The sequence below is a fragment of the Streptomyces thermodiastaticus genome (assembly GCF_014656135.1).
GTDB classification, from domain to species: domain Bacteria; phylum Actinomycetota; class Actinomycetes; order Streptomycetales; family Streptomycetaceae; genus Streptomyces; species Streptomyces thermodiastaticus.
Window position 1 is genome coordinate 1 of sequence record NZ_BNBV01000016.1, and the last position, 57,152, is coordinate 57,152.

The window sequence follows — 57,152 nt, forward strand, 5'->3', positions numbered from 1 at the left end:
CGGCGGCACACCGGGCGCGGAGGGCGCCGGGGCCGGAGCCGGCGCCCGGCCGTCCAGCCGTGCGCGCAGCCCGGCCGCGCGGCGGCGCGCGTCCCGCACCGTCAGCGGCAGCGGTGACCAGCCCGCCAGCCGGCCCAGCTCCACCACCGGCGGGCACACCGGCGAGACGGCCATGATCTCGGCCGGGTCGCCCAGGCGCGGGGCCGCTCCCGGGGCGGGCAGCAGCAGGACCCGGTCGGCGTAGTGCACGACGCGTTCCAGGCGGTGCTCGGCCATCAGCACGGTCGTGCCCAGGTCGTGCACCAGCCGCTGCAGCACGGCCAGCACCTCCTCGGCGGCCGCCGGGTCGAGCGCGGAGGTGGGCTCGTCGAGCACGAGAACCTTCGGGTGCGGGGTGAGCACCGAGCCGATCGCGACCCGCTGGCGCTGGCCGCCGGAGAGCGTGGCGATGGGACGGTCGCGCAGATCGGCCAGGCCCAGCAGGTCCAGGGTCTCCTCCACCCGCCGCCGCATCACCGCCGGAGCAAGCCCCAAGGACTCCATGCCGTAGGCGAGTTCGTCCTCCACGGTGTCGGTGACGAAGTGCGCGAGCGGGTCCTGGCCGACCGTGCCCACCACGTCGGCCAGGTCGCGCGGCCGGTGGGTGCGGGTGTCGCGGCCGGCCACGGTGACCCTCCCGTGCAGGGTGCCGCCGGTGAAGTGCGGCACCAGCCCGCCGACCGCGCCCAGCACGGTGGACTTGCCGACTCCGGACGGGCCGACGAGGAGCACGAGTTCGCCCTCGGGCACCTCGAAGTCCACGTCCCGGACGGTGGGTTCGGCGGCCCCGGCGTACGTGACGGACACATCCTCGAAGCGGATCACGACGGCTCCTCGGGCGAACGGCGCGCGGACGCGGGCACGGACGGACGGGCGGCCGGCGCACCGGTCCGGCGCGCACCGGCGGCCGGGCGCCCGCCGGTGGGGAGGGCTGCCGGACGTGCGGGCGGCCGGGCGGGGGCGGGGACGGCCGCGAGCAGCGGACGCAGCACCCCGGCCGCGGGCCACAGCGGCAGCGCGGGGGCGGTCAGCGGCACCACCCCGGGGTGCAGCGCCCCCGGGTCGCGGGCCGCGGCCAGGCTCAGCAGGGCCGCCACCGCCACGCCCGAGCCGGCGACCAGCCAGGACCGCGGCCCGAAGGTGTCGGGACGGTAGCGGGTGCGCGGGGTGCGCCGGCCGCCGAGCCACAGCCCGGCCAGCGCGGCGGCGAGCCCGGCGGCCAGCACCGGCAGCCCGTACGTGCCGCCCTCGGCGGTCAGCAGCCCGTAGGTGCCCGCGCACACGCCGAGCAGCCCGCCGAGCGTGAGCGCGGCGGTGGTGCGCCGCACCGCGGGCGGCACCTGGGCGGTACGGCCGTAGCCGCGGGCGTCCATCGCGGCGGCCAGCGCAACGGAACGTTCCAGCGCGCTCTCCAGCACCGGCAGCCCCACGTGCAGCAGTCCGCGCACGCCCCGGTCCGGACGGCCGCGCAGCCGGCGGGCCGCGCGCAGCCGCCTGGCGTCGGCGACCAGGTGCGGGGCGAAGGTCAGCGCGACGACCACGGCCACGCCCATCTCGTACAGGGCACCCGGCAGGGACTTCAGCAGCCGGGCCGGGGCGGCCAGGGCGTTCGCGGCGCCCACGCAGATCAGCAGCGCGGCCAGCCGCAGCGCGTCGTACAGCGCGAACACCAGCGCCTCCGCGGTGACCCGGCCGCCGAGCCGGATGCCCTGGGCCCAGTGCGGCAGCGGCACCTCGGGCAGGGTGAGCAGAACGTGGGTACCGGGCACGGGCGAGCCGAGCAGCACCGCGAAGCCCAGCCGGAGCGCGAGCACGGCGAGGGCGAGCCGGAGGAAGGCGCTGTAGGAGCGGGCCGAGGGGGTGTCGGGACGGCAGGTCACCACCACGTATGCGGAGACGGCCGGCAGCAGGCCGAGCAGCAGCGGATTGGTGGTGCGGGTGGCGGCGGTGCCCAGCCCGAGCGCCCACACCCACCAGGCCCCGGCGTGCACGGCGGAGGGCCGGCGGGCGTACCGGGTGCGGTCGGTGCCGGACGTTCCGGACGTTCCCGCGCGGACGGGCTGCCCGAGGCGCCCGCCGGTGAGGCCGTTCGGACCGCGGTGCGCGGCAGCCGTTCCGTCGGACGGCGTGCCCGTCGGGCCGCGGCCGGCACGGCTCTCGCCCGCCGCGACACCGGTACCGGTGCCGCCCGGGGCGGCCGTGGGCGCGCCGGGTACGGCGGGTGGGCCCGGGTCGCCGTGCGGCCTAGCCATGCCTGCGGCGGCGGGCCTGCCAGACGGCCGCCCCGGCCAGGACGAGGACGACCGCGCCGCCCGCGACCAGGCCCACGGACGGGCCGCCGTCCTGCGCGCCGGACTCCGCCGCCTTGCCGGAGGCCGTGTCCGCCGGCTTCTTCGCGGTGCCGTCGCCGTCCGCGATCTGTTCCCCGCATCCCTTGGCCGGGTAGCCGGCGATCGCGCACAGCAGGGCGGCGGAGTCGTAGCGCAGCGGCGGGGCGGCCGCGGCCAGGGCCTCGGCGGTCGTGGCGTCGGACGGCACCCGGGCGCAGACCCGGCGGGGCTGCGGCGGCGTCTCACCGGACGGGGCGTCGGCCTGCGTGCCGAAGTCGAGGACGAGCGCGACCCGCTTCTGCCCCTGCCGGGCGGCCGTGGCGCCGCAGATGTCCGCGAACGAGGCCGTGCCGCGCGGCTGCACCGCGTCCCGTGAGTCCTCGCTGACCGCGAAGCGGAAGCCCTGCACCTCGCCGTCCGACGGGCGGGCCGTGGACGGACCCTCGGTGGCGTACGTCCAGTGGCCGCCGTCCCGCTCCCAGAAGGACCAGTAGCGGTAACCGGCGGCCTGCGCCTGCCCGGCGCCCGCCCCCAGGGCGCACACGACGGCCGGCAGCAGCGCGGCCAGGGCACGGACGCGGCCGGTCACGGCTGCCGTCCCGTCCGGCGGCGGGCGGCCAGCAGCACGCCGCCGCCGACGACCACGACGGCGCCGACGCCGCCGGCGATCCAGGCGGTGGTGTGCCCGTCCCCGCCGTCGCCGTCCGTCTTTCCGGGCGCGCCGGCCGCCTCGGTCGACGCCGGGGCCGAACCGGTGGCGTCGAGCTTCGCGACCAGGTCGACGCCGCCGAAGTCGTGCGGGTCGGTGCCGGTGGCGTGGGCGGCGAGGACCAGTTGCGCCCAGGCGGCGGGGCCGCTCTTCTCGGCCCACGCCGCGGCGTGCTCCTCCAGCCACCGCAGCGGCTTGCGTGCCGCCTCGGCGCCGCCCTGCGCGGCCAGCGCGACCACCGCGTCGGCGGTGTTGCCGTAGTCGGGCTGGTCACCGGCGCCGGGCAACGCGGAGGTCAGGTGGCCGGTGGCGGCGACGGCGTGCGCGAGGTACGCGGCACCGTTCGCGGCGGCCCGGGCGGGGGTCGCTGTGCCCGAGCCGGAACAGGCCCGGCTCGCGGATCCGGTGCCGGCCTCGGCGGCCAGGCCCTGGCCGAGCGCGGCGACCACCGCGGCGGCCGTGGCGTCGGCGTTGGCGGTGAGCGCGCCCTTTTTGTCGGGCTGGTAGGCGAACGCGCCCCCGTCGTCGCCGGAGCACGGCAGGGCGAACGCCAGCAGCGCGTCGTAGGGCGACTTGCCGTCCTTGACCACGGCGTCGGGCTTCTCGCCGACGGCGGCCAGGGCGCCGACGACCAGCGAGGTGGAGTTGGCGTCGCTGGGGCCGCCGGGGGTGTAGCCCCAGCCGCCGTCCTTGTTCTGCACGGACTTCAGCCAGGTCACCGCCTTGCCGGTGGCCGCCTCGTGGCCGCCGAGGGCGGCGAGGGCCTGCACGGCGGCGGCCGTGCTGTTGGTGTCCACGGCGGTCTTGGCGCCGCAGGCGGCCGAGGGATCGGCGCGGTAGGCCGCGAAGGCACCGTTCGCGCACTGCTGCCCGGTCAGCCAGGACACGGCCTGCGCGGCGGGCCGCACCCCCACCGTGTGCTGCGCGAGCAGGGCGAGGGACTGCCGCCACACGCCGTCGTACGTCGGGTCGGTGCTGCCGTACAGCCCGACGGGACGCGCGGGCGCCGTGGAGGCGGACGGCGACGGTGTGGCGGCGACGGCACTGGCCGGGGCCCCGATCACGGCGGCGACGGCGGCCAGGGCCGCGGCGCTGCGGCGTACGTTCACGATCGGCGGATGCCTTCCCCTGCGGGGAGCCGGACAGCAGGGGACATCCCCGGCGGCTCGGCTCCGTATCCCTCGACGGTGCCGTGCGGCGGCGGCCTGCCGCGCACGTGAGCCGGTCACGCCGGCGTCCGGGGCATTCCGGCTCACCGCCCTGCACGGGCGGCTCACGGTTGCGGGTCAGCGCCGGATTTCCACCGGCTTCCCCCCGAACAGGCGTGATGACGACCGGGCCACTGTACCGGCCCCGTGGCCGGGGGCCCGCTCGGTGTCCGCGGCGGACGCGGACGCGGACGAGAAGTCCGTCGAAAAAGTCCGCTTGAGGGGGTTCCCTCCAGAGGTGCGAGGACTAGTATGAAAAGTGCCTACGAGGCGAGTGAGGGAGTTCGACCGGAGTAGCCGACTTGGGCGAGACGCCGGAAGGCATCCGCCGAGGCCGACGTCGACGGTCGGGCTGAGAGGCCGGAAGGTCGAAAGACCGGAAGGCGACCCCCAATACCTGATCCGGGCAATGCCGGCGAAGGGAACCCGCCTCGTAGGTTTTTTCGTGCCCAGGACGGACGTCTGTGTCACGCCGTCCTTCTCATGGTCCCGGGATGCCGTCTTTCTCGGCCTCGGAGCTGGGGGAAGCGGCCCGGTCATCCCTGCGGTTCCAGCAGCCGGCAGGCCGTCGCCACGTCCGTGCGGACCTGTGCGATCGAGGCGCGCCCGGACAGCCAGGCGATCAGGGCCGAGTGCCAGGTGTGCGCCACCACCCGCACCGCGGACAGCTGCGCGGGCGCCGGCTCCGGCCCGCCCATCGCGTCCAGGATGATCGCCGTGGTCAGGCGGGTCACCTGGTCCACCTCCTGGCTCACGCTGCGGTCCGCGAAGGTCAGGGCGCGCACCATCGCCTCCGCCAGCCGCGGCTCGCGCTGCAGCGCCTGGAAGGCGCCCATCAGGGTCTGGGTCACCCGCTCCGCCGGGCCCTCGCCGGCCGGCGGCTTGCGCTGCAGTGTGCCGTGCATCCGCTCCAGCTGGTCCTGCATCATCGCGACCAGCAGATGCACCTTCGACGGGAAGTACCGGTACAGCGTGCCCAGCGCCACCTGCGAGGACTCCGCGACCTCCCGCATCTGCACCGCCTCGTAGCCGCCCCGGCAGGCCAGCTGCGTGCCGGCGCGCAGAATGCGGCGGCGGCGCTCTGCCTGCCGCTCGGCGGCGGTCGGCGGATGGGCGTGCGCAGGCATGGATCCCGCTCCGTTACGGTCGGTGAAGGACGGGTGGTCGGACGGTACCGCAGGGTGCCGGGCGCCGTGGCGGCCGTGGCGCGAATCACCCGATCCACCGCTCACAGCGGGGCTACCTGCCGGTAGATTCAGAGCCTCCGGAACGATCAAGTCTGAAACTTGTTCTAGATTAGCGTCCCCGCGTACCCTGCGCGGGGCAGTGCAGTCAGAAGGGGGCCCGGAGTGACCGCTGAGGCCAGCCAGGCGGGGTCCCCCGCGGATCTCGCGGCGGACGGCGGGCGACCGCTCACCATCGCGCTCCTCACCTACAAGGGAAACCCGTTCTGCGGCGGCCAGGGCGTCTACGTCCGCCATCTCTCCCGCGAACTGGCCCGCCTCGGCCACCACGTGGAGGTGATCGGCGCCCAGCCCTACCCCGTGCTCGACGAGGACGAGGACTACCCGGGCTCGCTGCGCCTGACCGAACTGCCCAGCCTCGATCTGTACCGGCAGCCCGATCCCTTCCGCACCCCGAAGCGCGAGGAGTACCGCGACTGGATCGACGCGCTGGAGGTCGCCACCATGTGGAGCGGCGGCTTCCCCGAGCCGCTCACGTTCTCCCTGCGCGCCCGCCGCCATCTGCGCGCCCGGCGCGGCGACTTCGACGTCGTCCACGACAACCAGACGCTCGGCTACGGCCTCCTCGGCGACATCGGCGCCCCGCTGGTGACCACCGTCCACCACCCCATCACCGTGGACCGGCAGCTGGAGCTGGACGCCGCCGAGACCCGGCAGCGGCGCTGGTCGGTCAAGCGCTGGTACGCCTTCACCCGCATGCAGAGACGTGTCGCGCGCCGGCTGCCGTCCGTGCTCACCGTCTCCGGCACCTCCCGGCAGGAGATCGTCGACCACCTCGGCGTGCGCCCCGACCGCATCCACGTCGTCCACATCGGCGCCGACACCGGCCTGTTCTCCCCCGATCCGTCGGTGCGCCGGATACCGGGCCGGATCGTGACCACCTCCAGCGCCGACGTGCCCCTCAAGGGCCTGGTGTACCTGGTCGAGGCGCTCGCGAAGGTGCGCACCGAACATCCCGACGCGCACCTCGTCGTCGTCGGCAAGCGCGCCGAGGACGGACCGGTCGCCCAGGCCGTCGAACGCCACGGCCTGGAGGGCGCCATACGTTTCGTCAAGGGCATCTCCGACGCCGAACTGGTCGACCTGGTGCGCTCCGCCGAAGTGGCCTGCGTGCCGTCGCTGTACGAGGGTTTCTGCCTGCCCGCCGCCGAGGCCATGGCCACCGGCACCCCGCTGGTCGCCACCACCGGCGGCGCGATCCCTGAGGTCGCCGGACCCGACGGCGAGACCTGCCTGGCGGTGCCGCCCGGCGACTCCGGCGCCCTGGCCGCCGCGCTGAGCCGGCTTCTCGGCGACGAAGAACTGCGCCGCCGGCTCGGACACGCGGGCCGTGAGCGGGTGCTGCGCCACTTCACCTGGGCGCGGGCCGCCGAGGGCACGGTGGCCCACTACCGCGAGGCCATCGCCCGTTCCGCGGGCTCCCGGCGTTCCCCGGGCACCGGCCGTGCGCCGGCCCCGGCTCCCGGCCGCCCGGCGGCCTCACCGAGTGTTGCGTCCGCGCTACCGGCGAGCCTCGCTCCCGCGGCCGCAGAGGATGTCTATTCCGAAAGCAGGGCCACGTGCTGACCGTCGACTTCTCCCGGTTCCCGCTCGCGCCCGGTGACCGCGTCCTGGACCTCGGCTGCGGTGCCGGCCGGCACGCCTTCGAGTGCTACCGGCGCGGTGCGCGCGTGGTGGCACTGGACCGCAACGGCGAGGAGATCCGCGAGGTCGCCAAGTGGTTCGCGGCGATGAAGGAGGCCGGCGAGGCACCCGCCGGTGCCACCGCCACCGCCATGGAGGGCGACGCCCTCGCCCTGCCCTTCCCCGACGAGTCCTTCGACGTCGTCATCATCTCCGAGGTGATGGAGCACATACCCGACGACAAGGGCGTGCTCGCCGAGATGGTCCGCGTGCTGAAGCCGGGCGGGCGCATCGCCATCACCGTGCCGCGCTACGGCCCGGAGAAGATCTGCTGGGCGCTGTCCGACGCCTACCACGAGGTCGAGGGCGGCCACATCCGCATCTACAAGGCCGACGAACTGCTGGCCAAGATCCGCGAGGCGGGCCTGAAGCCGTACGGCACGCACCACGCGCACGCCCTGCACGCCCCCTACTGGTGGCTGAAGTGCGCGTTCGGCGTCGACAACGACAAGGCGCTGCCCGTGCGCGCGTACCACAAGCTGCTGGTCTGGGACATCATGAAGAAGCCGCTGGCCACCCGCCTGGCCGAGCAGGCCCTCAACCCGCTGATCGGCAAGAGCTTCGTGGCGTACGCGACCAAGCCCAAGCTGCCGCGGGCGGCCGCCGCGTGACCACGCCCCGCACGCAGCACCTGGTCCTGCCCGGTGTCCTCACCGCCGGGCAGGCCGCCGCGACCGTGCGCGGCATCCTCGGCGTCCAGCGCGAGGACGGCGCCATCCCCTGGTTCCGCGGGCATCACCTCGACCCCTGGGACCACGTCGAGGCCGCGATGGCCCTGAACACGGCCGGCGAGCACGAGGCCGCCGAACGCGCCTACGCCTGGCTGGCCCGTCATCAGCTCCCGGACGGCTCCTGGTACGCGGCCTACGCCGACGGCGCCCACGACGACGTCACCGACCGCGCCCGGGAGACCAACTTCGTCGCCTACGCCGCCGTCGGGGTGTGGCACCACTACCTGTGCACCGGCGACGACGCCTTCCTGGACCGGATGTGGCCCGTGGTGTACGCGGCCGTGGAGTTCGTGCTGCGGCTGCAGCAGCCCGGCGGGCAGATCGGCTGGAAACAGGAGGACGACGGCACCCCCGTCGCCGACGCCCTGCTGACCGGGTGCTCCTCCGTCCACCACGCGCTGTGCTGCGCGCTGGCCATCGCCGAACAGCTCGAGGAACCCCAGCCGGACTGGGAACTGGCGGTGGGCGCGCTGCGCCACGCGATCCGCCGGCATCCGGAGCGCTTCCTGGACAAGGACCGCTATTCGATGGACTGGTACTACCCGGTCCTCGGCGGCGCGCTGACCGGTGCGGAGGCCAAGGAACGCATCGAGGAACGCTGGGACCGGTTCGTGGTGCCCGGCCTCGGGGTGCGCTGTGTGACGCCCAACCCGTGGGTGACCGGCGGCGAGTCCGCCGAACTCGCCCTGACCCTGTGGTCGGTGGGGGAATCCGACCGCGCCCTTCAGGTGCTGCAGTCCATCCAGCACCTGCGCGACGACGACAGCGGCCTGTACTGGACGGGCTACGTCTTCGAGGACGACGCGGTCTGGCCCCGTGAACTGACCGCGTGGACCGCCGGATCGCTGCTGCTGGCCGTCGCCGCGCTCGGCGGGCACGAACCCACCTGCACCGTCTTCTCCGCCGACCGCCTGCCCAGAGGACTGGACGCCGACTGCTGCCGCTGACGGCCGCGCACACCCCGCGCTCGTGACCGTCCCCGGCCGGGCGCCCGCCGGGGCCACGAAAGGTGACGTCCGTGCCACACCCGGTGGGCTGTTTCGGTGCCGCCCGGCAGGTTCACCCGGATCGGCGGAACGAATCCGGTACCACCTGCCTGGGAGGACACCGTGCCCGTACCGATACGGCGCCTCGCGGTGGCACTCACCCTGTGCTGCGCCCTGCTCGCCGGCTCCGCCGGGGCGGCGACCGCACACAGCGACGGGCCGCACGGCGTGCCGGCCGCGACGGCCGTCGCCGCGGAGCCCAGCCCCGGCACCACACAGGAGCGGCAGAAGTTCGCCAAGACACGGTTCGTGGCCAACGCGGCGCTCGCCGCCGGGGCCACCTACCAGTGGATCTGGAAACCGTACAAGGGCGGCAAGTTCAAGAACGGCGCACGGCACCGCAAGGCCACCCTCGTCAAGGCCGCTCTGGCCGGCGCCTTCGCCTACAACCGGCTCAAGGCGGCCGTGCGCAACGCCCAGGGCGACCCCACGCTGTCCAAGGCGCTGGCCCCGCTGAACACGGCCATCGCCGGGCTGAAGGACCTGCCGGCCAAGCTCCGCAAGGGAGACGGCTCGGCTGCCGGCGCCTTCAACGACACCATCAACAAGGTGAAGGAGGCGGGCAAGAGCGCGGGCGCCCCGGTCAAGGACAAGGTGCCCAAGCCCTCCGAGCTGAGGAGCGGCTCGTAGGTCCCGGGCCTGAGGCGCGCGGGCGGGAACGGCGGCGGCCCCCCACCCGCCGGGGCGAGGGGCCGTCAGGCCGCAGCCGGTGCGCGGCGCGTCAGCCGCGCTGGATGTTCGACGTGTCCTGCAGGACGCCGCGCCGGCCGTCCTGCATCTCGGTCAGCAGGCCCTGGCCGCGCTGGTCCACCGCCAGGTACCACACGCCCGGCGAGAGTTCGGCGACCGGCGTGGGCGAGCCGTCCTCGGCGTACAGCGGCCGCGGGGCCGGCACTGCGAACCAGAACGGCGAGAAGGGCGCCGTGGCCTGCTGCGGCTGAGCGGCACCATAGGGGCTCGGCTGCACCTGGCCGCCGTACGACGGCTGCGGGCCGCCCGGGTAGCCGTAACCGCCCTGGGCCTGCATGGCGTACGGCTGCGGCGCGGCCGGCCGGGGCGCGGGGATCAAAGAGGCCCGCAGCGCCGGGACCAGCGGGCCGGCGACGGCACCGGCGGCCACCACGAGCGCGGCGATGAAGCCGAGCATCAGCCCGCTCCCGGCACCGATCGAACCGGGGACGTCCACCAGCTGCCAGAAGAGCACCCACGCCGACAGGATCGCGAACGACGTTCCCACGGCGCCCGGATCGAGACCGAGCACCTTGCGCGGCTGGGGCAGCAACCGGTTGACGACGACCAGCGCGGCACCGATCACACCGCCCATGTAGACACCCAGGCCCAGACCGAGCCCGTCCCAGGCGTTTCCGCTGATGCTCGTGTCGTACAGGTCGAGGAACGACGCGATGAACAGCAACACCGCTGCTACGATCACCACGCCGTCGCCCCGAGTGAGGGAGCGGATATTCACGTCAGGTCCTTCATAGGTCGTCTCGTCGGTACGTCGTCGGAGGCGTCGCTGTCACCGCGGTGCTCGCCGGAGCGCCGGGCGGGAAGCGCGGGGTGACCCTCGCCGTACAACGGGAACCCTACCGTCCGCCGGACCTGGCTGTCCGTCGTCGGCGGCGCGCCGGTCAGGACTCGCGCAGGAACGCCACGATTCCTTCGGAGATCCCCTCCGCCGCCCGCTGCCGCCAGGATCCGCTGGTGAGACGGGCGGCATCGGTGGCGTCGCGCATGTTGCCGCACTCGATGAACACCTTCGGAACCGTTGACAGATTGAGACCGCCCAGGTCCCCGCGCGTGACCAGACCGGTGCCGCCGCCGAGGTAGTTGGCGGGCGGCTCGCCGGTCACCCGGACGAAACTGCCCGCGATGCTCGCGCCGAGCCGGTGGGAGGCGGCGGCGATCGGACGGGTGTCGGCGGCGCCGGCGTGCACGGCCGCCGGCAGGATCACGTGGAAGCCGCGGTTGCCGGGCGCCGAGCCGTCCGCGTGCAGGGAGATCGCCGCGTCGGCGTGTGCCTCGTTGCCGATCCGGGCACGTTCGTCCACGCACGGGCCCCAGGGCCGTGTTCCGGTGTCGTGGGTCAGTTTCACGGTGGCGCCCTGCTGTTCGAGCAGGGTCCGCAGCCGGTGCGCCAGGTCCAGGGTGAACGAGGCCTCCGGGTAGCTGTCGTTGGTGGCGGTGCCCGTGGTGTCGCACTCCTTGTGCCCGGTGCCGATGTCCACCTGCCGGTTGATCTCGGCGGTGTACCGGGCGTTGCCCAGGTTGTGCCCCGGGTCGATGACGACCACCCGGCCCCGCAGCGGACCGGAGGCCGGCGTGCCCGCGTCCTTGCCCTTGCCGTCGTCCGCGGACGGCGACGGCGAGGCGGAGGTGTGCGCGGCGGGGGAGTGCGACGCGGGGGCGCTCGTCACCGCTGCCGCGCCCGTGGGGTCCGCCTGCGCGTCCGAGCCGTTTCCGGAGGCACCCACCGCCTCGTAGGCGAGCCAGCCCAGCAGGGCACCGGCCACCAGGGCGCCCGTGACGACCACCGGCGCGCGACGCGGCCGGCCGGGCCGGCGCTCGGGCTGCGGGGGAGGGAACTCGGGACCTGTGTACGACACGAGGGCGAGCCTAGCCGTGCGCGGCGGACGGCGTGCCGGTACGGCGCAGCACGCGCAGCGATCCGGTCACCGACACCTCGGTGAACTCCCCGGACGCGAGCGCCCGCAGATACACCCGGTAGGGGGCCTGCCCGGTGAACTCGTCCACCGGGTCCGGGAACACGTCGTGGATGACCAGCAGCCCGCCCGGCGCCACGTGCGGTGCCCAGCCCGCGTAGTCGGCGCCGACGTGCTCGTCGGTGTGACCGCCGTCGATGAACACCAGCCCGAGCGGGGTGTTCCACAGGGCGGCGATCTGCGGCGAACGGCCGACCAGCGCCACCACGTGCTCCTCCAGGCCGGCCTTGTACAGGGTGCGCCGGAAGGTGGGCAGCGTGTCCATCAGACCGACCTCGGGGTCGACCGTCTCCGGGTCGTGGTACTCCCAGCCGGGCTGCTGCTCCTCGCTGCCCCGGTGGTGGTCGACGGTGAGCGCGGTGACCCCGGCCCGGCGGGCCGCGTCGGCGAGCAGGATCGTCGACCGCCCGCAGTAGGTGCCCACTTCGAGCAGCGGCAGCCCCAGCCGGCCGGCCTGGTCCGCCGCCGCGTACAGCGCCAGCCCCTCGTCGGTGGGCATGAACCCTTTCGCGGCCTCGAAGGCGGCCAGGATGTCGGGCTGCGGCGCCGCGGGCATGGGGGTCCTTCCGGTCGTACGGGTGTTCAGGCCGCCCATGCTGCCGCACCCCCGGGCCGCGTGGGCGACCGGGGGTGCGGTGGCGCAGGTCTCGGCGCGCGGCCGAGGGGTCACCGGATCAGGCGGTGACCGTCTCGCCCGGCAGGCACAGGTCCAGCTCGACCGCGCGGTCGTCGCCGCTGTGGGTGGCCGCCGAGGCGTGCGGGCCGTGCCCGGCGGCGCGGGCGGCCAGCACGTACGGGCCCTGGCCCGGCACCGCGAGACGGTAGCTGCCGTCCTGGGCGGACAGGGTGGCACCCGCCTGACGGCCCCGCCGGTCGATCAGGGTCACCTTGGCCCGGGCCACCGGCGCGCCGTGGGCGTCCAGCACCCGCCCGCGGAACCCGCGCAGCGTCTCCTCGGCGCCGGCCGGGTCCGGCTCGGCGGCGCGGGCCAGGGCGGCCTCGGCGCGGGCCAGGTTGTCCTCCTCCTGGCTGCTGGCGCGCAGCTGCGAGGCGCGGCTCGGCCGGGGCAGGCACAGGGCGAGGACCAGGCCCACGGCGACGGCGGCGGTGGCGATCAGGAAGGACACACGGAAGCCGCGCATGGTCGGCACCGCCACCCCGCCCACGGTGTGCGCGGTGTCGGCCAGCACCATGCCGATCACGGCGCTGGACACCGAGGTGCCGATGGACCGCATCAGGGTGTTGAGCCCGGTGGCGGCGCCGGTCTCGAAGGGCGCAACCGCGCCGACGATCAGCGCGGGCAGCGACGAGTAGGCCAGGCCGATGCCCGCGCCGAGGACCACCGAGGTGATCACCGTCTGCCAGGCGGCGCTCATCAGGCCGAGGCCGCCGCCGTAGCCGGCCGCGATGACCAGCAGACCGGTGATCAGCGTCACCTTCGGGCCGTATCGGGCGGACAGGCGCGCGTACACCGGCGCGGTGAACATCATCGTCAGGCCCAGCGGGGCCACGCACAGACCCGCCACCACCATGGACTGCCCCAGGCCGTAGCCCGTGGACGCGGGCAGTTGCAGCAGCTGGGGCAGGACGAGGGAGACGACGTAGAAGGCGACACCCACCATGATCGAGGCGAGGTTGGTGAGCAGCACCTCGCGGCGGGCGGTGGTGCGCAGGTCGACCAGCGGGGCGGTGGTGCGCAGCTCCAGCAGGCCCCACAGCAGCAGCACCACGACCGCGGCGCCGAACAGGCCCAGGGTGGTGCCCGACGACCAGCCCCAGTCGCTGCCCTTGGTCACGGGCAGCAGGAGCAGCACCAGGCCGGCGGACAGGCCGAGCGCGCCCGGCAGGTCGAAGGAGCCCTCGGCGCGCATCGGGGACTCGGGGACGGTCAGCAGGGTGAGGACGATGGCGAGGACACCGAGCCCGGCGGCGCCGTAGAACAGGACGTGCCAGTCGGTGTTCTGGGCGACCAGGGCGGCGGCGGGCAGCGCCAGTCCGCCGCCCACGCCTATGGAGGAACTCATCAGTGCCATCGCGGAGCCGAGCCGCTCGCGCGGGAGCATGTCACGCATCAGGCCGATGCCCAGGGGGATGGCGCCCATGGCGAAGCCCTGCAGCGTGCGGCCCACGATCATGGGGAGCAGCGCGCTGGTGAGCGCGCTGACGAGGGCGCCGGCCACCATCACCGCGAGGCTGAGGGTGAGCATGCGGCGCTTGCCGTACAGGTCGCCGAGGCGGCCCATGATCGGCGTGGCCACGGCGCCCGAGAGAAGGGTGGACGTCAGGACCCAGGTGGCGTTGCTGGGCGAGGTCTCCAGCAGTTGCGGCAGGTCCTTGACCACCGGGACGAGCAGGGTCTGCATCACTGCGACAACGATGCCCGCGAAGGCGAGCACGGGGACGACGGCCCCGCTCGCAGGCTTCAGGGGCCGACTGGTCGTCGTGAGCGTCATGTAGGTGTGGCCTCCAGGCCGTGATGGTCGATACGTGGTCATCCGCGCCATCCGCGCGGAATTAAGCGCATGGTGAACCTCGGCGTCCGAGGCGGCTATTCCGGCGTTTTGCGGTGCCCTTGAATTCTTGACTCTTCCGAGACCATCTGAGGGAGCGTCAGGGGGTGCGCTGAGGTGAGCGGACGGCGCGCTAGTGGTGAACGGACTTACGGCGTCCGGTAGTTGAGGTTTCCAAGGGTACGTCGTCCGCGGCGCGGAAAGTGCCCCGGGCGCCGCCCGTGCCGCCCCCTGCACGGCCGCCGGAGCGGGGTGTGCGGCGATGTCCCGCGGGTGCCGGGGTGAGGCCCGCAGGAGTCCGCCATCGCACGCCACACGGCCGGACAGCGCCCCGGACACACCCCCGCACACCCGTCGTGACCTGGGCATTCCCCATCTCCACGGCTACCGTTGCGGCACACGGCGGGCCCGGGGACGGCCCGCGGAAAGGGGGCGGCCGTGGACCGCGGCATCCGTGACGTGGAGGACGTGCTCCGTCTGATGGACACCCTGTTCCCGCCGGACGCCGACCGCTGGAGCGACGGCGCGTCCGGCTGGTGGGACCGTTTCTACGCCGACCGCGGCCGGCCGGTGCCGTTTTTCGCCGCCAAGCCGGACGAGAGCCTCGTCGCCTGGCTGGAGCGCGGCACGATCGGCGGCCGCCGGGCGCTCGACCTGGGCTGCGGCCCCGGCCGCAACGCCGTGCACCTGGCCGCCCACGGCTTCGCGGTGGACGGTGTCGACCTGTCGCCGGCCGCCCTGGCCTGGGCCCGGGAACGGGCGGACGAGGCGGGGGCCGAGGTGCGCTTCCTGCGCGGCGACGCCTTCGCGCTCGCGCGGAACGAGCTGCGCGGACCGTACGACCTCATCTACGACAGCGGCTGCTTCCACCATCTCCCGCCGCACCGCCGGATCAGCTACCTCGCCCTCGTGGACGACCTCCTCGCACCCGGCGGACACCTCGCCCTGACCTGCTTCGCGGCCGGCGGCATGGGCAGCGAGCTGTCCGACGCCGAGCTGTACCGCACCGGCCGGCTGCACGGCGGCCTCGCCTACCGGGCCGAGGACCTGCGCAGGATCTTCGCCGCGCTGACCGAGGTGGAGCTGCGGCGGATGCGCGAGGAGCCCGAGGACGCCCCGTGCTTCGGCAAGGACTTCCTGTGGGTGGCGCTGTTCCGCAGACCAGGGGAGGAGCGGGGGTGAGTGCCTCTCGTCCCGCGCAGGGCCGGACCCGACGGGGGGACCTACAGCCACCCTTGCTGCCGGGCCTCCCGGACCGCCTCCATGCGGTTGCGGGTGCCGGTCTTGCCGATGGCCGAGGAGAGATAGTTCCGCACGGTGGACTCCGACAGGTGCAGGCAGGCGGCGATGTCGGCGACCGTCGAGCCGTCCGCCGACGCCTTGAGCACATCGCACTCGCGGGCGGTGAGCGGGTTCGGGCCCGCACTGAGCGCGGCCGCCGCGAGGGCCGGGTCCACCACCGTCTCCCCCGTCAGCACCCGGCGGATCGCCGCGGCCAGCTCCTCCACCGGACCGTCCTTGACCAGGAAACCGGCCGCGCCCGCCTCCATCGCGCGGCGCAGATAGCCGGGACGGCCGAAGGTGGTGAGGATCAGCACCCGGCAGTCCGGGGCCTGCTCGCGCAGCTCTGCGGCGGCGTCCAGGCCGCTCATCCCCGGCAGCTCGATGTCCAGCAGCGCCACGTCGGGCCGGTGCGTCAGCACCGCGTCCACGATCGCGTCGCCCGCCGACACCTGGGCGACGACCTCCATGTCCTCCTCCATGCCGAGGAGCAGGGCGAGCGCTCCCCGCATCATCCGCTGGTCCTCGGCGAGCAGGATCCGGATGGAGGCGGCGGGCCGGCGGTCCCGGGGCATCTCGTTCACGGCAGAAGGGTATGCGTCCGCCGGTCCCCACCCGGCCGCTTCCGGCGAAGGGCCGGCCCCGGCCGCCTGCTCGGTGCGGGACCGACGGTCAGCTCGCGGTCCCGCCCGCGGGAGCCGGGGCCGTGTCCGGGGACGTGTCCGGGAGCGTCGCCTCGGCCGGTGCGGGCCCGGGGGCGGTCTCCTCCACGTTCGTGGGCAGTTCCGCGGTGACCATGAACCCGCCGAGCGGTGCCGGGCCGGTGCGCAGCGTGCCGCCCGCTGCCGCCAGACGCTCGGTCAGCCCCTTCAGTCCGGTGCCGCCGACGCCCGGGGCGGCACCCGGCCGAACGGTGGTGTCCGGCGCGCTGCGGCCGCCGGCATCCAGGGCTGCGCGACCGTCGTGGTCCACAACCCCGCGCCCGTTGTCGGCGACGGTGAGGCGGACCCGTTCGGGCCCTCCCGCAACGGTGATCTCACAGTGGTCCGCCCCGCTGTGGCGCACGGCGTTGGTGACCGCCTCGCGCACCACCCAGCCCAGCAGCGCCTCGGTCTGGGCGGCCAACGGCGGCCCGGAGCGGCGTACGACCGGCTCGATGCCGGCCGCCGTCAGTGCCGAGCGCGCCCGGTCCAGCTCGGTGCTCAGACAGCCCTCGCGGTAGCCGGTGACCGCCTCCCGGATCTCGGTGAGCGCCTGCCGCCCGACCGACTCGATGTCGGAGATCTGCTCCAGCGCCGCCTCGATGTCCCGGCCCGCCAGCCGCCGGGCCGCCTCCGACTTCACCACGATCACCGACAGCGTGTGCCCGAGCAGATCGTGCAGGTCCCGCGAGAACCGCAGCCGCTCCTCCTCCACCGCCCGCCGGGCCAGCTCCTCGCGAGCGGCGCGCAGCTCCCGCACCGCCTCGCCCAGGCTGAGGATCACTGCCGTCACCATGGTGGACAGGAACGTGGCGTAGGCGGTGTTGATGCCGCTCCAGCCGTTGTGGAGGGCGGCGACCGCGCCCGAGAGGACGGCCAGCGGCACCCCGGTCCTGCCCAGCCGGGGCCCGCGCACGTTCGCCCCGACGGCCAGCCCCAGCAGCGGCAGGAACAGCAGCCAGTTGCCGCCGTAGCCGAGACCCAGCGCGATGGCCACCAGGGCCATCAGCAGCAGTGCGACCCGGGTGGAGGCCGCCTCGCGGGTGTGCCGGTGGAAGGCGCGGAAGACGACGTACACATACAGCACGTCGAACACCAGCAGACCCGGCGCGCCGAGCCACGGGCAGGGCGTCCTGCCGTGCACCAGGTCCGACAGGGCACCCAGGCACATCAGCAGCCAGGGCACGAGGGAGAAGCCGCTGGGCGGCGGGCCGGGGGTCCGGGGCGCCTGCCCGGCCTCCCAGGCCGCCGACCACTCGGCCGTGAGCCGCTGCTTGTTCTCCTTCCAGTACCGCTGTGCCTCCCGCGCCTGCCGGACTGCCTGCCGCATCTCGGCCATCTGGACGGCCACGCTGCGCGACCAGCCTCTCCTCATGCGCTCTCCCCCGTTTTTCCTTCGGTCGGACGGTCCCCGTGGTACGGCGCGGTACGACACCACCGCGACAACACGCGACAACACCACACGACAGCCTACGAACCGGGCGCCGGCGCCCGGCCCCGCTGAGCGGCGGCCGGCTCGTACCGGCTCTGCCCGCCACGCTACGGAGCTGCACCCCGTCCGCGGCAGATGCGGTTGTCCCGACTCGGGCAGGACAAATGTCACAGTGCGACGGGACGCCCCGGTGCGGCGGATGTGGCGGCCGCCGGGGCGGCGGAACCGGCGGGAGGCAGAAGGCCGGGCCGAGGGGAGTGGGACGGTGGTCCTCCCGCGCCGATCTTCCCAAGCCGCGCCCGCCGGGGTTAGACAGAGCCATGCCCATCGACGCAGCCACGGCCCTGGCGGCCCCGCCCCGCACCGAGGAGATCTCCTGGACCGCCAAGGACGTCCAGCTCTACCACCTCGGCATCGGCGCCGGCGTCCCCGCCACCGACCCCGGCGAACTGCGCTACACCCTCGAGAGCCGGCTGCAGGTGCTGCCGAGTTTCGCCACCGTCGCCGGTGACCGCCCGCCCGGCGTGATCCGCGCCCTGTCCATGCCCGGCGTCGACGTGGACCTCGCCCGCGTGCTGCACGGCGGCCAGACGCTCACCGTGCACCGGCCCCTGCCCGGACGGGGCACCGCGACCACCACCTCCCGGATCACCGCCGTGTACGACAAGGGCACCGCGGCCGTCCTCCGCCTGCGCACCGAGGCCGCCGACACCGACGGCCCGCTGTGGACCGACGAGGCGCAGGTCTTCGTCCGCGGCGAGGGCGGCTGGGGCGGCGACCGCGGCCCCTCGGTGCGGGCGGCGGCACCGGCCGGCGAGCCCTCCCTGACCGTCGACCGGCCGGTCCGCGAGGACCAGGCGCTGCTCTACCGGCTCACCGGCGACGACAACCCGCTGCACGCCGACCCGGAGTTCGCCCGCCGCGCCGGCTTCGACCGGCCCGTCCTGCACGGTCTGTGCACCTACGGCCTCACGCTCAAGACGGTCGTCGACCGCCTGCTCGCCGGCGAGGCGACGCGGGTGCGCGGCTGTGCCGCCCGGTTCGCCGGCGTGGCCTACCCCGGGGAGACCCTGCGCATCCGCCTGTGGCAGGACCGGCCGGACCGGCCGGACCGGGCGGACGGCACCGCCGGACGGGCCGGGGCACCGCGGGGCTGCGGCACGGTACGGGCCACGGTGACCGCGGTCGAGCGAGACGAGGCGCCGGTGCTGGCGGACACGGTCGTGGAGTACGTCTGACGGTAAGACAGAAAACACGAGAGAGATGGAGACCGGCGGGGAGCCGGAGACCGCCGGAAAGACGAAAGGCCGGCCCGCCCCCGTCCGAGGGGCGGGCCGGCCTCACAGCCGTGCCGTCAGGCAGCAGCCGTCCCGGTCTCCTGCACCGGCTTGCGGTGACGGCCGCTCGGGGGCGTGTTGCCGTCCCGCGAGGAGCGCGGGCCACGGTGCTTGCCGCGGCCAGGGGTCTCCTGGGCCTCGGCGGGCAGCGGCGTCTGGCTCGTGCTGGCGTCGCTCATCGGAAGATTTCACCCCGTCAACATCATCTTCGTAACAGCCGGGCGAGTGTAACCGGCACACCTCGGGCGAAATCCAGCTGACCGTGTCAACCGGCACGAACTGTTATCTCCTTGCTGTTCGGGTGTCATCCGCCCGTCATCCGGCCGGTCGTCGCCGCCTGTTGCAGGGAGACGGGACACGGCGCGGCGGGCTCCATGACGCCCGGTCCGGCCTTGAAGGAACGCTCCGTGTCCGTGAACACGGAAGAGGACACACCCGACTGCGGTGCATCGCCGGTGTCGGACCTCGCGTGGGGAACGACGCGTTCGAAGAGCGCCGCGGTTCCCGGCACCCGCTCGAAAACCGGCCCGCCGAGGCGGGAACCACCCGGTCCCGGGGTGATGCCGGCCGGCGGGCCGTCGGGTCCGGGTCTGTGCGGGATGTGCGCGTGCGGGGCGCCGGCCGGGAGACCGGTGCCGGGCGGCGGTCCGGCGGCCGTGCGGTCCGGGCCGGCCGGTGACCCGCCGCCGGTCGCCGTCCGGTCGCCGTCGTGGGGGGCGGGCCCGTTCCGGGCCGCCTGCCCGCCCTGCCCGCCGTGCGGTGCCGGGCCCGCCGCATCCGGCAGCCGGGGCACATGGTCGCCCCGGGCGATCTGGACGACCCGTGTCACGCGCGGCGCCGCAGGCTCGCGTGCCGGCGGTCTCCAGCGGGCCACCCCGCAGGGCACCGCGTCCGTGACGTACGGCAGCCACAGCTCGCCGTCCTCCGTCCACACCCCAGCGCCCGTCAGCCACCCCTCGGGTGCGGGCAGATGACACAGCCGGCGTTCGGCGGGACGCCACACGGCGATCCAGCTGCCGAACGGCCCGTCGCAGCGCAGCGCCACCGCACAGTGCTCGGGGGTGAGCGCCTGTCCGGGCTGGATCGCGAACGGGGTCAGGGTGCAGTCGGACGGATGCAGGCACTCCGGGAAACGGACCGGCAGGGTGCTGCCGAGCACCCCCCATCCCAGACGCTCCTGCCCCGGACAGGGGGCGTCCGAGGAGATGAGCAGCAGGCCGCTGTCCGGGTCGGCGAGCAGCAGCCGGTCGTCGCTGTGCGGGGCGATCTGCAGCAGCGGCGAGACGGCACCGCCGTTGTCCAGGTCCACCACCACCGCCTTGGTGCGCCCCTCGGCCCGTCGGTCCAGGGCGAGCAGCCTGCCGGAACGGTCCAGCCAGGCGCCGCCCGAGCAGTGGCCGGACACCTCGGCAAGGTGCTCGGGCCCGAAGGTGCCGCCGGCCACCTGCCACACCGCCGTCGAGTGCGGGCCGACCGCGATCGCGTACGCCCGCTCACCGCCGGGCGCGGGCGGCAGCAGCCGCAGCCGGGTGCCCTGAGGGCATTCGACCGCGCCCAGCGGAACCTCACCGGTGCCGGGGCCGGCCGGATAGAGCAGGGAGAAGGTGTGCCGGCCGGCGATCAGCCGCCGGACGAGGACCCGGCCGTCGCTCATCGGCTGCACCTCGGTGCCGGGTTCCTCGGGCTGGTTGCCGGGCAGCGGCACCGCGTACGGCTCCGGGCCGTCCAGCGTCCAGCGCTCCGGGTACCAGGAGTCGCCGCTGCGGGCGAGCCGGGCGGCGTAGGCGCCGTCCGCCGTGATCGTGCAGTCTGCCGGCCGTCCGCCGGCCCGTGCACCGGCCGCCGGGGGCGGAGGACCTCCCTGTCCGGACGCCTGTCCGGACGTCGCGCCGAGCTCCGGAGCGGTACGGAGTGTCATCACTCGCTCACCTCCGGTGAGGACGCTAGTTTTCGGTCGCACACACGGAGGACCGGCGGGCGGGTGCTTCACACATACGGGTGGCCGCGGAACGATTCCGTTGAAGAAATCAGGACAGATGTGCTGCGAAAACCAGCACGGGTGTGCGGGGCGCTGCGGCGGCCGCGGCGGGGCGCCGGCAGCGGTTCAAGCAGGCCGGACACCCGGTAGCCTTGCACTCGTGCCCCGTCTGTCTGAAGTCATCGCCGCGCTGGAGAATCTGTGGCCCGCCGAGCGTGCCGAGTCCTGGGACGCGGTCGGCACCGTCGTCGGCGACCCCGGTCAGCAGGTCACCCGCGTGCTGTTCGCCGTGGACCCGGTGCAGGAGATCGTCGACGAGGCGGTGAAGCTGGGCGCCGATCTGCTCGTCACCCACCACCCTCTCTTCCTGCGCGGCACGACCACGGTGGCGGCCTCCACGTTCAAGGGCCGCGTGGTGCACACGCTCATCAAGAACGACATCGCCCTGCACGTGGCCCACACCAACGCCGACACCGCCGACCCGGGCGTCAGCGACGCCCTGGCCGGCGCGCTGGACCTCAGGGTCGTACGGCCGCTCGTCCCGGATGCCACCGACCCGGCGGGCCGCCGCGGACTGGGCCGGGTCTGCGAGCTGGACCATCCGCTGACCGTGCGGGAACTGGCCGACCGGGCCGCCGCCCGCCTGCCCGCCACCGCGCAGGGCATCCGCGTGGCCGGCGACCCCGAGGCCGTCGTGCGCACCATCGCCGTCAGCGGCGGCGCCGGCGACAGCCTCTTCGACGCCGTCCGGGCCGCGGGCGCCGACGCCTTCCTCACCGCGGACCTGCGCCACCACCCCGCCTCCGAGGCGGTCGCCCACAGCGGGCTCGCGCTGCTCGACGCGGCGCACTGGGCCACCGAGTGGCCCTGGTGCGAGCTGGCCGCCGCCCAGCTCGACGAGATCTCCGACCGGCATGGATGGGACCTGCGGGTCCACGTCTCCAGCACGGTCACCGACCCCTGGACCGCCCACGCGGCGTCCAGCACCACCGACGATTCCCTGGGAGCCCCGAACTGAACGCCGCGCCCGCCGACCAGATCCGACTCCTCGACGTCCAGGCCCTCGACGTCCGCCTGCAGCAGCTGGCGCACAAGCGGAAGTCGCTGCCCGAGCACGCCGAGATCGAAGCGCTGAACCGGGACCTGACGCAGCTGCGCGACCTGCTCGTGGCCGCGCAGACCGAGGAGAGCGACTGCGCCCGCGAGCAGACCAAGGCCGAGCAGGACGTGGACCAGGTGCGCAAGCGCGCCGCCCGCGACCAGCAGCGCCTGGACTCCGGCGCGGTCACCTCCCCCAAGGACCTGGCCAACCTCCAGCACGAGATCGCTTCCCTCGCCAAGCGGCAGGGCGACCTGGAGGACGTCGTCCTGGAGGTGATGGAGCGCCGCGAGTCCGCGCAGCAGCGGGTCGCCGAACTGACCGAGCGCGTCGCCTCCGTGCAGGCCAAGGCCGACGACGCCGCCGGCCGGCGGGACGCGGCCCTGCAGGAGATCGACGCCGAGGTCGCCTCGGTGACCAAGGAGCGCGACGTCGTCGCGGGCACCGTCCCCGCCGACCTGCTCGGGCTGTACGACAAGCTGCGCCGGCAGCACGGCGGCATCGGCGCGGCCAAGCTGTACCAGCGCACCTGCCAGGGCTGCCGTCAGGAGCTGGCCATCACCGAGCTGAACGAGGTCCGTGCCGCCGCCCCCGACGCGGTCGTCCGGTGCGAGAACTGCCGCCGCATCCTGGTGCGCACCGCCGAGTCGGGCCTGTAGGAGCGGCGTGGTGCGGGAGTTCGTGGTCGAGGCCGACGGCGGATCGCGCGGCAACCCGGGGCCCGCGGGCTACGGGGCCGTCGTCCGGGACGCGGCGACCGGGGAGACCCTGGCGGAGGCCGCCGAGTACCTGGGCGTGGTCACCAACAACGTCGCCGAGTACCGCGGCCTGCTGGCCGGCCTGCGCGCCGCCCGCGACCTGGACCCGCGGGCTACGGTGCACGTCCGCATGGACTCCAAGCTCGTCGTGGAGCAGATGACCGGCCGCTGGCGGATCAAGCACCCGGACCTCAGGCCGCTCGCGGCCGAGGCGGCCCGGGTCTTCCCGGCCGACCGCGTGACCTACGAGTGGATCCCGCGCGAACGCAACAAGCACGCCGACCGCCTGGCCAACGAGGCGATGGACGCGGGCACCCGGGGCGAGACCTGGTCCCCGCCGGCCTCGCCGGCAACGACGCCACAGGTGGACCCCTCACCGGCGGACACGGCCGCCCCCAAGGAGACGCGTACCGCCGGCACGTCCGCCGACCGCGACGTCCAAGCGGCCCGCACCGTCGCCTCCCCCGGGTGGGCGCCCGCCGACCTCGGCGCGCCCGCCACCCTCGTCCTGATGCGGCACGGCGAGACCCCGCTCACCCCGCAGAAGCGGTTCTCCGGGAGCGGCGGCAGCGACCCGTCCCTGTCCGCGATCGGCCGCGAACAAGCGGAGAAGACCGCGGCGGCACTGGCCCGGCGCGGCACCATCCAGGCCATCGTGGCGTCCCCGATGGCCCGCACCCGCGAGACCGCCGGCATCATCGCCGCCCGCCTCGGCCTGGACGTGGCCGTCGAGGAGGGGCTGCGCGAGGTCGACTTCGGCGCCTGGGAGGGCCTGACCTTCGCCGAGGTCCAGGAACGCTACCCGGACGACCTGAACGCCTGGCTGGCCTCCCCGGACGCCCGGCCCACCAGCAGCAGCGAGAGCTTCGCCGGCGTCGCCGCCCGGATCGCCGCCACCCGCGACACACTGGTCGCGGCCCACGCCGGCCGCACCGTGCTGCTGGTCACGCACGTCACGCCGATCAAGACGTTCGTCCGCCTGGCCCTGGGCGCGCCGCCGGAGTCCCTGTTCCGCATGGAACTCTCGGCGGCCTCCCTGTCCGCGATCGCGTACTACGCGGACGGAAACCCGAGCGTCCGCCTGTTCAACGACACCTCGCACCTGCGCTGAGCCCGGCCGCCTCACGGGCCAGCTCCTCGATCCGGGCCCAGTCACGGGCGGCCACCGCCTCCGCCGGAACCATCCAGCTCCCGCCGACGCAGCCGACGTTGGGCAGCGCCAGATACTCGGGGGCACCGGCCGGGGTGATGCCCCCGGTGGGGCAGAAACGGGCCTGCGGCAGCGGTCCGGCCAGCGCCTTCAGCCAGGCGGTGCCGCCGGACGCCTCGGCCGGGAAGAACTTCATCTCCCGCACCCCGCGCTCCAGCAGCGCCATCACCTCGGACACGGTCGACACCCCCGGCAGATACGGCAGCCCCGACCCGGCCATGGCCGCCAGCAGCCTCTCCGTCCAGCCCGGACTGACCAGGAACCGCGCCCCGGCGGCCACGCACGCGCTCACCTGATCCGGCGTGACGACCGTCCCCGCGCCCACCACCGCCTCGGGCACCTCGGCGGCGATCGCGCGGAGCGCGTCCAGGGCGGCCGGGGTCCGCAACGTCACCTCGATCGCCCGCAGCCCGCCCTCCACCAGCGCACGCGCCAGCGGCACGGCGGCCGCAGCCTCGTCGAGCACCACGACGGACAGCACCGGAGCCAGATCGAGCACGGAGACGGACGCGGACACGGCGGACCGCGCCTCGGGGAGGGAAGAGGACATGGCCCTCATCCTGCCGACGCACTGCACTCCCCGCAAAGGCCGTTGCGCATGTCGCAACGACACCTCGGCGTCGTGTCTCTTGCTCGATGCTCAGCGCGGGCCGCCGACGTGTGTCACTGGCGCGGTCACGGACGCGGACACAGACGCGGTCACGGTGCAGGCCGTCAGTGCAGGTTCCTCACGACCACATCCAGCCCCCACGCCTTCCCGGCCTTCGCCGGCGGCTCCGCCTCGACCGTGAACCCGAGATCGCGCAACGCCACCACCAGTTCGGCGGGGTCCTTCGGAACGGCCCCGTCGGCCAGCAACGCCCGCACGATCCGCCCCTTGGTCGCCTTGTTGAAATGGCTGACCACGGACCGCTTCTCCACACCGTCCATGACCCGCGCGTGCAGCACCCGCACCGTCGCGGTACGCCCCGCGACCTCGCCCTTCGGCTTCCAGGCGGCCGCATACGCCGAGGACCGCAGATCCAGGACCAGCCCGTCCCCGGCCGCCTCCGGCAGTACGGAGGCCATCGGCGCCCTCCAGTGCGCCGCCAGCGCCCCGAGCCCCGGCAGCTTCACCCCCATCGAGCAGCGGTAGGAGGGAATCCGGTCGCTCACCCGGGCCGCACCCCACAGCCCGGAGAACACCAGCAGCGACCGCCCGGCACGCTCCTGGGCGGAGGCATCCAGCGAGCCGAGACCGAGGGCGTCGTAGAGCACACCGGTGTAGATCTCCCCGGCGGGCCGCGTGCCCGCCGTGCGCAGGGCGGCGTTCTTGGCCACCTCGCCCCGCAGCCCCTCGCTCAGCCCGAGCACCTCCCGCGCCTTGTCCTCGTCACCGGCGCACAACGCGACCAGCTCGTCGAGCACGGCCCGGCGCGCCTCGGTCAGCCCCGGCAGGGACAGCGACTCCAGCTGAAGCGGGGCACCACCGCCCGCGGGGGCCTTGCCTTCGGACGGGGGCAGCAGCACGAGCACGGGGTCTCTCTCCTTCTCCTGCGCTCCTTCTCCGGCGCACTGAGCGCCAGGGTACTGAGGGCGACGGAGGGGCGGTCCTGTGCCACGATCGTCAAGCCCCTCACCCTTCCCGAGCCCTTCGCCTTCGACCTGCGCACCGAGGACTTCCTCTGACCCCGGATACGCAGGGAACGGTGCGGGCTGCGCGCCCGGTAGCATGGTTCGCACGGCAGACGAGCCGGGCGGACGGCCGCGTGGAGTTCCCGCAAGGGGACTCCCCGAGGAACGTCCGGGCTCCACAGGGCAGGGTGGTGGCTAACGGCCACCCGGGGTGACCCGCGGGACAGTGCCACAGAAAGCAGACCGCCGGGGACCTCGGTCCTCGGTAAGGGTGAAACGGTGGTGTAAGAGACCACCAGTGCCCAGGGTGACCTGGGCAGCTAGGTAAACCCCACCCGGAGCAAGGTCAAGAAGGAGACACCTCGGTGTCTCTGCGCGGATGCTCGAGGGCTGCCCGCCCGAGTCCGCGGGTAGACCGCTCGAGGCCGGCGGCAACGCCGGTCCTAGATGGATGGCCGTCGCTCCAGGGCCCGCGAGGACCCTGGAGAACAGAACCCGGCGTACAGCCCGACTCGTCTGCCGCTACCTGCGGCTTTGCCTGAGAAAGGGCCTTTGGCCTGCAGCGAAAGGCCCCGTGGCGGCTGTGACCCCCCGCGTCGAGTACGGCATCCGGCGCCCCGCCACTCTGGACGTTTCTGACCCTGTCGACCAGATCTCTGAGCAGGCCAGCCGAATCAGTGCTGCGTACGACGCCCTGGCAGATCCGCCTCTTGAGCGGACGGCGCAGCATCTGTTGGACCGGACAGCTATGCACCAGAGTGCTCGTAGCCGTCCGCTCGTGTCGGTGGCCGTGTCATACGTCCCGAACCGAACACCTCCGCAGGAACCGAGTGTTCTCGGCAGGGTGAACGGGAGCCGCTGCGGCAACGGGAACGAGAGCCACCTTGCTCCATCCGTGAAGAGGATGGATGCGACACAGGTCCATGATCGGAGACGGGATCGGGAGCCGCCTCCATCGGGTGACTTCCGACGCGGTGGCGATAGGGCGCGGGCTGTCTGGGTTCCTGATGGCCAGGGTGCCGGTAGCTTGGCGGTCCCGGGTCCTCTCGCGCTGTGTCCGTGACAGGCATGGCGCTGGAGGATCCGTCTCTGGGAGATACAGGGGTACGACGCCCGGTGACCCGCGGCCGCACCTGGAGTGCGGCTGCGTTCCAGGTGCCGGGATGCGCGGACAGGTTTCGGCCACTGGCCCGCCTCTCGGCGAGGTGAGTGCCGTTCACGCGGCAGGCGCTGCTGGAACTGAGCGCGATCACCGGTGTCCGCCTGTGCCGTATGCCGTGACAGGCCACGTTCGCACGTCTTTCCCACTGGAGCACACATGACCACCTTCGTCCCCGAAGCGACCGGCATCGAAGGTATCGCGAACCTCGACCCGGAGCCCGCCTTCACCCCGCTCGCCGAGCGCAGCAGAGGCGGTGTCAGCCAGATCGTCCTGCCTAGCGGGCACACCGCCCTTCACCTCACCCGCTACGCGGACGTGCACCGGGTCCTCACCGACCCTTCGTTCGGCCGCGCCGCCACCAACACCGAGGACGGCCCCAGCTTCCTGCCGACGATCATGCCGAAGGAGCTGCTGCTCAACCTGGACGCACCCCACCACGCGCGGATGAAGACCTTCGTCAACGCCGACTACAGCGCGTCCGGGGTGGAGCAGTTGCGGCCCATCGTGCGGGAGCTGGTCAGGGAGAAGGTGGCGCGCCTGCGCACCGAGGAGCACCCGGACCTGTACGCGACGGTCCTCGACCGGCTGCCCGCGGAGGTCAACGGGCGCTTCCTCGGCATACCCGACGAGGACATCCCGTTCTACCGTCCGCTCGCGCACACGGTGCAGATCGCCTCCCACCAGAACGTTCCCAAGCTGGTGGAGGACTTCACCGCTTTGTACGGGTATCTGACGGATCTGGTGACCGGTGCCCGGCCGCGTGCGAAGGGCGGCCTGATCGACCGCTTCGTGGCGGCGCGCAGCACCACGGAACCGCCGCTCAGCGACGCCGAACTGGTGGGCATCCTGCTCGGCTCCGTGCTCGGCACGGACCAGAACGTGCTGTCCGTCGCTGCCAAGGTCGTCTACGTGCTGCTGTGCCGGCCCGTGCTGTGGCAGCGCCTGGTCGCCCGTCCCGAGGACACCGGTGCGGTCCTGGACGAACTGATCCGGCTGATCCCGCTGGGCAACATCTCCGCCTTCCCCCGGCTGGCCACCCGTCGGGTGGAGGTCTCGGAGGGGGTCATCGAACCGGGCGACGTGGTGTACCCGGATGCCTTCCAGGCCAACCGGGACCCGGCGATCTTCCCGGACCCGCTGGTAGTCGACCCGGACCGGAAGGGCAAGCGGCACCTGCAGTTCGGCTACGGGATGCACCACTGCATGGGTGCGGCGCTGGCCCGCATGGAGATCGGCGAGCTGCTCACCGTCCTCGCCGCGGAACTGCCCGGCCTGGCCCTGGCGGTCGCCCCGGAAACACTGCCGTGGGACAGCGGGGTGATCCTGCGCCGTCCCACGTCGCTCCCCGTGCGCTGGTAGCGGCGTCTCGCGACGGCCACCGTGGTCCCGTCCGCGCGCACCGGTCGCGTGCGGACGGGACCACGGCCGCAGGAGGCGTGACCGGCGGACGTCGCGGACCCCGAGGGCGCGGGCAAACCACTTCACACGTGCTGCGCTTCCCGCGAGAGGGCTTCCGTGCCCGGCGGCACCGGGTTGTCCGCCAGGAGCCTGAGCAGGCCCGGGAAGCGGTCCGCGATGTCCTGTCGGCGCAGTTGCGCGCAGCGGCTGTTGCCGCGGTCGACCTGCCGGATCAGACCGGCTTCCCGGAGGATGCGGAAGTGATGGGTGCGGGTGGACTTCGACACCGGCAGCCCGAAGGACGTGCAGGTCCGCTCGGTGTCCTCGACCTGGCGCACCAAGGTGGCCATCACGTGGTAACGCAGAGGGTCGGACAGGGCCTTGAACACGGTGAGGAGATCCATCTCCTCGGTGGTGGGGTGCCCTTCGGCGTCCGGCATGCCCGAGCTCCTTACAGATCCGCTGCCTCTTCCTCGCACACGTAAAGGTACTACTTGCGTCCGACCTTGGTCCCGTGCCAGCCTAAGGTACGATAGAAACCGTACCTCCGGGGTGGTCGTTTCCGCATGGTCGCGCACCGCCGCCCGCCGCCCCGAAGAGACGTCCGCTCAAGGAATCCGGAGCCTTCCGTGGCCTCATCGACCACCGATCCCGTGTCCTCCTCGCCTCCCGCTGCCGCGGACGAGCGCACCGCAGCGGCAGCGCCGGGCGGCACGGGACTGACCCTGTTCGCCGTGCTGCTCGCGGTCTTCGTCGTCCCCACATCCATCTCCGGCACCGCGGTCGCCTTGCCGGACATCGGCGCCGACACCGGCGCCGGCTCGGCCTCCCTCCAGTGGGTCGTCAACGCCTTCAACGTGGCCTTCGCCTGCTTCACCCTCGTGTGGGGAACGCTCGCCGACCTGATCGGCCGCATCCGCGCCTTCACCCTGGGCGCCGCGGTCTTCGCCGCCGCCTCCCTGGTGTGCGCCCTCGCCCCGAACATCTACGTGCTCGACGGCGCCCGCGCCCTGGCCGGCCTGGGCGGCGCCGCCATCTTCGCCTGCGGCAGCGCCATCCTGTCCTCCGCCTTCGACGGCCCCTCCCGCGCCAAGGCGTTCGCCCTGTTCGGCACGGTCGCCGGCATCGGCGTGGCGCTGGGCCCGACCGTGTCCGGCCCGGCCGTCGACGCGCTGGGCTGGCGCTGGATCTTCGGCCTGCAGGCCGCGGTGCTGGCCGTCGTCCTGCTGTGCGTGCCGGCGATCTCACGGCGCTTGCGGGAGCAGCCTGCCCGCACCGGCCGCCTGGACGTGCGCGGCGCGGTCGTCTTCGTCGCCGCCATGGCCGCCCTGACCTACGGCATCGTCCAGGGCTCCGCCTGGGGCTGGGCCGCTCCGGGCACCCTGGGGCTGCTGGTCCTCGCCCTGGTGCTGCTGGCCCTTTTCTCCGCCCTGGCCAAGCGCACCGAGGTACCGCTGCTCGACGTGTCGCTGCTGCGCAACCGCGGGTTCGTCGCCTACACCCTGGTGCCGGTCGCCGCGTCCTTCGGCTTCGTCACCCAGCTCACCTACCTGCCCTCGTACCTGGCCACCGTCGCCGGGTTCAGCGCCTCCACCGCGGGCGCCACGATGCTGCTGCTCACCCTCCCCGTCCTGGTCCTGCCCATGGTGGGCGCCAAGCTGGTCGAGCGGGGCATCCCGCCCATGGCCGTCGTCCTGGCCTCACTGGTGTGCCTCGTCGTCGGCGACCTGGGACTGCTCCTGATCGGCCCGGACGCCTCGTTCGCCGTGATGGCACCCGCCATGCTCGTCACCGGCGCGGGCATGGGCCTGTCGGCCGGACTGGTCGACGGCCAGGCCCTGGAACTGGTCGAACCCGCCAAGGCCGGCATGGCCGCCGGCTTCATCAACACGCTGCGCCTGGGCAGCGAGGCGATCGCGGTCGCCGTCTTCGGCTCCCTCCTGGCTTCCTTGGCAGCCAGCCGTTCCCCGGCCGACCCGTCCGGCGGCTACGACAGTGCCTTCCACACCCTGCTGTGGGCGATGGCGGCGGTCTGCCTCGTCCTCGGCGTCCTGGTGATCACCCTGACCCGCGGCTCCGGCCGCACGGAACAGGCCGGGTGGCCTCCTCCTCCCGTCGCGGCGCCGAGCGCGCCGCCCAGCGCGTTCCGGTGGCCGTCGTCGGCGGCGGACCGGTCGGCATGCTCGTCGCCGCCGAACTCTCCCGGTACGGCGTCCCGGTCACGGTCATCGAAAAGAACCCCGTCACACTCGACGTCCCCAAGGCCGGCACTCTGCACGCGCGTACCGCCCAGACGCTGAGCCGCCGCGGTTACCTGCCCGCGACCGAACCCGCCCCGCACCTGCTCGGCAAGGAGCGCACCCAGCCCTTCCACTTCGCCGGACTGCCCTGGCTGACGATCACCGGCCCCGCGGTGGAGGGCGAGCCCATCGTCGGCCGGTCGCAGGGCGACTTGGAGCGCCTCTTCGAACGCGTCGCCCTCCAGCACGGAGCCACCGTCCTGCGCGGGCACCGCGTCGTCGCGCTGGAGCAGGACGAGGAGGAGGCCACCCTCACCCTGGACGGCCCCGACGGACCCTCCCGCCTGCGCGCCGACTACGTCGTCGGCGCGGACGGCGCCCGCAGCCTGGTGCGCGAGCAAACCGGCATCACCTACGAGGAACACCTGCCGCGCACCCAGGCCGTCCTGGGCCTGGTCGACCTCGACGACCCTTACGCCGCGCCGCCCGGCTGGACGGTCACCGAGCGCGGCTGGACCGTCATCGGCCCGAACCCGCACGGCCCCAGCCGGGTCGCCGCCTTCGACTTCGCCGGTCCCCGGCCCGACCGGCACACCCCGTTGACCCTGACCGAACTCCAGGCCACCGTCTCCAGGATCGCGGGACGGGACATTCCGATGCGCAACGCCCGCTTCCTGGACCGCTTCAGCGACTACTCGCGGCTCGTCCACACCTACCGCAGCGGCCGGGTGCTGCTGGCCGGAGACGCCGCCCACGTCCACTTCCCGGTCGGCGGCCAAGGACTCAACCTCGGCCTCCAGGACGCGGTCAACCTCGCCTGGCGCCTCGCCCACCACCTCCAGGGCTGGCCCAGCGCGAACCTGCTCGACGACTACACCGTCGAACGCCGGCCCCCGGCCGCTCGCACCATCGACAACACCCGCGCCCAGCTGGCCCTCATGACCCCGGGCGCGGCCCACGACCCGCTGCGCGCCCTCTTCACCGACCTGCTACGCAACCCGGCGGTGAGCAGGCAGCTCGGCGACATGATCAGCGACCAGGACGTCCGTCTGCCCGGCTCCCCCGGGCAGTCCCCCTGGACCGGGGCCTTCCTCCCGAACATCCCGCTGCTCGTCGACGGCCGCCGCATCGGCGCGGTGAACCTGCCCCGATCCGGCCGCATCCAGCTGCTCCTGCTCGACCCGGCCACGGCGGCCGACCTGGAGAAGGCCGCCGCCCCCTGGCAGAAGGCCGTGGACGTCGTGCACGCCGAGGCGGAGATCCCCCTGCCCTTCACCGCCCTGCTGCTGCGGCCGGACGGCTACCTCGCCTGGACCGGCGACGGACCGGCCGCCGACGGCAGGGAGCTGGAACGCGTCCTCGACTCGCTCCTCGGGCGACGCGTCCCGGCCCCCTGACCCCACCCATCCCGTCCGCAGCAAGCCCACTCCCGGAGGTCTCACGTGAAAGGAAGCCGCATCACGGCCCTCGGCCACTACCAGCCCGCCCGCGTCCTCACCAACCACGACCTGGAGCAAATGGTCGACACCGACGACGCCTGGATCCGCAGCCGCGTGGGCATCCGCACCCGGCACATCGCGGACGACGACGAGACGGTGGACTCCATGTCCGCCCAAGCCGCCGCGAAGGCACTGGCCAACGCGGGTGTCGCGGCCGACGACATCGACCTGGTCCTGGTGGCCACCTGCACCGCCGAGGACCGGGTCCCCAACATGGCCAGCCGCACCGCGGCCCGGCTCGGTATCCCGCATCCCGCCGTCCTCGACATCAACACGGCATGCTCGGGCTTCAGCCACGCCCTCGCCCTGGCCGACCAGGCCATCCGCACCGGTTCGGCCACCCGCGCCCTGGTCGTGGGCTCGGAGAAGTTCTCCTCCGTCACCGACTGGACCGACCGCACCACCTGCATCCTCGTCGGCGACGGGGCGGCCGCGGCCGTGGTCGAGCCGTCCGCCACCGCGGGCATCAGCCCCGTCGTATGGGGCTCCTTCCCCGACAAGGGGTCCGCCGTACGGATCGAGGGCACCCCGGCCCGCTTCGCCCAGGAGGGCCAGACGGTCTTCCGCTGGGCCACGAGCGAGCTGCCCGCACTGACCCGCACGGTCTGTGAACGGGCCGGCGTCGCGCCGGAGGAACTGGCCGCGGTCGTCCTGCACCAGGCCAACCTCCGGATCATCGAGCCGCTGGCGGCCCGGCTCGGAGCCGTCAACGCGGTGGTGGCCACTGATGTCACCGACTCCGGCAACACCTCCGCGGCCAGCGTCCCGCTCGCGCTGTCCAAGCTCCTGGCCGAGGGAGCCGTCCCCTCAGGGGCCTCTGTCCTCCTCTTTGGATTCGGCGGCGGACTCGCCTACGCCGGACAGGTCGTCACCGCCCCCTGAGTACCACCCCGGCCCCGGCCGGCACCGGCGTACCCGATCACGCGACAGGAGCAGACAATGACCACCACCGGCACCTTCCGTCTGGCCACTGTACGGCTCGGCCGCGGCGGCCCGGCCGTGGGCGTCCAAGGACTGGGCTGCATGGGCATGAGCTTCGCCTACGGACCCACCGACACCTCCGAGGCCCGCGCCACGCTGGAACACGCCCTCGAACGGGGAGTGACCCTCTTCGACACCGCGGACGTCTACGGCGCCGGTGCGAACGAGGAACTGCTCGCCCCCTTCATCGCCGCCCACCGCGACGACGTCGTGGTCGCCACCAAGTTCGGCATCGTCATGGACCCGCAGGACCCCACCCGGCGCACCGTCCGCGGCGACCGCTCCTACGTGCGCGGCTCCATCGAAGCCAGTCTGCGCCGCCTGGGCACGGACCACGTCGACCTGTACTACATGCACCGCCGCGACCCCGCCGTGCCGATCGAGGAGACCGTCGCGGCGATGGCGGAACTCGTGGCCGAGGGCAAGGTGGCCCACCTCGGGCTCAGCGAGGTGACGGCCGACGAGATCCGGGCCGCGGCGGCCGTCCACCCGATCGCCGCCGTCCAGTGCGAGTGGTCGCTGTTCAGCCGGGGCGTGGAGGACGGCGTCGTCGCCGCCGTCCGGGAGACGGGCGCGGCGCTGGTGCCGTACTCACCGCTGGGCCGCGGCTTCCTGGCCGGGCTGTTCCACGACGCCGAAGAGGACCTGCACCCCGCCGACCTGCGCCGCATACTGCCTCGGTACACCGGTGAGGCCGCACGGTCCAACCAGGCACTGCTGTCGCCTCTGCGCCACGTCGCCCGCAGGCACGGCGCCACCCTCGGCCAGATTGCCTTGGCCTGGGTCCATCACCAGGCGGCCAGACACGGACTGCCCGTCGTCCCCATCCCCGGGACGCGCCGTCCCCAGCGGGTGGCCGAGAACACCGCCGCCACCCGCATCGCCCTCACCCCCGACGACCTGTCCCTCCTTGATCCGCTGGCGGCCCAGGTCGTCGGAGCGCGCTACCCGGGGACGCTCGCACCGTCCTGAGAACGCCGGGCACTCGGTGCGGCACCAGGCGGTGGCACCGCACGGCCACCTGCCGGACGCCCCCGGACCCCGCAGGTCGTCGGGCCCGGCATGAGCAAGAAACTGCTCAATCACCCTGGCCGGAAGAGACCTGGAGAGCCTGGTCCTGGTCGAGGAGGCGGAGCAGGTCGGTGGTGGAGGTGACGTTGGCCAGAACGTGTTGTGCACCTGCAGCCCGTAGGGTCGGAGCATGACGAGTGCATTCAGCGAAGCGTTCCTCTGCGAGGCCGAGCGGCATGCCGCCTGGGGCGCGGCCCAGTTGGAGGCGCTGACCGCGTTCCTGCCCGACGGCCCCTGGGAGGCCGACCTGGAGGCCTGCCGGTACCGGCAGGGAGATGTCGAGATGCGCGTGAGTGTGCTCGGGACGTACGACGCCTCGGAGCAGTCCTGGATGTGGGGCTGGGCGAACCCGGGGCTGCGGGGCACGGAGGTGGTCGCCCTGTCCGCCGTCGTCGAGCGGTACGGGCAGGAGCACGGCATAGCCGAACTGACCGGGGGCTTCCTGGACCTGTCCGGGTTCGGCGACCCGCGCCGGGCCGCCGAGATGCTCGCCTTCACCGGCATGGGGGTGGCCGGCGCACCCGGTTACATCGGCGCCCCGGCGGGGCCGGCCACTCAGGTGTACTTCCTGCCGGACGACCCCCAGGTGCCGCGCGCCGGGCTGGACGCGATCACGCTGCCGCGGATGCTCCTGACCGGCGCGCAGCTGATCGGGCACTCGGCCCGGCTCGTGGTCGGCGGCTACTTCGACCACCACGGCCTGCCGTACCACGGCGAGGACGACCGGATCGTCGCCGAACTGCCGAGCGGCGGGCCGGTCGTGGTGACGTTCGACGGTGCCGGACGGATCGGGGGAGTGAGGATCGGGGCGCTGTCCTGAGTGAGCCGGGAACCTCGTGTTTGCGGCCTGGGAGACCACCCCACGGCCGCCGCCTTCGGTACGGACACACGGGTAGGACCCGATACGCTTCTTCACCTGGGAAGTGCTTCTTTCCTCGCAACCAACAGGACCTTCGACAAGTCCCATCGTTGCAGGTCAGGAGCACTTTCCGCTTTTATGATCACGCCTCGGACAGCCCACCCCGTGAAAGCCCGAGGCTAGCGCCTTCGATGCCGCCGGGCAACTGGCCTCACGACGTATGCCGGATGGCCGCACCTGGACATTCACCTACGACGTGGTCAGCCGACTCGTCACCAAGGACGTGGACGGTGCATGCACCACCTACGCCTACGACGCCGCCGGACGGCTGGAGCACGCCCGAACCGCCACTTCAGAGCTCACCCGGACCTACGACGCCGCTGGACGTGTCCTAGCCGAGACGGTCGACGGGCGCACCATGCGCTACCGGTACGACGCACTCGGACAGTGCACCGGACGCACCACTCCCACCGGAGCGGTCAGCGAGGAAACCTGGGATGCCGTCGGTAACCGCACCGGCCTGCAACTGGGCCAGGCTCACCAGTTGGCCTTCGAACATGACCTGCTGGGCCGCGAGATACAGCGGATCCTCAGTGACCACGCCGGGATCACATCGCAGTGGGACGAGCTTGGCCACCTGACCAACCAGACGCTGCATGCCGGCGATCGCCGAGTACGCGACCGGCACTTCAGCTACCGCGCCGACGGCATGCTGACCGGCATCACAGACCTCGCCACCGGCCGGGCCACGCAGTTCCAGCTGGACCCGATGGGCCGCCCCCTGACTGTCGCCAGCGGCTCTCAGCAGACCGAGGCGTACCGCTACGACTCGGCGGGCAACCAGAGCTTCGCCGACTGGCCAGGCGGCCCTGCCGCGCCGGACGCTGCAGGTGAACGTGCGCTGGAACGCACCATGATGCTGGCTGCGGGACGCACCACCTACCGCTACGACGAGGCCGGCCGGGTGGTCGAACGACGCAAGAAGCGCCTGTCCCATAAGCCAGACATCTGGCGCTACACCTGGGACCCGGAAGGCCGGCTCACCAGCTGCACCACCCCCGACGGCACCGTCTGGCAGTACCGCTACGACCCGCTGGGGCGACGCACCGCCAAATGTCGCCTCACTGCAGAAGGCCAGGTCGCAGAAGAGATCCACTTCTCCTGGGACGGCACCCGGCTGGCCGAAGAAGCCAACATCAGCACCGGCACCCTCGTGTCCTGGGAATACGACGGGTACCGTCCTGTGACCCAGTACGAACGCAAGCCCCGTACTCAGGACGAGTTCGACACCCGCTTCTTTGCCATCGTCACCGACCTGATCGGTACCCCCACCGAACTCGTTGACGAACAAGGCCGCATCGCCTGGCAGACCCGGACCACGGTATGGGGTACGACCGCTTGGAACACCAATGCCACCGCCTACACTCCCCTGCGGTTTCCCGGCCAGTACGCTGACCCGGAAACCGGGCTGCACTACAACTACTTCCGCCACTACGACCCCGAAACCGCCCGCTACACCTCGCCTGACCCCCTGGGCCTTGTCCCCGCGCCCAACCCCGTCGCCTACGTAGCCAACCCCCATGAGCAGTTCGATCCGCTCGGCCTGAAGCCCTGCGACGAGGACGACGTCACCTGGGGCGGGCGCGTCCGCTACCGGGAACTCGGTCCCGGCGGAAGGGCCCAAGGCGTCATTGCTACCCTCACCCGCAGCATGATGGGCGGAAAGACCGACCCGAGAGTCGACCCGGCCGGCTGGCAGAGCAACAAGGGATTCAACCGGGCTCACCTACTGGGGGCCCAGATCGGCGGATCCAATAAGGACCCGCGGAACTTTGTCACCATGCACTCCTACGCCAACAGTCCCATGATGAGACGCTACGAAACCCAGGTACGCAAGGCTGTGGACAAGGGAGAGGTGATTGAATACTCCGTCACTCCCGTCTACAAGGGAGACAGTGTCGTCCCTGAAGGCGTCTGGCTGGAGGCACACGGCTCCGACGGATTCCAGTTCATGCCCAAAGGTGCAACCACGGGCACCAACCGCATTTACATCCCCAATGAACCAAAACGCTGAGTGGAAGGACAGTTGAAGTGAACGAGCACGTACGGCGCCTGATCGACGTTCTGGGAGCGGACACATCAGGCGCACAGCAGCAGGACTGGTCCGGTATCGAGTCGGAACTTCAGGTGCGGCTTCCCGCCGACTACAAGGAGTTCATCGAGCAAGTCGGTGGCGGCAGGATCGACAGTTACCTGTACGTCCTCGCACCGTCCTCTCCGAACCAGCACTACGACCTCACCAAACTGGCCGCCGAGCGGGAAGAGGCTTACGAAGACATCTTCGACTTCGAAGACAAACCCGCCGAGCTCGAGCCGGAAGGAAGCCGTATCATCCCCTGGGGCACCACAGACAACGGCGAGTGGCTCTTCTGGCGGATCCTCCCCGGGCAAGAACCCGACGAATACGCTGTACTGATCAACGAAGCACGCGGGGAGGGCTGGGAATTCCACGAAATCGGATTCGCCCAATACTTGACTGCCGTACTGGAAGGCGACATCCAGTCAGACATCTTGTCCTCGGCGTTTCCCGCTAGCCCGCACAACTTTGACAAGTTCACGCACACTCCCTAACAGCGGCTAACACAATGAACTGTTTGAGCTGACCCCGGTTTCGTGGAGTCCCTGAAGCCAGGATTATGATCCTGGCCCGAAGGAGAACCACGAGCAGTGCCAGCACCACGTAAATACCCGGACGAGCTCCGTGAGCGGGCCGTCCGCGAAGTCCGCACCACCGGCTGTCCCATCGCGCACGTCGCCAGGGACCTGGGCATCCACAAGGAGGCCCTGCGCGGCTGGGTCCGCCAGGCCGAGGCCGACGCCGGTGAACGCGACGACCGGCTGACCACCGCCGAGCAGGAAGAACTGAGGCAACTGCGCCGGGAGAACGCGGAGTTGAGGCGGGCGAACGAGATCCTCAAAGCCGCGAGCGCGTTTTTTGCGGCCGAACTCGACCGTCCCCGGACGAGGCCGACCAGGTGATCGAGCACCTCAAGGACAAGGGCCTCGGGGTCGGGTTCGCCTGCCGGGTGCTGGGGCTGTCGGAGTCGGCGAACTACGCCCGCAAGAAGCGGCCGAAGTCGGCCCGCCGGCTGCGCGACGAGCAGCTCATGCCGCTGATCGAACAGGCCCATGCCGAGTCCGGCGGCACCTACGGCGTCCGCCGGATCACCCGCGCGCTCAAGCGCAAGGACAGCTGGGCCTGGAGGGCGTGATCCGCGGGCAGCGGCGGCGGACCACCGTGCCCGAGCCGTCGGCGCCCAGGCGCGGACATGACCTACGTGCGCACCTGGTCCGGCTGGGCGTACGTGGCGTTCGTCCTGGACGTGTACTCACGGATGATCGTCGGCTGGCAGGTCGCGAACCACATGCGCACCGAACTCCCCCTGGACGCGTTGGAGATGGCGTTGTGGAGACGCCGGATCAAGAAGGACTCCGGTCTCATCCACCGCAGCGACCGCGGGTCGCAATACGTATCAATTCGGTATACCGACCGGCTCGCCGAGACCGGGGCTTCAGCCTCGGTCGGCTCGGTCGCCGACAGCTGCGACAACGCGATGGCCGAGGCGCTGAACGGCACCTTCAAGGCCGAGCTGATCGAGATGCAAGGCCCGTGGCGGGACGTCGACCAGGTCGAGCGGGCGATCTTCCAGTGGGTGACCTGGTACAACGAGGGACGGCTCCACTCCGCCCTCGACTACGTACCACCCGCCGAGTACGAACGCGACTGGTGGCGACAACAGCAAGCCACCCCGCAGTCCGCCTGAAACAAGATCCGCGGACTCTACGAAACGCGGGACAGCTCACAGGGCCCTGGGGGCCAAGGACCAGGTCTCGCCGGTCTGGTGGACCAAGCCATGGCTCAAGAGCCGGTTCAGGGTTCGGTAGGCGGTTGCCCGCGAGACGGACGCTGTGACGACGAGTTCGCTGGCGGTCTGGTGGGGACGTGCATGCAAAGCACCGATCACCATGAGAGCGGAGCTGCCCAGAGCCTCGTGCGTGAAGGCGTCGTGCCCCATGAGGTTGCCGATGACGGTGGAATCGACGTCTGCACACAATCCCGTCTCAGGGGTGTTCCACTCCTCAAGTGCCGGGTCGGGGGGGAACTGAGTGGTACGAGATCGAGACTCGGGTGACTGAACGGCAGCACCAGATCCGTCGCCGAGGTACCAGGTCGAGCCTTCCCTGCCTCGTCCGACCTTCAGCCGGCGCAGCCATCCCGCAGGCACGAGAACGGATTCGTAGGCCTTTCGCAAGGTCTGCCGCGATACTCCTGCCTCTTCAGCTGTCTGACGTTCGCTGGCCGCGTGCAGGCGGCCACCGGCGATCTCCGCGAAGTTCAGGTGGGCACGAAGCACACGCAGTGCGGTCCTGCCTCGTTCGCCGCGCCATGGGGTGGTCTCGATACGGGCCCGCAGGGCCGCGAGGTCCTCGTAGGCCTGCTCGCGTGACTCGACCCGTGCCGTGCTACTGACCGCTGCGCAGGCGCTGTCCCAGACTCGACGGATGTACGACAGGGCGCGAGCCTGGCCCGAGCGCTGCGCTATGTACTGCGGATGCCTACCACCCTCGTGTTCCGGGTGCATGAGGAGCTGTGTGAGCTGATCAAGAGTTCCTCCACAACGTGCGACGTGGCAGGCGATGGCGGCGGTGACCCGGTGCCCGTGCTCGGACATGCCCTGGCGGTCACCGCGGCGTACGACCTCTCCGTCACGGCCGAGCTTGCTGTAGCTGCCGGCGGCGTAGCGGCCAGTGAGGTCTCCGAGGAGGACCAGGTCGGCGGCGACCGGAGGGAGATGGGCGAGTCCCAGAGGCTTGGTGTGACCGCCTCTGACTGCCTCTGGACGGGGTTTTCCTGGACGCGAAGCCTTCTGTGAGTGCTGCGAACGGGGTACGTCGTATGGCATGCTGGGGTCGTCTCGCGAAAGACATGGACGCCACCGAGGCCCGCTAAAACCACGGGTGGTGTCCGGAACCGACCTCCAATCGGTGCCAGCGAAGAGCCTCCAGGATGGCCGTCCTGGAGGCTTTCGTGTGCCTGGCTCCGGTGGAGGCAGGCATCCCCATCGCGGCTCGACCGGGGAGACCGTGAAGGAGTCGGAGTCGTCGGCCTGTCCGACTCCGGACTCCCGGGCCGCTCAGGCGGCAGGAGCAGAGGGGTTGCCTCTGGCTGCCTCTGAGCGACCCGGGTCGATCCGGGGTCGAATCAGAGCGATTTCCTCTGACTGCCTCCGATCGCCTCTGCAACCCGTCCTAGCAGGTCACAGCCGGTTCGCCCCACAAAGCCGCAGGTCAGAAGGGTGCTTCTGGAGAACCCGGCGTACAGCCCGACTCGTCTGCCGCTTCCTGCGACTTTGCCACGGAAGGGCCTCTTACCTGCAGCGGAGGCCCTTTTCGCGAGGCCGGGACCAAAAAACCGCCGCCGGGCCGGCAATCGCCCGCCCGGCGATGTCCGGTGGGCCGAGAGGTCAGGCGGCCGGCTTCGGCGGGATCTGGGAGTCGACGGCGAGGGTCGGGACGTCGACGGCGACGGTCTCGGGGTACTTCACTCCCATGCCGGTGTTGAGCACGACCGCCCGGTCGTCCTCGCTCAGCCAGCCCGCCTCGCGCAGCTGCTTCGCTGCGGCCATGCAGGCGGCGCCCTCGGGGCAGATGAAGGTGCCCTCCCGGGCGGCCAGGCGGCGCTGTTCCGCGAGCAGGTCGGCGTCGCTGACGGCGATCGCGGTGCCCTCGGTCGCGCGGACCGCTTCCAGCACCAGGAAGTCGCCGAGCGCCTTGGGCACGGTGATCCCGAACGCGACGGTGCGGGCGTCCGGGAACGGGGTGCTCTCGCTCGCCCCGGACTCGTACGCCTGCACGATGGGCGCGCATCCCTCCGCCTGCACGGCGACCAGTCGGGGCAACTCGCCCTGGATCCAGCCGAGTTCGCGCAACTCCAGGAGCGCCTTGTAGATGCCGATCAGGCCGACGCCGCCACCGGCCGGATAGAAGATCACGTCGGGCAGCTGCCAGCCGAGCTGCTCCACGATCTCGTACCCCATGGTCTTCTTGCCCTCGATCCGGTACGGCTCCTTGAGGGTGGAGACCTCCTGGTATCCGGACCGGGCGGCGACCGCGGCGTTGACCAGCTTCCCGGCGTCGCCGATGAGCCCGTCCACCAGGTACAGCTCGGCGCCCGCCGCGACGCATTCGGCGCGGGTGATGGACGGCGCGTCGACCGGCATCGCGATGAGGCTGGTCAGTCCCGCCCGGGCGGCGTACGTGGCCCACGCGGCGCCCGCGTTGCCGTTGGTCGGCATGGCCACGCCCTTGACACCCAGCTCGCGTGCCCGGGAGACGCCGACCGCGGCACCGCGCGCCTTGAAGGTGCCGGTCGGGATCAGTCCTTCGTCCTTCATCATCAGCTGGGGCACACCGATGGAGGCGCCGTAGGACGGCAGGGGCAGCAGCGGGCTCATGCCCTCGCCCAGGGAGACGACGTTCGCCTCGTCCCTGACCGGCAGGACTTCGTGGTAGCGCCACAGCGTCGGCGGCCGGCTCGCGATGATGTCGGGCGTCACCGTGGCCGCCACCCGCTCCAGGTCGTAGCGGGCCAGCAGCGGGGCACCGACCGCGCTCACCCCCTGCACCACGTCGGCGTCGTAACGTTGCGCGGTCCTGGAGCATTCGAGGTGGCTCAGAGCTGAGTACGACACGGCTCTCCTTCGGTGCGCCCACACGGCGGCTTCGCATCTTGATTCCGATTGCTTACGCAATCAACCTGCGTCTCGCCCGGTGCATTCCCCACGGATCGTGTCCGGGCAGCCGTCCTGATCCCGTCCTGATCCTGTCCGGATGCCGGGCGGTCCGGGCAAGTCCGGTCAGGGCGGCGGCTTGCGGGACGGGGGTCTGTCCACCGATTCGCATCGCGCGCACGTCCTCGAAGCAGTCGCTGTGGGAGTGGTCACTAGAGTCGGATCATGACGAGTGCATTCAGCGAAGCGTTTCTCTGTGAGGCAGAGCGGCATGCGGCATGGGGTGCGGCCCAGTTGGAGGCGCTGACCGCGTTTCTGCCCGAGAGCCCCTGGGAGGCCGACCTGGAGGCCTGCCGGTACCGGCAGGGGGACGTCGAGATACGTGTGAGTGTGCTCGGGACGTACGACGCCTCGGAGCAGTCCTGGATGTGGGGCTGGGCGAACCCGGGGCTGCGGGGTACGGAGGTGGTTGCCCTGTCCGCCACCGTCCAGCGGTACGGGCAGGCGCACGGCATAAGCGAACTGACCCAGGACTTCCAGGACCTGTCCGGGTTCCCCGATCCGCGCAGGGCCGCCGAGATGCTCGCCTTCACCGGCATGGGGGTGGCCAAGGCCCCCGGCTACATCGGCGTCCCGGCGGGACCGGTCACACAGGTGTACTTCCTGCCCGACGATCCCCAGGTGCCGCAGGCCGGACTCGACGCGATCACCCTGCCGCGGATGCTGCTCACCGGCGCGCAGCTGATCGGGCATTCGGCCCGGCACGTCGTCAGCGGGTACTTCGACCACCACGGCCTCCCGTACCACAGCGAGGACGACCGGATCGTCGCCGACCTGCCGAGCGGTGGGCCGGTCGAGGTGACGTTCGACGCTGCCGGGCGGATCGAGAGGGTGAAGATCGGGGCCATTTCCTCTTGACCTTGAGCCCGGACCACGTGTTTGTCATGTGGCAGGACCGGGCCGCCGTGGTCCTCGGCCGTCCTTTCCGGCGACGAGAGCGGCGCCGTAGGAGGTGAACGGCGCTCTCGTCACGGGATGTCCTCGATCCTCCGCCCGTTGAGCAGGTTGGCGGGCAGGAGCCGGTGGTCCTCGGGGACGGGGAAGCCGTAGTCGTGGGCGAGGCACGCCAGGGCCAGGGGGCCGAGGGCGATGCGGGCGCGGGGGGCCGGGGAGGAGCCCCAGTAGGTGGTGTGGTGGGCCAGGGCCTCGGTCAGGGCCTGGGCGAAGGCCTGCGGGTCGCGGGTGAGGATGCGGTGGAAGAGGGCCGCCGGCTGGTGGTCGACGAGGTCGACGTAGCCGGCCGGTGCGTGCGTCAGCTCCTGGGGCATGGAGGTGCGCAGGGTGGCGGTGAGCTTCTCCACCACGTCGTTCACCGGGGCGCGCAGGACATAGGCGCGGAGGGTGTCGATCCAGTGCAGGACGTACGCGTCCACCGAGTCGTCCTCGCGCAGCCGGTCCATCGGCACCTGGCACAGGCGGGTGAGCCGGTCCGTCTGGCGGCAGACGAGGGACAGGTAGAAGGCGTCGAGCCAGGCGCGGGCGTCGGCCGGGGGTGCGGCCGGTATCGCGGGCAGCGGGCGGACGAGGTTCTCGCCGAGGCGGCACTCCTGCGGGCCGGCGCCGGTGAACAGGGCCGTGCCGAGCTGGACGGCCGTGGCCCAGGCGTTCCAGGTGGGCAGCAGGTCCGCGCGGGGGTCCTCGGCGCACCGGGCATGGGCCAGGTCGACGGTCGAGGCGAAGGCGTCGGGCAGGGCGGAGGGGTCCTCGGCCGCGCGGGCCAGCACGTCGGCTGTGGCAGCGGTGAGTTCGGGGAGGCCGGGGGCCTGGGCCGTGCTGCGGGTGTTCAGGCGGCCGGCGCGGTCGAGTTTCGTCAGGCCCTTCATCATCGCGAGCAGCTGCGGCGGCGGCTGAAGGGAAAAGGTCCGGGTGTCGTGGTCAATGACCGTCAGCGAGGTCAGCCCGCCGCGGTGCCACCAGTACACCCTGGGCGACAGCGGGCCCGAGCCGTCCTGGTAGGCGCCGAGCGCATAGGTGGCCAGGCTGTTGAGCGCGTCGACCACCGAGCCGTCGGCGATGGGGTGGAACACCAGGTTGTGCCGGGTCGGCACCGCGACCAGGGCACCGGCCCGAGGGAGCGGCGCGCCGGTGACCTTACGGGCCACCTCGTCCAGGTACAGCGCCTTGCTGGCGACGAAGAAGGAGTCGCCGTAGACGGTGTGCAGCACCGCACCGCCCTCGACCGCCACCTCGTCGTGCTCGACGGGCACGCGCATCAGGTTCGCGTACGCCGCCTTGCCCAGCGCCTCGGCCTCGGCGCGTTCGATGTCGCCGTCGGTGAGGCTGCGCACCATGTCGGGCCTGTCCAGGGCGTAGGCGAAGACCAGGCCGTCGGCGACCGTCCGCGCGTACCGCATGGACCCGGCGACCTGAGGAGGCAGCGACTCCGCAGGGAGCAGCCGGGCGTGCACGCCGCTCAGCAGCTCCTCCACGCTCTCGCTGCCGGGCGGCGTCGCGGGTGCGGACGGGGGGACGGGGGCAGGGGAGTCGGCGTGCGCGTCGTGGTGTGTCACGCGGGCCACTCTAGGAGCGGGCACTGACAGTGGGACTGGCAGTGGGACCGGCAGTGGGACTGACAGCAGGACCGGCAGCGGGACTGGCAGCGGGGGTGTCCGGGCGGGCGGGCTGCGGCATGCAGCGGTCGCGGACGCGGGCCAGGTGACGGGCGAAGACCGTGCGGGCCTCGGGGGTCAGGGTGCGCAACGCGATCAGGGCGGTGATGGCCACGTCGCACAGTTCCGCCTCCACGTCCTGCCAGGTGTGCGTCACTCCCTTGCGGGGGTTGTGGCCGGTGACGCCGATCACCGCCTGCGCGACCTCGCCGGCTTCCTCGGACAGCTTCAGCAGGCGCAGCAGCAGTGTGCGGTCGGGGTCGGAGCCGGGCGCATCGTGGGCCTCCAGCCAGGCCCACATCTCGTCGACGGTGGCCCACAGATCGGGGAGCCGGTCGGGGAGCGGTGCGGACGGCGCCGGTGTCACCGAGGGCCGCTCGGTGCCGTCGGTGGGTGAGGGGGGTGAGGGGCGGTGTGCGTCGGTCATGGGGTCAGCCTGCCCGGGCCGCCGTGCCGCCATCCGTGCGGCCGTGCACGCGGGTGTGCCGCATCCAGGGGGACGGGCGCCTCCTTGGGGGATCTTTTGGCCATCCTTTGTGGCACGGTCGTGCAGGAGCCCGCGCTCGCTCTGTACGGTCCCGGAGTGCGCGATTCCACTGACCGCTGTGCCCCGGCCCGTCCCTCCTCCTCGGTGTCCCGCCGGTCGCTGCTGGCGCTGGCCGCGCCCGCGGCGGTGGCGGCGGCAGGAGGGCGGGCCGCTGCGGCCCCCGGAGCGGAGGGCACCGGCGTGGTGGGTGGCGAGCGGCTGGCCCGGGACGGGGTGCAGGCGAGCCGCACGACCGGGTTGCCGCGGCATCTCACCGCCCGCGCCTGGCTGGTGGCCGACTGGGAGAGCGGTGAGGTGCTCGCCTCCTACCGCGCCCACCGGCGGCTCGCGCCCGCGTCCACGCTGAAGATGCTGTTCGCGGACACCGTGCTGCCGAAGTTCCCCCGCACCCGGCGGTACACCGTCACCGCGGCCGACCTGGCCGATGTCCCCGCGGGCTCCAGCCTGGTCGGTGTCGAGCCCGGGATCACCTACACCGTCGAGCAGTTGTGGCAGGGCGTGTTCCTGCGCTCGGGCAACGACGCCGTGCATGTGCTCGCCCGGATGAACGGCGGGATCGCCGCGACCGTCGCCGAAATGCAGGCCAAGGCACGTGACCTGCAGGCCCTGGACACCCACGTGGTCAGCCCGGACGGCTTCGACCACCCCGGCCAGCTCTCCTCGGCGTACGACCTGACCCTGTTCGCCCGGTACGGGCTGCGCAACGCCGACTTCCGCGGCTACTGCGGCACCCGCACCGCCCGCTTCCCGGCCGGCGGCGGCAACACCTTTCAGATCCAGAACACCGACCGGCTGCTGACCGGGACCTGGGGGCTGAAGCCGTACGACGGGATGATCGGTGTGAAGAACGGCTACACGAGCCACGCCGGTAACACCTTCACCGGTGCCGCGGTTCGCGGGGGCCGGACCCTGCTGGTGACCGTGATGCATCCCGCGGCCGGTGAGAACGCCGTCTACGAGGAGACCGCCGCGCTGCTCGACTGGGGCTTCGCGCAGGGGAGTTCGGCGCGTGCGGTGGGCACCCTGGCCGAGCCGCTGAGCGAGCGGAGGACGCGGACGGGCGGCGCGCCGGGGAAGCGGGCTCCCGGGGCCGTCACCGGTGCGGCCGGAGCGCCGGCCGGCGACCGCGGTCCCTCGGCCTGGCGGCTGCTGGAGGGCGGCGCCGGGACCGCCGCGCTGCTCGCCGGCGGCCTGTGGGCCCTGCGCCGCCGGCTCCGCTCGCCCGCCGCCGCGTCCGCGCAGGGCGGCGGCCGTCACCGCCGCTGATCCGGTGTCGGGCCCGGCTCGGACGCGGCTCGCGGACGGTGCCGTCGTTCCGGTGTGACGCCGGTGCGCCGCACGTCCGGGTCCGCCTGCGGCTCACCTTCCGACGGGGAGCAGGCCGTGCGGGGCCGGGCACGTCAGCGGGGCCGGGACGACGACAGCGCCGCGACGCACCCGGAGCGCGCGCCGGCTGTGCGCCTCTCGGTGCGGTGCGGCGGGCGCGACCAGTCTCCGGTGGTGCCGGGCGGTCCGGTGGTGCCGGGCGGTCCGGTGGTGCCGGGCGGAACTCATCCTTCCGCCACGGAGTCGTCATGCTCGCGCCAAGAGGCTGTCGTTCCGGTCCGGTCGAATCCCCCTGCACTCGTCCCAAGGGAGGACCGGATGACCTTCGCGCACCGCCAGCCCTCGCACGCCCTGGAACTGCGCGCCGCCGCCCGCGGCCTGGCGCGCCGCCGCTTCCTGACGCTCACGGGGGCCGCCGCGGCGCTCGCCTTCTCCGTGAACCTGCCGGCTGCCGGCACCGCGAGCGCCGCCGAACTGGACCCGGCCCGCATCACCGACGATCCGTTCACCCTCGGGGTCGCCTCCGGCGATCCGCTGCCGGACTCCGTGCTGCTGTGGACGCGTCTGGCGCCCGTGCCGTACCAGCCGGACGGCGGGCTCCCGGCCCGGCGTGTCCCCGTCGCCTGGGAAGTCGCCCTGGACGAACGGTTCCGGCAGGTCGTCAGACGCGGCACGGCCACCGCCCACCCCGAGTTCCAGCACACCGTGCACGTCGAGGTCGGCGGACTCACCCCCGGCCGCGTCTACCACTACCGCTTCCGCACCGGCCGCTGGACCAGCCCCGCGGGCCGGACCCGCACCGCGCCGCCGCGCGACAGCAGGTTCCCCGCGCTGACCTTCGCCCTGGTCTCCTGCCAGCGCTACGACCAGGGCTACTACACCGCCTACCGGCACCTGGCCGAGGACGACGTGGACCTCGTCTTCCACCTCGGCGACTACCTCTACGAGTATCCCGTCGACTCCTCGGGCGGCTCCCGCGGCTACCCGGCCGGCACCCTGCCGGACCTGTTCGACCGGGAGACGGTGACGCTGGAGGAGTACCGCCTGCGGTACGCGCTGTACAAAACGGATCCCGACCTGAGGGCCGCGCACGCCGCCCATCCGTTCGTCGTCACCTGGGACGACCACGAGACCGAGAACAACTACGCCGACGACGTCTCCGAGGACGAGGGACCCACCGAGGAGTTCCTGCTGCGCCGGGCCGCCGCCTACCGCGCCTACTGGGAGAACATGCCGCTGCGCCGCCCGCAGCTGCCCGACGGCCCCGACCTCAGGCTCTACCGACGGCTGCACTGGGGCCGGCTGGCCCAGTTCGACGTGCTCGACACCCGCCAGTACCGCTCGAACCAGGCCTACGGCGACGGCTGGCAGTACCCGGGACCGGAGTCGGAGGACCCGGCGCGCACCCTGACCGGCGACGCCCAGGAACGCTGGCTGATCGACGGCTGGCGCCGCTCCGACGCGCTGTGGAACGTGGTCCCCCAGCAGGTCACCTTCTCCCGGCGGTACAACTCCACCACCCTGCCGTCGAAGGTGTCCATGGACTCCTGGGACGGCTACCCGGCCTCCCGCGCACGGGTCCTGGCCGGCGCCGAGAAGGCGGGCGTCGAGAACCTGATGGTGCTCACCGGCGACGTCCATGTGCACTACGGCTTCGACATCAAACGCGACTTCGACGACCCGGAGTCGAAGACCCTCGGAACGGAGATCGTCACCTCGTCGATCACCAGCAACGGCGACGGGCAGGCCAAACCGTCGAACTGGGACACCCTGATGACCGCCAACCCGCACCTGCGGTTCTACAACGGGCTGCGCGGCTACGCCACGGTGTCCCTCGAACGCCGCCTGGCCCGCGCCGACTTCAAGACCGTCTCGCACGTCACCACGCAGGGCGCGCCGCTGACGACCGCCGGTTCCTTCGTGACGCAGGTGGGGGCGCAGGGCCTCACACCGGCGTGACGGAGCCCTCCTCGCCGCAGGCCACGTCGCCGCTGTCCCCGGCCCGCTCCGGCCGGCCGGGGACACCCCCTGAGGGGGCCTCCTGCGGGTAGCGCACGCCGGTGTGCGCACGGATCGCGTCCAGCGTCCGCATCACCGCCAGCGTGCTCTCCCACGGCACCAGCGGCGACTCGGTCTCACCGGCCCGCAGGGCGCGCATCACCTCCACCGCCTCGTGCCGGAAGCCTCCGTCACCCGGACCGCCCGCCCGGTCCGCGGTGAACTCCTCAGGGTGACGGCCCTCGCGGTGCAGCACGAACCGCTCCGGGTTGAAGAAGTCCGACGGGATGTCGATGCGTCCCGTCGTGCCGGTCACCGACGCACCGCCGGCCGTGGCGCCCGCCAGGGAGCAGTGCAGCTGGGCCAGCGCGCCGTCGTCCCAGGACAGCAGGGCGCCGGTCTGCAGGTCGACGCCCTGAGGGGAGAGCACCGCGCGGGCCGTCACGTCCGAGGGCTCGCCGAGCAGCAGATGCGCGAACGACACCGGGTACACACCGAGGTCGAGCAGCGCCCCGCCGCCCAGACGCGGGTCGCGCAGCCGGTGCGACGGCGGGAACGGTCCCGCCAGCCCGAAGTCGGCCTGCACGGTGCGCACCTGACCGATCGCCCCGTCGTCGACCAGCGCCTTCAGCCGCCGCACGAGCGGGTTGCAGTACATCCACATCGCTTCCATCAGGAAGCGTCCCTGCCGCCGGGCCAGCGCGATCAGATCGGCCGCCTCGGCCGCGTTGAGGGTGAACGGCTTCTCGCACAGCACGTTGCGGCCGTGGCGCAGGCACAGGCTCGCGGCCGCGTGGTGGGCGGTGTGCGGGGTGGCGACGTAGACGACGTCGACGTCCGCGTCCCGGGCCAGCTCCTCCCAGGTGCCGTACGCCCGCGGGATGCCGAACCGCTCGGCGAACGCCCGCGCCGACTCCTCCCGCCGCGACGCGACCGCCACCAGCTCCGCGTCCGGCAGATCCGCCAGGTCCGCCGCGAACGCGGCGGCGATCCCGCCGGTCACGAGAATCCCCCAGCGCACCTTCTCGCCCGTCGCACCGGACATCGCGGACTTCACCCTCGCTCACCAGTTCTTCAGCAATGTGTACGAGCTGAGAGCATAGGCGGGACGGACGGCGGACCACCGCGCCAGGGGAGGGGCACATGTCAGAGGGAGGGGCACCGGCACCGCACGCGGTCGCCCGGGCGGAGACGCACGAGCACCATGGCCGGCCGTCCCCCGGGGCGCGCCGCACCGGCCTGCTCGTCACACTGATTCTCGGCGCGCTGACCGCCACACCTCCGCTGGCGATGGACATGTACCTTCCGTCGCTGCCGGAGGTCACCCGTGCTCTGCACGCCCCCGCCGCCACGGTCCAGCTCACCCTGACCGCCTGCCTGCTCGGCATGGCGTTCGGGCAGCTGGTCGTCGGACCGATGAGCGACCGGTGGGGCAGGCGCCGCCCGCTGCTGACCGGGCTGGCCGTCTACATCCTCGCCACCGCCCTGTGCGCGGTCGCGCCGACCGTGGAGACGCTCATCGCCTTCCGGCTGGTGCAGGGACTCGCGGGCGCCGCCGGCATCGTCATCGCGCGGGCCGTCGTCCGCGACCTGTACGACGGGGTGGCGATGGCCCGGTTCTTCTCCACGCTGATGCTGATCTCCGGAGTCGCGCCGATCGCGGCACCGCTGATCGGCGGTCAGATCCTGCGGGTGACCGACTGGCGCGGCGTGTTCGTCCTGCTCACCGTGGTGGGCGTGCTGCTCGGCGCGCTGGTGTGGACGAAACTGCCGGAGACCCTGCCGCCGGCCGGGAGGCACGAGGGCGGCGTCGGGCAGGCGCTGCGCTCGATGCGGGCGCTGCTCGCCGACCGCCCCTTCACCGGTTACCTGCTCGCGGGCGGCTTCGCCTTCGCCGCGCTGTTCTCTTACGTGTCCGCCTCGCCTTTCGTCGTCCAGGAAATCTACGGCGCCTCCCCGCAGACGTTCAGCCTGCTGTTCGGGCTCAACTCCGTGGGACTGGTCGTCGTCGGTCAGATCAACGGCAAGGTGCTGGTGGGCCGGGTCCGCCTGGACCGGGTGCTGGCGGTCGGGCTCGTCGTGGTCATCCTGGCCGCCACCGCCCTGCTGCTGATGGCGTCCGGCGTGTTCGGCGAGGTGGGGCTCACGCCGGTCGCCGCCGCGCTGTTCGTGCTGATGTCCGCGATGGGCATCACCATGCCCAACACCCAGGCGCTCGCGCTGATGCGCGTCGAGCGGCACGCCGGGGCCGCCTCCGCGCTGCTGGGCACCTCCTCCTTCCTCGTCGGCGCGGTGGCCTCCCCGCTGGTGGGGATCGCCGGGGAGGACACCGCCGTGCCCATGGCGGTGGTCCAGCTGGCGGCGGCCCTGGTGGCGCTGGTCTGCTTCCTGGGCCTGTGCCGGCCGTGGGCGGACACGGGGGCGCACACGGAGGAAGCGGGCGGGGGAGCGAGGACGGAGCGCCGCCGGGGAGCGGACACGGGGGCGGTCGGCTGAGCGCGGCCCGGGGCCGGTCCGGGGCACCCCGGCGGGGCTGAGAGAATCGTCCGGTGAACGAGCTTGTGGCCCCGGCGGAGACCCTGCGCGCCGCGCTCGCCGGACTGCTCGACGGGCTGCCGCCGAGGCAGGCCGCGGGCGCCGTGGAGCGGCTGATCGCGCACTACCGGGGGAGCACCCCGACCGACGCGCCGATCCTGCGGGACCGCGCGGACGTGGCCGCCTACGCCGCGTACCGGATGCCCGCGACCTTCGAGGCGGTGCGCTCCGCGCTCGCGGCGTTCGCCGCCGCCGTGCCCGGCTGGACGCCGGGCAGCCATGTCGATGTCGGGGGCGGCACGGGGGCCGCGACCTGGGCCGTCGCCGCCACTTGGGACGGAAAGCGGCCGGTGACCGTGCTCGACTGGGCCGAGCCCGCCCTCGCCCTCGGACGGGAGATCGCCTCCGCCCACCCCGGCCTGCGCGCGGCCCGGTGGCGGCGCGCCCGGATCGGTGCCGCGCTCACTCTGGACGCCGCCGACCTTGTCACCGTCTCCTATGTGCTCGGTGAGCTGACCGAGGCCGACCGGGCCGCCGTGACCGACGCGGCCGCGGCCGCCGCCCACGCCGTCGTGATCGTCGAGCCGGGCACACCCGACGGGTACGCCCGCGTCCTGGCCGCCCGGGACCGGCTGATCGCGGCCGGATTCCAGGTGGCCGCGCCCTGCCCGCACAGCGGCGCCTGCCCGATCGCGCCCGGAACCGACTGGTGCCACTTCGCCGCCCGGGTCAGCAGGTCCTCCCTGCACCGGCAGGTCAAGGGCGGCTCGCTGCCGTACGAGGACGAGAAGTTCAGCTACGTCGCCGCCACCCGGCTCCCGGTGACCCCCGCGGCCGCCCGGGTGGTGCGCAAGCCGCAGATCCGCAAGGGACAGGTGCTGCTCGACCTGTGCGAGGCCGGTGAGCGGCTGAGCCGCTTTACGGTGACCAAGCGGCACGGCGAGCGGTACCGGGCCGCGCGGGACGCGCACTGGGGTGACGCCTGGCCGCCGGACGGCACCATCCGGTGAGGGCCGGCGCCGCGAGGTGATCCGCTCGGGTGTCCGCGTCGTGCGCGGCCGTGTCAGCCGCGCAGTTCCAGCGAGCAGCACTTCACGCTGCCGCCGCCCTTGTGCAGCTCGCTCAGATCGACGCCGACCGGTTCGAAACCGCGCTCGCGCAGCGGGCCGTACAGTCCGGTGGCCGTCTGCGGCAGCACCACGTGCAGACCGTCACTGACCGCGTTCAGACCGAAGGCGGCCGCGTCCTCCTCGGTGACGGTCAGGGCGTCCGGGAACAGCTGCCGCAGCACCTCCCGGCTGCCCGGGGAGAAGGCGGGCGGGTAGTACGCGATCTCGTCGGCCGTGTCGTCCAGGACGGCCAGCGCCAGGCCGAGCCGGGGGAAGCGGCGGTCGGCCAGCTGCACACTGATCACCGGCCGGCCGAAGAACTCCTGGGCCTCGCCGTGCGCGAGCGGGTTCGTCCGGAAGCCGTGCCCGGCCAGCAGCCAGGAGCCGGTGACCGCGAGGTCGCTCTCGCCCTCGTTGATGTGCACCGGCATGTGCAGGCGGGAGAAGCCGCGTGCGGCCAGCCACTCCAGATGGAGTTCGGCCTCCGGCTCCCACCGCGGGTCGGCGAACCGGGCGCCGAACACCCGCCCGTCCACCACCGTCGCACCGTTCGCGGTGAACACCATGCCGGGCAGCGCCGGGTCGGGCGGCAGCTCCTCCACGGTGTGCCCGAGCGACCGGTACACCTCGCGGAGTTTCTCCCACTGGGCCAGGGCCAGAGCGGCGTCGGCCGCACCGTCCCGGACGGTCCACGGGTCGGCGGCGCAGGCCGCATCGAAGTGCACGGGCGGGCACATCAGATAGCGCCGGGGTGTGGCGCGGCGGGCTGGGGCCAAGGCGGGCTCCTCGGGTACCGCGGTGCTGCGTGACCGACCCCGGGGTGTGTCCCGGGGGCTGCTTGGAGCCCATGGTGCGTCCGGGGCGGCGGCCGCGCGCGGGCCGAGGGGCCCGGCATCGTCCGTCCGGGTGAGCGGCGGGGACGTCGCGGCCGCCCGGCCCGGTGGGCACCGCACGGCGAGACGGAGCGTCTCACCCTCCTGCTACCGTCGGCCCCATGGTCAACAAGTCCGCCCCCGACGCCACGCGCCGCAGCGAGCGGGCCCGGCGCGCGATCCACGAGGCGGCCCTCGCGCTGGTCGCCGAGGCCGGTTACCCTAAGACCACGATCGAGGGCATCGCCGCCCGGGCCGGTGTGGGCAAGCAGACGATCTACCGCTGGTGGCCGTCGAAGGCCGAGGTGCTGCTGGAGGCCTTCCTCGACCTCGCCGAGCAGTACGCCCGGCAGGCCGGCACCGTGCCGTACGAGATCCCCGACACCGGCGACGTCGCCGCCGACCTGAAGGCCGTGCTGCGCGCCACCGTCGACCAGCTGCTCGACCCGCGCTTCGCCGCGCCCTCCCGGGCCCTGGCCGCCGAAGGGCTGGTCGACGAACAGCTCGGCCGCACGGTCGTGGCCAAGCTGCTCGAACCGCAGCTGCAGCTGTACGTGCGCCGCCTGCGGGCAGCCCAGCAGGCCGGGCAGGTCCGCGCCGACGTCGACCCGCGCATCGCGCTGGAACTGTTCGTCTCCCCGCTCGCCCAGCGCTGGCTGCAGCACACCGGGCCCATCACTCACGAGTACACAGACACCCTCGTCGACTACGCCCTGCACGGGCTGGCGCCGCGCTGACCGGGCCGCCGGCCACCGCGCACCACCGGCCTCACCGGCCCCCGGATGCGGGGCGCGGTCACCGGAAGCTCAGGATGGTGGGACCATGGAGCGTGCTGTCCACACCAGCGAGGCGAGGGGATAGATGAGCGCGGACTTCGGCGGCCGCACCGGCCTGCAGGGCAAACTCTCCCAGTGGTTGCGCGGACGCCGGCCGAAGCAGGCCGCCGCCCCGGACCCGGACCGCGAGGCCCTGCTGCTCGCCGTCGCCGCCGCGGGCATGCCGCTCGCGCCCGCCGCGCACCCGGGACCCGGCTACGGCTGTTCCTGCGACCGCGTGGGCTGTCCCATGCCCGCCCGGCACCCGGTGTCGTTCGCCTGGCAGACCCAGTCCACGACCGACCGCGCCCAGATCGAACGCTGGGCCCGGCACCAGCCGGAGGCCAACTTCATCACCGCCACCGGCATGGTGCACGACGTGCTGGACGTACCGCTGGCGGCCGGCCAGGAGGCCCTGGAGCGGTTGCTCGCCGACGGTGCGGACGTCGGACCGGTCGCCGAGAGCGACGACGGACGCATGCTGTTCTTCACCCTCACCCGCGGCACCCCCGAGGACGAGGACGAGTGGTGGCCCTGCGACCTGGACTGCCACCCGGAGACCATGGACGAGCATCCGGGACTGCGCTGGCACTGCCGCGGCTCCTACGTCCTCGTCCCGCCGGCCCGGCTGTCCGGCGACGACGGCCGCTCGGTGCGCTGGGTGCGCGGCCCGGAGCACGCGCTGCCCGACCCGCTGAGCCTGCTGGAGGCCCTCACCGACGCGTGCGCCCGCCACGCCGGCGAGGAGCCCGGCCAGGTGGGCGCCTGGCCCCTCAACCACTGAGACGACCACGGAGGGCGGGCGGGACACGGCGCGCGCACCCGCCACCCGGTCGACCGGGATCCCCGCGGACTCAGCCGCCCTGCGCCGACGTCATGCCCTGGACCCGGCCGATCACCGAGACCTGCTTCTTCGCCGCGTCGCCCGCGGGGTCGAGCGCCACCTGGTTGGAGACGAACTCCATGGTGAGGGTCTGCTTGATCTCACCCTTGGTCAGAGCCCGGACGTTCCTGTTGGGGACCGGCACGGAGGCGTTCGGCGCCGCGGTCTGCTTCTGGAAGTGGTGCGTGGTGAAGAACACCAGCGCGCCGCCGTCCGCGGTGCGCAGCGCCAGCGGGGCGTAGTCGCCGTCGGTCAGCGGCTGGTCGATGTACTGGGTGGCCAGCCCCGGCTTCACCGCGTTCTTGGCGCGCTCCTTGCGCCAGTCGGAGGTGTGCGGGCCGGCCGCGAAGCCGCTGCCGCCCTTCTCCAGGTACGTCGCGTAGTTCTCGCTCAGGTCGGCGGGCGGCACGGCCAGCGACGCGGAGTCGGCGGGCACCGGCTCGGCCCAGCCGTCCTTGTCCTTCGCGAACTCGGGCACGGCGCCGGGCTCGACCAGCGTCAGATACGCCACCTGCCACGTCTCGTTCAGGTCGTGACGGACGAACACCATCAGCCAGCGCACGTCGCCGCCCTTGTTGCCCCGGGCGTCGGCGACGAACCAGCGCGGCCAGCCGGCCTTCTTCGGGATCGTGTACGTGACGTCCGTGAACCGCAGCGGGGTGTGCGCGCTGTTGCCGTCCGGGCTGTTGATGTGCCCGGCCTTCAGCCGCGCCGCGTCGATCGCGCCCAGGGCGCCGGTGACGTAGTCCGCGTCCTCAGCACGGTCGTACGTCTGGTCGGCCTTGTTGTACGCGTCCGTGAACTCCTGGAGCGCCTTCGCCGCCTCGGCCTGTGTGGTGGCCGGGAGCACGACGCGTTCGCCGTGCACCACCACGCATCCGCTCGCCGTCGTCGCCAGCGCGGCCGTCAACGCCGCCGTCAGAACCGTCCGTTCAAGCCTGCGAAGCCTGCGAGGGCTGCGAACCCTGCTCATCAGCTACCGTCACCTTCCCCTTCCCGGAGGCGAACCCTACCGGGGCGAAGAAGAGCGTGAACGTGGGGACCAGGTACAGCAGCCACACCGTGACCTGGAGGACGGTCGGGTCGGGCTGGAAGTTCAGCACGCCCTTCAGCAGGGTGCCGTACCAGCTGTCCGGCGGGACGACGGAGCTGATGTCGAAGGCCAGGTGCGTCAGGCCCGGCAGGATGCCGGCCTCCTGCAGGTCGTGGAAGCCGTAGGCGAGCACGCCGGCCGCGACCACGACCAGCATCGCGCCGGTCCAGGTGAAGAACTTCGACAGGTTGATCCTCAGCGCGCCCCGGTAGAACAGCCAGCCCAGCAGGACCGCGGTGGCCAGGCCCAGCGCCACGCCGATCAGCGGGCGCGGGGTGCCGTCGGAGGCCGCGTGCACCGACGCCCACACGAACAGCGCGGTCTCCAGGCCCTCGCGGCCCACCGCGAGGAACGCGGTGACCACCAGCGCGCCCGTGCCCATCGCCAGCGCCTGGTCCAGCTTGCCGTGCAGCTCGGACTTCAGATGCCGGGCGGTGCGCCGCATCCAGAACACCATCCAGGTCACCAGGCCGACGGCCAGGATGGACAGGGAGCCGCCGAGCCCCTCCTGCGCCTGGAAGGTCAGCTCCTGCGAGCCGAACTCCAGCACGCAGCCGAAGCCCATGGCGAGGGCGACCGCCAGGCCGATGCCACTCCAGATGGGCTTCAGGGCGTCCCTGCGGCCGGTCTTGACCAGGTAGGCGATCAGGATGCACACGACGAGGCCGGCCTCCAGCCCCTCGCGCAGACCGATCAGGTAGTTGGAGAACACGAAAACCTACGCCTCCTCGGACAGCAGGGTGCGCCCCCACCAGTCGTCCGCGTCACGGACGCCGGGCGGGATCGCGAAGACCGCCGAACCCACGTGCTGGATGTACTCGTTGAGCGCGTCGTGCGCGGACAGCTTGCGCTGCAGCGGGATGAACCCGGTGCGCGGATCGCGCTGGTAGGCCAGGAAGAACAGCCCCGCGTCCAGCCGGCCCAGACCGTCGGTGCCGTCGGTGAAGGAGTAGCCCCGGCGCAGAATCGTGATGCCGCCGTTGGAGTCGGGGTGCGCGAGCCGGACGTGCGCGGTGGGCTTCATCGCCGGCAGGAACGGCTTGTCGTGCTCCTTGGCCTTGCCGACCGGCGCGCCCTCCTTCTTGTCCCGGCCGAAGACGTCCTCCTGCTCCTGCAGCGAGGTGCGGTCCCAGATCTCGATGTGCATGCGGATGCGCCGCGCCACCAGGTACGAACCGCCCGCCATCCAGGCGTCCTTCGCGCTGCCGTCGCCCGCCGCGACCCACACGTGCTGGTTCAGCCGGTCCGTCTCGTCGCCCGCGATGTTGTCGGTGCCGTCCTTGAACCCGAAGAGGTTGCGCGGCGTCTGCGAGCCGGGCGTCGTCGAGGACGTCTTGCCGAACCCGAGCTGGGACCAGCGGACGGCGACCGTGCCGAACCCGATGCGCGCCAGGTTCCGCACGGCGTGCACCGCGACCTGCGGGTCGTCCGCGCAGGCCTGGATGCACAGGTCGCCGCCGCTGCGCGAGGGGTCGAGGTCGTCGCCGGGGAACCGCGGCAGATCCACCAGGGCGGCCGGACGCCGGCCGCGCAGGCCGAACTTGTCGAACAGCGACGGCCCGAAGCCGATGGTCAGCGTCAGCCGCGACGGCGGCAGGCCCAGCGCCTCACCGGTGTCGTCCGGCGGCGCCTCGGCCGGCCCGCCCCAGGCGCCGTCACCGACCGCCTTGC

Annotated in this window: 52 protein-coding genes, 1 other RNA gene, 1 pseudogene and 1 riboswitch (1 of these 55 running past the window's edge); of the genes and pseudogenes, 29 read left to right on the plus strand and 25 right to left on the minus strand. The window is 72.8% G+C overall.

Going from position 1 to position 57,152, the window contains the following annotated elements:
* The 5 genes from IE286_RS15790 to IE286_RS15810 all read right to left on the minus strand — a co-directional run.
* The coding region (locus IE286_RS15790) for an ABC transporter ATP-binding protein (RefSeq protein WP_189797369.1) at window positions 1-864 on the minus strand (864 nt) is incomplete at its 3' end.
* Entirely contained in the window at window positions 861-2,291 is a 1,431-nt protein-coding gene (locus IE286_RS15795) for a CbiQ family ECF transporter T component (RefSeq protein ID WP_229862870.1), read from the minus strand. The genes IE286_RS15790 and IE286_RS15795, both read right to left, overlap by 4 nt.
* Window positions 2,284-2,958, minus strand: a complete 675-nt coding sequence (locus IE286_RS15800; RefSeq protein WP_372462495.1) for an SCO2322 family protein — start codon at window positions 2,956-2,958, stop codon at window positions 2,284-2,286. Before IE286_RS15800 ends, IE286_RS15795 begins: the two co-directional genes overlap by 8 nt.
* Window positions 2,955-4,187: an SCO2321 family membrane protein gene (locus tag IE286_RS15805; RefSeq protein WP_189797370.1), complete on the minus strand. Its 1,233-nt coding sequence runs from the start codon at window positions 4,185-4,187 to the stop codon at window positions 2,955-2,957. The genes IE286_RS15800 and IE286_RS15805 overlap by 4 nt, the downstream gene beginning before the upstream one ends.
* Before the next feature lie 131 nt (window positions 4,188-4,318).
* Window positions 4,319-4,392, minus strand: a riboswitch (cobalamin riboswitch).
* 430 nt (window positions 4,393-4,822) lie between these two features.
* Window positions 4,823-5,413: a TetR family transcriptional regulator gene (locus IE286_RS15810; protein WP_189797371.1), complete on the minus strand. Its 591-nt coding sequence runs from the start codon at window positions 5,411-5,413 to the stop codon at window positions 4,823-4,825.
* 222 nt (window positions 5,414-5,635) lie between these two features.
* On the opposite strand from IE286_RS15810, the gene IE286_RS15815 reads away from it, so the two are divergent.
* From IE286_RS15815 to IE286_RS15830, 4 genes are all read left to right on the plus strand, one after another.
* Complete coding sequence (locus IE286_RS15815; protein WP_189797372.1) at window positions 5,636-7,096, plus strand: glycosyltransferase family 4 protein; 1,461 nt, start codon at window positions 5,636-5,638, stop codon at window positions 7,094-7,096.
* Complete coding sequence (locus IE286_RS15820; RefSeq protein ID WP_189797373.1) at window positions 7,090-7,824, plus strand: class I SAM-dependent methyltransferase; 735 nt, start codon at window positions 7,090-7,092, stop codon at window positions 7,822-7,824. The genes IE286_RS15815 and IE286_RS15820 overlap by 7 nt, the downstream gene beginning before the upstream one ends.
* Window positions 7,821-8,891 (plus strand): prenyltransferase/squalene oxidase repeat-containing protein, encoded by a 1,071-nt coding sequence (locus IE286_RS15825; protein ID WP_189797374.1) that lies wholly within the window; start codon window positions 7,821-7,823, stop codon window positions 8,889-8,891. The genes IE286_RS15820 and IE286_RS15825 overlap by 4 nt, the downstream gene beginning before the upstream one ends.
* A gap of 162 nt (window positions 8,892-9,053) precedes the next feature.
* Complete coding sequence (locus IE286_RS15830) at window positions 9,054-9,620, plus strand: hypothetical protein (protein WP_189797375.1); 567 nt, start codon at window positions 9,054-9,056, stop codon at window positions 9,618-9,620.
* 91 nt (window positions 9,621-9,711) lie between these two features.
* Here IE286_RS15830 and IE286_RS15835 read toward each other — a convergent pair whose 3' ends face one another.
* The 4 genes from IE286_RS15835 to IE286_RS15850 all read right to left on the minus strand — a co-directional run bounded on the left by IE286_RS15835 (window position 9,712) and on the right by IE286_RS15850 (window position 14,166).
* A complete protein-coding gene (locus tag IE286_RS15835) occupies window positions 9,712-10,458 on the minus strand; it encodes a hypothetical protein (RefSeq protein WP_189797376.1) in 747 nt (248 codons plus the stop codon).
* A 163-nt stretch (window positions 10,459-10,621) separates the two neighbouring features.
* Window positions 10,622-11,596, minus strand: coding sequence for an N-acetylmuramoyl-L-alanine amidase (locus IE286_RS15840; RefSeq protein WP_189797377.1), 975 nt, complete (start codon window positions 11,594-11,596; stop codon window positions 10,622-10,624).
* 10 nt (window positions 11,597-11,606) lie between these two features.
* Entirely contained in the window at window positions 11,607-12,269 is a 663-nt protein-coding gene (locus IE286_RS15845) for a class I SAM-dependent methyltransferase (protein WP_189797378.1), read from the minus strand.
* 118 nt (window positions 12,270-12,387) lie between these two features.
* On the minus strand, window positions 12,388-14,166 hold the full coding sequence (locus IE286_RS15850; RefSeq protein WP_189797379.1) for an MFS transporter: 1,779 nt from the start codon (window positions 14,164-14,166) through the stop codon (window positions 12,388-12,390).
* A gap of 495 nt (window positions 14,167-14,661) precedes the next feature.
* Here IE286_RS15850 and IE286_RS15855 point away from each other — a divergent pair, with 495 nt between their 5' ends.
* The gene (locus IE286_RS15855) at window positions 14,662-15,405 is read left to right on the plus strand and encodes a class I SAM-dependent methyltransferase (protein ID WP_189797380.1); all 744 of its coding nucleotides are present in this window, start codon (window positions 14,662-14,664) and stop codon (window positions 15,403-15,405) included.
* Window positions 15,406-15,446: 41 nt separating this feature from the next.
* On the opposite strand, the gene IE286_RS15860 is transcribed toward IE286_RS15855, so the two are convergent.
* Both IE286_RS15860 and IE286_RS15865 read right to left on the minus strand, forming a co-directional pair.
* Window positions 15,447-16,079, minus strand: coding sequence for a response regulator transcription factor (locus IE286_RS15860; RefSeq protein ID WP_189797487.1), 633 nt, complete (start codon window positions 16,077-16,079; stop codon window positions 15,447-15,449).
* A 97-nt stretch (window positions 16,080-16,176) separates the two neighbouring features.
* Window positions 16,177-17,580 carry a sensor histidine kinase gene (locus tag IE286_RS15865; RefSeq protein ID WP_229862872.1) on the minus strand — a complete coding sequence of 468 codons (1,404 nt, stop codon included), beginning with the start codon at window positions 17,578-17,580 and terminating at the stop codon, window positions 16,177-16,179.
* Window positions 17,581-17,957: 377 nt separating this feature from the next.
* On the opposite strand from IE286_RS15865, the gene IE286_RS15870 reads away from it, so the two are divergent.
* Window positions 17,958-18,875 (plus strand): MaoC/PaaZ C-terminal domain-containing protein, encoded by a 918-nt coding sequence (locus IE286_RS15870; protein ID WP_189797381.1) that lies wholly within the window; start codon window positions 17,958-17,960, stop codon window positions 18,873-18,875.
* Window positions 18,876-18,991: 116 nt separating this feature from the next.
* Here the strand turns inward: IE286_RS15870 and IE286_RS15875 are convergent, their stop codons facing one another.
* Together IE286_RS15875 and IE286_RS15880 are read right to left on the minus strand one after the other, a co-directional pair.
* Entirely contained in the window at window positions 18,992-19,153 is a 162-nt protein-coding gene (locus IE286_RS15875) for a hypothetical protein (protein ID WP_189797382.1), read from the minus strand.
* A gap of 125 nt (window positions 19,154-19,278) precedes the next feature.
* Window positions 19,279-20,892, minus strand: coding sequence for a hypothetical protein (locus tag IE286_RS15880; RefSeq protein WP_189797383.1), 1,614 nt, complete (start codon window positions 20,890-20,892; stop codon window positions 19,279-19,281).
* Between the two features lie 220 nt (window positions 20,893-21,112).
* On the opposite strand from IE286_RS15880, the gene IE286_RS15885 reads away from it, so the two are divergent.
* Genes IE286_RS15885 through IE286_RS15895 form a run of 3 tightly spaced genes read left to right on the plus strand, consistent with a single transcriptional unit; the run spans window position 21,113 to window position 23,920 of the window.
* Window positions 21,113-21,970 (plus strand): Nif3-like dinuclear metal center hexameric protein, encoded by an 858-nt coding sequence (locus tag IE286_RS15885; protein ID WP_189797384.1) that lies wholly within the window; start codon window positions 21,113-21,115, stop codon window positions 21,968-21,970.
* Entirely contained in the window at window positions 21,967-22,710 is a 744-nt protein-coding gene (locus IE286_RS15890; protein ID WP_189797489.1) for a zinc ribbon domain-containing protein, read from the plus strand. The genes IE286_RS15885 and IE286_RS15890 overlap by 4 nt, the downstream gene beginning before the upstream one ends.
* Before the next feature lie 10 nt (window positions 22,711-22,720).
* Window positions 22,721-23,920, plus strand: coding sequence for a bifunctional RNase H/acid phosphatase (locus IE286_RS15895; RefSeq protein WP_189797385.1), 1,200 nt, complete (start codon window positions 22,721-22,723; stop codon window positions 23,918-23,920).
* Here the strand turns inward: IE286_RS15895 and eda are convergent.
* A complete protein-coding gene (eda, locus tag IE286_RS15900) occupies window positions 23,895-24,569 on the minus strand; it encodes a bifunctional 4-hydroxy-2-oxoglutarate aldolase/2-dehydro-3-deoxy-phosphogluconate aldolase (protein WP_189797386.1) in 675 nt (224 codons plus the stop codon). The genes IE286_RS15895 and eda overlap by 26 nt on opposite strands.
* Window positions 24,570-24,733: 164 nt before the next feature.
* A complete protein-coding gene (yaaA, locus tag IE286_RS15905) occupies window positions 24,734-25,534 on the minus strand; it encodes a peroxide stress protein YaaA (RefSeq protein WP_189797387.1) in 801 nt (266 codons plus the stop codon).
* A 213-nt stretch (window positions 25,535-25,747) separates the two neighbouring features.
* Between yaaA and rnpB the strand changes: the two genes are divergently transcribed.
* An RNA gene (gene rnpB, locus IE286_RS15910) (RNase P RNA component class A) lies at window positions 25,748-26,152 on the plus strand.
* A gap of 799 nt (window positions 26,153-26,951) precedes the next feature.
* Window positions 26,952-28,154, plus strand: coding sequence for a cytochrome P450 (locus IE286_RS15915; protein ID WP_189797388.1), 1,203 nt, complete (start codon window positions 26,952-26,954; stop codon window positions 28,152-28,154).
* A gap of 122 nt (window positions 28,155-28,276) precedes the next feature.
* Here IE286_RS15915 and IE286_RS15920 read toward each other — a convergent pair whose 3' ends face one another.
* Window positions 28,277-28,633, minus strand: coding sequence for an ArsR/SmtB family transcription factor (locus IE286_RS15920; protein WP_189797389.1), 357 nt, complete (start codon window positions 28,631-28,633; stop codon window positions 28,277-28,279).
* A 189-nt stretch (window positions 28,634-28,822) separates the two neighbouring features.
* Here IE286_RS15920 and IE286_RS15925 point away from each other — a divergent pair, with 189 nt between their 5' ends.
* The 10 genes and pseudogenes from IE286_RS15925 to IE286_RS15970 all read left to right on the plus strand — a co-directional run bounded on the left by IE286_RS15925 (window position 28,823) and on the right by IE286_RS15970 (window position 38,667).
* Window positions 28,823-30,493: an MFS transporter gene (locus IE286_RS15925; protein WP_229862875.1), complete on the plus strand. Its 1,671-nt coding sequence runs from the start codon at window positions 28,823-28,825 to the stop codon at window positions 30,491-30,493.
* Window positions 30,388-31,830, plus strand: a pseudogene (locus IE286_RS15930) (FAD-dependent monooxygenase); the annotation flags it as partial. The gene IE286_RS15925 and the pseudogene IE286_RS15930, both read left to right, overlap by 106 nt.
* 45 nt (window positions 31,831-31,875) lie before the next feature.
* Window positions 31,876-32,814, plus strand: a complete 939-nt coding sequence (locus IE286_RS15935; RefSeq protein WP_189797391.1) for a beta-ketoacyl-ACP synthase III — start codon at window positions 31,876-31,878, stop codon at window positions 32,812-32,814.
* A 57-nt stretch (window positions 32,815-32,871) separates the two neighbouring features.
* Window positions 32,872-33,885, plus strand: a complete 1,014-nt coding sequence (locus IE286_RS15940) for an aldo/keto reductase (RefSeq protein WP_189797392.1) — start codon at window positions 32,872-32,874, stop codon at window positions 33,883-33,885.
* A gap of 229 nt (window positions 33,886-34,114) precedes the next feature.
* Entirely contained in the window at window positions 34,115-34,804 is a 690-nt protein-coding gene (locus IE286_RS15945) for a DUF6882 domain-containing protein (RefSeq protein ID WP_189797393.1), read from the plus strand.
* Window positions 34,805-35,063: 259 nt separating this feature from the next.
* Complete coding sequence (locus IE286_RS27655; RefSeq protein WP_189797394.1) at window positions 35,064-36,917, plus strand: RHS repeat-associated core domain-containing protein; 1,854 nt, start codon at window positions 35,064-35,066, stop codon at window positions 36,915-36,917.
* A 17-nt stretch (window positions 36,918-36,934) separates the two neighbouring features.
* The gene (locus IE286_RS15955; RefSeq protein WP_189797395.1) at window positions 36,935-37,474 is read left to right on the plus strand and encodes an SMI1/KNR4 family protein; all 540 of its coding nucleotides are present in this window, start codon (window positions 36,935-36,937) and stop codon (window positions 37,472-37,474) included.
* A 96-nt stretch (window positions 37,475-37,570) separates the two neighbouring features.
* Window positions 37,571-37,882 (plus strand): transposase, encoded by a 312-nt coding sequence (locus IE286_RS15960; protein WP_189797396.1) that lies wholly within the window; start codon window positions 37,571-37,573, stop codon window positions 37,880-37,882.
* Window positions 37,879-38,115, plus strand: coding sequence for an IS3 family transposase (locus IE286_RS15965; protein WP_189797397.1), 237 nt, complete (start codon window positions 37,879-37,881; stop codon window positions 38,113-38,115). The genes IE286_RS15960 and IE286_RS15965 overlap by 4 nt, the downstream gene beginning before the upstream one ends.
* Before the next feature lie 57 nt (window positions 38,116-38,172).
* The gene (locus IE286_RS15970) at window positions 38,173-38,667 is read left to right on the plus strand and encodes an IS3 family transposase (RefSeq protein WP_189797398.1); all 495 of its coding nucleotides are present in this window, start codon (window positions 38,173-38,175) and stop codon (window positions 38,665-38,667) included.
* Window positions 38,668-38,703: 36 nt separating this feature from the next.
* Here the strand turns inward: IE286_RS15970 and IE286_RS15975 are convergent, their stop codons facing one another.
* Entirely contained in the window at window positions 38,704-39,258 is a 555-nt protein-coding gene (locus IE286_RS15975; protein WP_229862877.1) for a helix-turn-helix domain-containing protein, read from the minus strand.
* 198 nt (window positions 39,259-39,456) lie between these two features.
* Between IE286_RS15975 and IE286_RS15980 the strand changes: the two genes are divergently transcribed.
* Complete coding sequence (locus IE286_RS15980; protein ID WP_189797498.1) at window positions 39,457-39,777, plus strand: hypothetical protein; 321 nt, start codon at window positions 39,457-39,459, stop codon at window positions 39,775-39,777.
* Window positions 39,778-40,368: 591 nt separating this feature from the next.
* On the opposite strand, the gene IE286_RS15985 is transcribed toward IE286_RS15980, so the two are convergent.
* The gene (locus IE286_RS15985; protein ID WP_189797399.1) at window positions 40,369-41,595 is read right to left on the minus strand and encodes a threonine synthase; all 1,227 of its coding nucleotides are present in this window, start codon (window positions 41,593-41,595) and stop codon (window positions 40,369-40,371) included.
* A gap of 264 nt (window positions 41,596-41,859) precedes the next feature.
* Between IE286_RS15985 and IE286_RS15990 the strand changes: the two genes are divergently transcribed.
* Window positions 41,860-42,552 (plus strand): DUF6882 domain-containing protein, encoded by a 693-nt coding sequence (locus IE286_RS15990; protein ID WP_189797400.1) that lies wholly within the window; start codon window positions 41,860-41,862, stop codon window positions 42,550-42,552.
* A gap of 110 nt (window positions 42,553-42,662) precedes the next feature.
* Here IE286_RS15990 and IE286_RS15995 read toward each other — a convergent pair whose 3' ends face one another.
* Window positions 42,663-44,204, minus strand: a complete 1,542-nt coding sequence (locus tag IE286_RS15995) for an immunity 49 family protein (RefSeq protein WP_229862885.1) — start codon at window positions 44,202-44,204, stop codon at window positions 42,663-42,665.
* A gap of 10 nt (window positions 44,205-44,214) precedes the next feature.
* A complete protein-coding gene (locus IE286_RS16000) occupies window positions 44,215-44,730 on the minus strand; it encodes a MazG-like family protein (RefSeq protein ID WP_372462494.1) in 516 nt (171 codons plus the stop codon).
* A 156-nt stretch (window positions 44,731-44,886) separates the two neighbouring features.
* Here IE286_RS16000 and IE286_RS16005 point away from each other — a divergent pair, with 156 nt between their 5' ends.
* Together IE286_RS16005 and IE286_RS16010 are read left to right on the plus strand one after the other, a co-directional pair.
* On the plus strand, window positions 44,887-46,116 hold the full coding sequence (locus IE286_RS16005) for a D-alanyl-D-alanine carboxypeptidase family protein (RefSeq protein ID WP_189797401.1): 1,230 nt from the start codon (window positions 44,887-44,889) through the stop codon (window positions 46,114-46,116).
* A gap of 378 nt (window positions 46,117-46,494) precedes the next feature.
* Window positions 46,495-48,135 (plus strand): alkaline phosphatase D family protein, encoded by a 1,641-nt coding sequence (locus IE286_RS16010; protein WP_189797402.1) that lies wholly within the window; start codon window positions 46,495-46,497, stop codon window positions 48,133-48,135.
* Here the strand turns inward: IE286_RS16010 and IE286_RS16015 are convergent.
* On the minus strand, window positions 48,122-49,219 hold the full coding sequence (locus tag IE286_RS16015) for a Gfo/Idh/MocA family protein (RefSeq protein WP_189797403.1): 1,098 nt from the start codon (window positions 49,217-49,219) through the stop codon (window positions 48,122-48,124). The two genes, IE286_RS16010 and IE286_RS16015, sit on opposite strands and share 14 nt — an antisense overlap.
* A 98-nt stretch (window positions 49,220-49,317) precedes the next feature.
* Here IE286_RS16015 and IE286_RS16020 point away from each other — a divergent pair, with 98 nt between their 5' ends.
* A complete protein-coding gene (locus tag IE286_RS16020) occupies window positions 49,318-50,670 on the plus strand; it encodes a multidrug effflux MFS transporter (protein WP_189797404.1) in 1,353 nt (450 codons plus the stop codon).
* Between the two features lie 53 nt (window positions 50,671-50,723).
* Window positions 50,724-51,719 carry a small ribosomal subunit Rsm22 family protein gene (locus IE286_RS16025; RefSeq protein WP_189797405.1) on the plus strand — a complete coding sequence of 332 codons (996 nt, stop codon included), beginning with the start codon at window positions 50,724-50,726 and terminating at the stop codon, window positions 51,717-51,719.
* Window positions 51,720-51,772: 53 nt separating this feature from the next.
* Here IE286_RS16025 and ddaH read toward each other — a convergent pair whose 3' ends face one another.
* Window positions 51,773-52,594, minus strand: coding sequence for a dimethylargininase (gene ddaH / locus IE286_RS16030; RefSeq protein WP_372462493.1), 822 nt, complete (start codon window positions 52,592-52,594; stop codon window positions 51,773-51,775).
* A gap of 218 nt (window positions 52,595-52,812) precedes the next feature.
* On the opposite strand from ddaH, the gene IE286_RS16035 reads away from it, so the two are divergent.
* Together IE286_RS16035 and IE286_RS16040 are read left to right on the plus strand one after the other, a co-directional pair.
* Window positions 52,813-53,427, plus strand: coding sequence for a TetR/AcrR family transcriptional regulator (locus IE286_RS16035; protein WP_189797406.1), 615 nt, complete (start codon window positions 52,813-52,815; stop codon window positions 53,425-53,427).
* A 124-nt stretch (window positions 53,428-53,551) separates the two neighbouring features.
* Window positions 53,552-54,289, plus strand: coding sequence for a bifunctional DNA primase/polymerase (locus tag IE286_RS16040; protein WP_189797407.1), 738 nt, complete (start codon window positions 53,552-53,554; stop codon window positions 54,287-54,289).
* Window positions 54,290-54,359: 70 nt separating this feature from the next.
* Here IE286_RS16040 and IE286_RS16045 read toward each other — a convergent pair whose 3' ends face one another.
* The 3 genes in view from IE286_RS16045 to efeB are tightly spaced (at most 6 nt apart) and all read right to left on the minus strand, a layout consistent with a single transcriptional unit that may run on beyond the window.
* Window positions 54,360-55,361, minus strand: a complete 1,002-nt coding sequence (locus tag IE286_RS16045; protein ID WP_189797408.1) for an SCO2278 family lipoprotein — start codon at window positions 55,359-55,361, stop codon at window positions 54,360-54,362.
* On the minus strand, window positions 55,321-56,193 hold the full coding sequence (gene efeU, locus IE286_RS16050) for an iron uptake transporter permease EfeU (RefSeq protein WP_189797409.1): 873 nt from the start codon (window positions 56,191-56,193) through the stop codon (window positions 55,321-55,323). Before efeU ends, IE286_RS16045 begins: the two co-directional genes overlap by 41 nt.
* Before the next feature lie 6 nt (window positions 56,194-56,199).
* Window positions 56,200-57,152, minus strand: partial view of an iron uptake transporter deferrochelatase/peroxidase subunit gene (gene efeB, locus IE286_RS16055; RefSeq protein ID WP_189797410.1) — the 3' portion only. Its footprint extends 322 nt past the window's final position; only the last 953 of its 1,275 coding nucleotides appear in the window; its start codon lies off the right edge, out of view; it ends in the stop codon at window positions 56,200-56,202.

Coding starts and splice junctions, on each gene's coding strand:
- IE286_RS16000 (WP_372462494.1), bottom strand. CDS start 44,730: ATGACCGACGCACACCGCCCCTCACCCCCCTCACCCACCGACGGCACC.
- IE286_RS15915 (WP_189797388.1), top strand. CDS start 26,952: ATGACCACCTTCGTCCCCGAAGCGACCGGCATCGAAGGTATCGCGAAC.
- IE286_RS15990 (WP_189797400.1), top strand. CDS start 41,860: ATGACGAGTGCATTCAGCGAAGCGTTTCTCTGTGAGGCAGAGCGGCAT.
- IE286_RS16010 (WP_189797402.1), top strand. CDS start 46,495: ATGACCTTCGCGCACCGCCAGCCCTCGCACGCCCTGGAACTGCGCGCC.
- IE286_RS16045 (WP_189797408.1), bottom strand. CDS start 55,361: ATGAGCAGGGTTCGCAGCCCTCGCAGGCTTCGCAGGCTTGAACGGACG.
- eda (WP_189797386.1), bottom strand. CDS start 24,569: ATGTCCTCTTCCCTCCCCGAGGCGCGGTCCGCCGTGTCCGCGTCCGTC.
- IE286_RS15860 (WP_189797487.1), bottom strand. CDS start 16,079: ATGCCCCGGGACCGCCGGCCCGCCGCCTCCATCCGGATCCTGCTCGCC.
- IE286_RS15880 (WP_189797383.1), bottom strand. CDS start 20,892: ATGACACTCCGTACCGCTCCGGAGCTCGGCGCGACGTCCGGACAGGCG.
- IE286_RS15795 (WP_229862870.1), bottom strand. CDS start 2,291: ATGGCTAGGCCGCACGGCGACCCGGGCCCACCCGCCGTACCCGGCGCG.
- IE286_RS15865 (WP_229862872.1), bottom strand. CDS start 17,580: ATGAGGAGAGGCTGGTCGCGCAGCGTGGCCGTCCAGATGGCCGAGATG.
- IE286_RS15940 (WP_189797392.1), top strand. CDS start 32,872: ATGACCACCACCGGCACCTTCCGTCTGGCCACTGTACGGCTCGGCCGC.
- IE286_RS15980 (WP_189797498.1), top strand. CDS start 39,457: ATGCCTACCACCCTCGTGTTCCGGGTGCATGAGGAGCTGTGTGAGCTG.
- IE286_RS15875 (WP_189797382.1), bottom strand. CDS start 19,153: ATGAGCGACGCCAGCACGAGCCAGACGCCGCTGCCCGCCGAGGCCCAG.
- IE286_RS15970 (WP_189797398.1), top strand. CDS start 38,173: ATGACCTACGTGCGCACCTGGTCCGGCTGGGCGTACGTGGCGTTCGTC.
- IE286_RS16035 (WP_189797406.1), top strand. CDS start 52,813: ATGGTCAACAAGTCCGCCCCCGACGCCACGCGCCGCAGCGAGCGGGCC.
- IE286_RS15845 (WP_189797378.1), bottom strand. CDS start 12,269: ATGCCCGCGGCGCCGCAGCCCGACATCCTGGCCGCCTTCGAGGCCGCG.
- IE286_RS16040 (WP_189797407.1), top strand. CDS start 53,552: ATGAGCGCGGACTTCGGCGGCCGCACCGGCCTGCAGGGCAAACTCTCC.
- IE286_RS15870 (WP_189797381.1), top strand. CDS start 17,958: ATGCCCATCGACGCAGCCACGGCCCTGGCGGCCCCGCCCCGCACCGAG.
- IE286_RS16015 (WP_189797403.1), bottom strand. CDS start 49,219: ATGTCCGGTGCGACGGGCGAGAAGGTGCGCTGGGGGATTCTCGTGACC.
- IE286_RS15920 (WP_189797389.1), bottom strand. CDS start 28,633: ATGCCGGACGCCGAAGGGCACCCCACCACCGAGGAGATGGATCTCCTC.
- IE286_RS16020 (WP_189797404.1), top strand. CDS start 49,318: ATGTCAGAGGGAGGGGCACCGGCACCGCACGCGGTCGCCCGGGCGGAG.
- IE286_RS15810 (WP_189797371.1), bottom strand. CDS start 5,413: ATGCCTGCGCACGCCCATCCGCCGACCGCCGCCGAGCGGCAGGCAGAG.
- IE286_RS15850 (WP_189797379.1), bottom strand. CDS start 14,166: ATGACGCTCACGACGACCAGTCGGCCCCTGAAGCCTGCGAGCGGGGCC.
- IE286_RS15945 (WP_189797393.1), top strand. CDS start 34,115: ATGACGAGTGCATTCAGCGAAGCGTTCCTCTGCGAGGCCGAGCGGCAT.
- IE286_RS27655 (WP_189797394.1), top strand. CDS start 35,064: ATGCCGGATGGCCGCACCTGGACATTCACCTACGACGTGGTCAGCCGA.